Below are 57,319 nucleotides of genomic sequence, written 5' to 3' on the forward strand. Positions count from 1 at the left end.
ACGTCGTCAAATCGCAGTCGGTTGCGCAGCCGCGGTCCTGCGTTCTCAACTAGATCCTCCAGGCGTTCCCGCAAGGTTGGTGCATCGGCGTGGGACAATCTATTTCTTACGAATTCCCCGTAAGGTTCGCCCTCGACTGCCAACTTTATTTTTTGTTTGATGCGCTTAAAATCTTCTCTAGGGATATGAGGGGCAGGATTCAAAATGCCGTGCACCACTTCAAGTGAGCGGACAGCCCGATAAAAGCTTTCTTCGATAGTCATCTGCGCCCACATGTTTATTGACAAAAAGTCGAATAAAGCTGGCTTTAGATGATCGTATGACTCGAACCACTTCGACAGCAGTCGTGCAAGCTCTGCATCGTCCTGTGGGGCTCGACAAACCAACTGAGCTTCATGGGGCGCTTTCTGCGAGCCTGGGCGTGCCATCCAGGATGTGGAGCACCATTCGAACCATCCACCCCAGAGGGGCCCTCCGTGGCTATCCTGCGCCATTGTGTGTGAAGTTGGATCCTCCTCCATGCTTTGGTTCATTACGACACCCTCAGCGGAATCACCTGCCCCCACACAAAAGGTGAAAAATTGAAGTAGAGGAATTACGATCTTGGTCCATGCATCATCAATTTTAATATCCTCATCAAACTTGACATGAAATTCGGGAACGAATCGAATGTCTGAGCTGAACTGTGAACCCGATTCCATGATATGCCAGTTGAAGTCAATAGTTCCACCTGATATCTGTGCTGTAACTGGTGATTTGAGTTCGATCTGCCCGCCAGCCACACCTTCCTCATAAAGGCGCGTGTATATAGGTCGATGCCATGTCGTCCATGCGCGTAGCATGGGGGAACGAAAGCGCAGTTGCCGGATAGTAGTACGACCTCCTTGCGGCAATTGGGCGCCGACTATTAGCGCCCATCCACCCCACTCTTCGGCGGCGACTATCGGTGCAGCCCTGCTCTGATCTTCAAACCATGGTGCTATTTGTCCTTCGTAGTGACCGCGATCAATGGTAAGAAAAGTCCCATCGAATGCGCGTCCAAGTACCTGCTTGGGTCCGAACTGGGTCTGATCATGACCTAAAAGGGATCCACTGAGGTCAAGCAAAATTCCATTTTCCTGAGAAAAAGTCAGGCTTCCCGGAATAGGGTCCGGCTGATCTCTGGTGTGCCAGTGACCCCTGAAGGTCCTATCCATCTCAGGGTTTTCACTACTACGGATGCGAATGGCCATGCACGCATGGTGGCATCTGCAATCCTGCAGGGAACGTCGCCACGCGGGCCGGCATGCATTGATCGTCGAGACCCCTCGGCGATCGGGGCGACTGTGCCGCGCTACGAGCTTTGACCTCACCTGTGCGATCTAGTTCAAAGACGCAGCGAAGTATCGACGGGCTCAGTTTTCCCATGACAATTCGGCCCGTAACCCAAGGGTTGCTCGACGACTTGGCTGCAAGACGCGAGCCGGTACGAAGAAATGCTTGCTCTGACGCCGGCGTAGGGGCTTGACCTCATGGTGATGTCAGGGAATCTTGACAGTGTCAGGGTTTCATGACACTCCGGAGGCGGACGTGATCGAGCACGATGGAAAGCAAGGTGTGACGGCGCCGCACGCGGCGTGGGAGCTCGGGGCGGCCCTGGCTGTCCATTCCGTGCCGGTCGACGACCGTGACGGTGTGGCTGTAGCCCAGTTCCTGCGTATGGCTGCTGATGCGTGGGCGGCCGCGAAGACCGAGGAAGCCACCGACCGTGCTTTGGAGCGGGTGAGGTTCCTGCGCCTGCTTGAGCGCGGGGCCGGCGTGGCGCTCCACGATGCTGTGGATGATGCCCGGGGGAGCGGAGCATCCTGGGCCGGGGTTGGCTGGGCGCTGAACACCTCCCGGCAGAGCGCCTATGAACGGTTCACCGACTGACACTGCATCTAGTGGGGATCGTCGGTGGGTGAGACTAAGTCTTAGGAGCTTTCGGCGCGTTGCCTCGTCTCGCAGGTCATGGGATGCGGGACGTGCTGGTTGCGAGACAACGGTGTGACCGGTGCTGCTGGGGGCCGGCTGTGGATGAGGGAGGCTTCGTCATCGTGCACGGACTGCCCTGGCCGTCGCTGTTCGTGCAACTAAACGTCTCCAAGGGCATGGCAGGGATTCCACACTCGTCCTTCCTGGCCCTGTCGGCCACCGCCGCCACCCTGGGACTATTCCCGGTGGCCGGGGTGGCCCTGCTGTTGTGCGCCGACCGTCTCATGGACTCAATGCGGGTGGTGGTGCACCTGTTGGACAACTGTGTGGCCCCCTTCGTCGTCGCCCGATGGGAGGGCCAGCTCGACCACGCCCAGATGCGCGCAGTCTTCGCCGGCCAAGCGGAACAGCAACCCGCGCCCGCAGTCACGACTGTGGTCGCGGCTTTCGCCACGGCGTAGCCACCGCACAAGGCAGCCAACTCCTTCTCCGGACCATGGGCTACAGAAGGTGTCAGTAGTGGGAGCCAGCTTGAGAGTAGATCTAGAGGCCTAAGCGACCAACATCACTGAGTGCTGGTGGAATCGATAATTACTGCATCGACAACCCAGGTGGCCTGCGCCGGTTTTCTATAAAAGCAAATTTCAACCAACAGTTAATTTCCAAGCTGCGTGAGAGTGGCTTCGCATAAGTGACGAACGGGATTTAAGAGTCGATTCGGTAATTCACTATCCCCAATAGCCTCTTTTTCTTGTCGGATCACATGATCAAGGGCTTCAGGGATAATTTCTGCTAGGGACTTAACCCTTTCCAGTAACCAGTCTTCATTGACACGCGCCTCTTGGGCGAAGCGCAACCAGTGCCTTCGAGAAATTCTTCCAAATCGACGTTGTCCTCCGATTGCCATGGCTGCCCCTCTTAAGCCATCATCGTCGTTATATTTATATTCGTCGTGACTCTCACGTCTGTAAGGCAATCCAGAGGCCACATCATAAAAAGGAGCTAGGGCGGTGATTCCAGGAGCCAGAATTACGGAGTAATTTTTTGCGTGGGCATCAGGGGCACCAAGCAGATAATTGCCAATTAGTCCATCGATGAAACGATTAACTTCTTCTTCTGCGGCTTCCGCCTCACGTAAAACCTTAATGATAGTTAGGGCGTTGGGGCCTTTGTTTGATTCATATTTTCGATGTGGAAGAGTGGAAGTGGCTTGGCAAAAGTCTTCTTGATGGATTCTCCGCACTATTCCAGACTCGTCGCGATGGCGATCATATCGCTCAATCACGATAGCCGGGGATCCATCAAATTCAACGTATTGGGTGCGAGCGGTCGATAACCCGGCGATATCTAGCGTGTGCAGACAAAGATGCTCATTGAGTGCTTGGTCCTGAAAATCGTGAATGCCGGGCTTGATGATGTGGGTGGTAGGTTCGGCTCCAGATGCCTCGTACCACCTGCCCTTTTCCATACGTAAAGCAAATTTCGATTGTGCTCCCGCCAGTGACCATCGTTCGCGAGTCACAACCCAGGAGCCTTGCGGCTGGGCCCCCAAAGCTCGTAGCCGCCGACCGATTTCTACCTCGGTGTATGGCGTCAGGGCACCCTCGCCAGACAACGCATTGTCCAACTCGTCAGGGTGGACGAACTGCACGGCACCGGCACACTCGAGACCGATGTGCTCGAGTAAGGCAAAGGGATTAGTTGGGGATATTTCGAATTGCCGGCCCATGGCCTCACGCACTCCCGCCCCCTCTGGCAGTAGGCCTTCAATAAAAGGATTTGTCTTGCGCGGAGGGTAAGCATCTAGCCGGTATGGTAAAGCCAAGGAGAGTTCTCCTGCAATCGGTACGCCTTCTAGATACTGAAACGTCCGGGCGCCCCCTTTGCTTTGTTGTAGTACACCAATCAATTGTTGGTGAAGCAAAACAAGCAGTTCTTTCATTGATTTCCCTCCTTTTCGGTATGATCTTCATCGTCATGCCTAATATTTTCGAGTGCTTGGCGGGTTGCCGTTGCAGGGTCGAGGGCGGACCGCATGTCTTTCAGTGCTTGACGGGTTAATGCTGTGGGATCGAAGGCTGGCCGTATGTTCTCCAGTGCTTGGCGGGTTGCCGTTGCAGGGTCGAGGGCGGACCGCATGTCTTTCAGTGCTTGACGGGTTAATGCTGTGGGATCGAAGGCTGGCCGTATATTTTCCAGTGCTTGGCGCGTCATCTCACTAAGAGGTTGGGTGGCGTTGTTGGATGTGCGGGGCAACTCTTCAGAGAGGGGTTGCAGGAGAATTGACATTTTCAGCACTCGTAGAACGTCCAGTATTTTTCCTAGTTCCGCACGAGGGCGCGAGCCTTGTTCAATACCAATCAACCACTCACGGGACACTTCCGCCTGTTTGGCGAGCTCCGCTTGAGTGAGGCCAGCTGCTCGGCGTGCGTCGTGGATGGCAGCTCCCAGTTGACGAGCGGAGGCGATAGATCTTTCCGTCATGATGTGAACGTACCATCACACACGGTCTATGTTAATGAACGTCAACTTTTGAAGAGGAGCTTGGGCGTACACATAGGGTGTGAAGGCTCCACGCTCCTGCAGCCAAAAGGGCTCCTCAACTTCTTCCAAGATCGCACAAGGTTGGGTTCGCACTCAGGGGGTAAGGGTGGCTAGGTGCGATGGGATGAGACAGATGTGGCCATGCTGCGATGTGAACAAGCATTTACACGTGTATATGTGGATGCTTGTTCACACCCTAGGTGTGAAGGTTCGTAGACATCTGCAAAGGTGTACTCCGTGTCTCCTAAGCCATGGGTTATGAGGCGTTTTGGTTGCAAGACAGATCGGTGGTCCGCGCTGCGGGGTCGGCGGGACCTTGTTGGGCCTCGACAGGCTGGGGGAGTAGGCATGTCCCGGTGTTGGGGCACATGGTGGGGGAGCTTATTGCGTACTCAAGGGGGCGCCGTGGAGGTGTGACGGAAGCGCCCCCGCCTTCTTTCTGGCGGGGGCGCTTCGCTGCGCCATGGGCGCATGGCTGACCGCGGTCGGACTGGATGTCGAGCGTGTCCCCCCGGAGACGCTTCGCGACCTGTCGTCGAGCCCCCCGGCTCGACGGGTCTAGCCGTTTACCAGCCAACTCTTGAGTAAGTTGGGATGGTAGTCGGCGTCTCACATGTTGGACAGTGCGGAAGCGCCGCTACCTCGCAGGGATGGAGGTGCGTCCGTCCGAGGCATCGGGGGTCGCCTGCTGGTCCACCTGGAGGATCACTCCGTGCCTGCCGTGACGAAACGCCCCGCCCGGGAGAGGGCAGGGCGTTTCGCTGTGCTGGTGAGTGGTCCAGCGTAGACGGGCAATTCATCAGTCGTTCAACGGCGGCCCCGGCGATAGAGGGCGACGCCGGCAACGCCCATAGCGACGCTGTCCCCTGGCAGTTATGGGCACTGCGCTGCTTCCCATTCGTGGTTGCTGATGCCTGGACTCGGCATTCGACAGCGCAGCGGGTGCTGATGTCCTGTATGCGTTTATATCCCAGGATGCGAGACATCACCTTGGGATTGAGGTGGCCGTCCCACTTCCTTGGTACTGGGACTCTCGGCCTTGGGATCCACGTTCGGGGACTATGGATATCGATTCGAGTACCAGAAGTTAGGTTCATAAAATAGTCCCGTCTAGGCCGTACGGAATCGACTTCCGGTACGCTGAGCCCATGGAATTGGGCTATGCGCGGGTTTCGACGGCGAAACAGGACCTCGATCGGCAGATCGATGCCCTGCGGCAGGTCGGCATCGCGGCGGAGCGGATCTATGTGGACAAGAAGTCCGGGGCCACCACGGAGCGTCCCGGGCTGACCGCGGCCCTGGCCTACGCCCGGGACGGGGATGTGATCGTGGTGCACACCTTGGACCGGCTGGGGCGCACGGTGCGTGACACCTTGAACCTGATCCACGATCTGGCCGAGCGGGGGGTGGGGGTGCGGAACCTGGCGGATCCGATCAAGGTGGACTCCACGAACCCGAACGATCCGATGGCGCAGCTAGCGGTCGTGTTGCTGGCTTTGTTCGGGCAGATGGAACGCACCTACACCCTCGAGCGGGCCGCCCACGCGAGGGCGGTGGCCACCGCGAAGGGTCGGCGGATCGGGCGGCCTTCGGTGGTGGATGCGGACAAGCTGGCCTATGCGGTGCATCTGCGCGAGTCCGGGCACACGATGGCGCAGATCGTGGCGAAAACCGGGATCACCCGCACCACCCTCTACCGCCAACTCCCACCCCGGCCGGCCGAGCCGGTGACAGTAGAGCCGATCACGGCCGCCGAAGCCGAGCAGGGCCCGGCGGACTGATCCGGTCGCGGCATCGGCGGGTAGTCGGCGGTCAGTGGCCGGTGTGGAGGTTGCGTTCCAGCCACAGGGTCAGCCATAGCTTCAGGCGGGTCTCGTTCCAGTCCGGGGCGTCGATCACCAGGGCGTCGGCCCCGTAGCGGTAGATCGAGGCGACCCCGTCACGGTCGGCGAGCTCGGTGATCAGCCGCTCCACCAACCCGGGGTGTGCCTGGGGGAGGTCGGCGCGCAGGCCGACGTCGAAGCAGTCCACCTCGGCCACCACCGTGAGCAGCGGCTCCTCCGTGATTGCGGCCACCGGGCCTTGTCCGCGCAGGGCGGTGATCGTGCGCCGGGTGTACTCGGCCATCTCGGTGCCGCTCATCGGGTCGCGGCCGTGGGCGGACTGGTAGGCGCTGTAGAGCGGCATGGCCGGCAGGAAGATCTGGTGGTGGTCGGCGACCAGCACGGGGTAACCGGTCATGGGGTAGTGCTCCAGACGGTGCTCCCCGACCTCCCACCGCGCCTGGGGCACCGCGGTGGTGAGGACGACGGCCAGGTAGGAGGTGAACCCGTCCACCAGGGCCAGTGTGGCGGCCGGGGGGTGCGGGTCCACGAGCATTCCGTGCCGGGCCCAGCTGGGCCAGGCCGGGCGGGTCGGGTCCTCCTCCAGGGGGTACGGGGCCACCCCGTGGGCGGCGACCCGGGTGGAGATCCACTCCCACACCGGGGCCACGGAGGCCGGGGAGCCGTCGAGCAGGCGGCGGGGGGCCGCGTGGGCGGTGAGGATGGTCCGCAGGCGGGTCAGGGACGGGCTGCGTTCGGCGAGGAACTCCTCCAGGGCCTCAGTAGCCTGGGCGGCGGTCATCTCCTCGTACAGCGGCCCGATCACGGCAGTGCCACCCCGGGGTCCTCCCGATCAGCAGCTGCGATATCGAGGTGGCCACGGCGGCGGGAATCGTCCGGGCCCAGTGGCCGGGTGACCCGGGACAGGGGCAGGTTCACCGGCCCACGTCCTGGAGGTCATCGAGCAGCCACTCCGACAGCTGCCCGGCCGGGACCACGGTCGTAGCCGCACGCAGCTGCCGGGCCTCTTCCGGCGACAGGGGCGCCTCGGTGGTGTCGGCGGCCTCGGTGCCGTGCACGAGGCCGGCGGTGGCGTAACCGGCGGCCAGGGCGGCCCGCCAGGTGGGGTGGCGGTCGTAGCAGGGGTGGTGCGGGTCGGGGCTGCTCGCCTCCAGCCACCGCGCCGAGGTGGGGTGGCTGCCGGTGAGGGGCATGGTGCGCTGGTGCAACGGCCAGGTGACATCGGCCCAGCGCCCGGCGGGGGTGGCCACCATGGGGTAGTAGGTGGCGATCCAGTGGGTGGGGGAGTGCGGGTACAGCTCAACGGCGAGTGTCCCGGGAACAGCAGTGTCCATGCCGGCTTTCTGATTGCTGGTGAAGAATCACGTCGCGAAAGCGGCCAGGGGGTGAACCCCACTGCGGACGAAGACGAAACCCAAGGGCAATGATCCACGGTAGACGCACCACGGACACCGAGGAAAGCACACTGATCATTGTGACGTGGGGGAACTCCCGAACCACGCGGGGTGCGAGGCATCACCCCGCTGTTCATCCACCGGGCTCCGGGGTGCTGCTGTCTCGGCGGCAGGTGAACAGCCGATGACAGGTTTGACAGCCTGCTTCTCTGATCCGGTGGAAGTCTCTAGCCTGGAAGCGGACAGCGTCGTCGAGAACTCCCACCGGCACCGGGGCTCATTGGAGCCCCTGGTGCACTCGACCACCTGAAGGACCGCTGCCATGAGTGTCTGTGATCTACCCCCCGTCCTCCCGGGCACCGGGCCCGCGCCGGTCTCACCGGGCATCGGCATCGGCCTGGTCTTCGAACCGATGCCCTGGGTCGATGTTTCCCAGCTCTGCCGTTACCGGATGCGCGTGGATCGGCCGGGGCTGAATCTGCGTGCCGGGGAGACGGTGCTGTGCGCCCCCTACGCACCCGCCCAGCTGGGCATGGTCGTGCTGGTGCATTGCGAGACCGACGGGCACGCCCCCGGCGCTCTCATCTCGACCGGCGATCTGGACTATCTCGAACCCGCCCCCGAACCGGTGGTCCTGGGCGGATGGGACAAACCCGGCACCCGCTGCTGACGCCCGGCCCGGATGACCCCGGCGATGAACGCAGCGCAGTCGCCATGCGCGGTGTGAGCCTGACCCACCCAACGCTCCGCGGGCCGGCCGACTGCCTCCTACCCAAGGTCCTTTCCGCCCAGCGCCACCCGCGACGCCGATGAGCGATGTGCCGAGTAGACGCTGGGCTGACAACCACGGAAACAGACTGAGTGAGGTGACATAGAGCCGATCTCCAAGCCAAGGGATGCGAGACGTCTCGTCGGAAAAATTTGCACCCGCATGATTCCGCGGATCGGCCTGTCTCGCATCCTTGTGCTTTATCCATGCCCCTAGAATCGGATACTCAACGTGAGTTGCGAGACAGATGGGATGGACATGGGGAAGCTGATCGGGTATGCGCGCGTCTCGACGCGCCAGCAGGACGCAGACCGCCAAGTGTCTGACCTGTTGCAGGCTGGCGTGCGGCGCGATGACATCTATGTCGACAGTGGAGTGTCTGGATCTCGTGCGTCGCGCCCGCAGTTCGACCGGGCGGTCGCTGCGCTCGAGGAGGGTGACACGCTTGTCATCACGACGCTGGACCGTCTGGGGCGGTCGACGCAGAACATGCTGACCTTCGCCGAGGCGTTGCGGGGCCGAGGTGCCGGGCTGCGGGTACTCAACCTCGGCGGGGGAGACGTGGACACCGCGACCCCGATGGGCTCGATGGTCTTTACCGTCATGGCGGCCCTGGCGCAGATGGAGCTGGAGATCAAGCGGGAACGGATCACCGACTCGGTCGCCAAACGCCGGGCCGCCGGCAAGGACCTCGGTGGGCGGCGCCAGACCTTCACCGACTCCCAGATCCGCAACGCCCTGCGGCTGATCGAGTCCGGGGAGCCGGCCACCCAGGTCGCCCGCGACCTCGGCATGTCCCGAGCGACGCTGTATCGGCGGATTCGGGAGCTGCCCGCCACGGTGGTGTGATGCTTTAGCTGGTGCGCTTGGCCAGCTCTCGCTGGATCGTGCGGTACACCGTGGAGCGGGCCACCCCGAACAACTCCGCCAGCTCCGCCTGGGTGTGCTCACCCTTCTCGTGCAGGGACATCAGGTGCCGGCGCTGCAGCACGGAGAGCTTCGGCTGCCGCCCGCGCAGCCGGCCCTTGGCCCGAGCAATGGCCATGCCCTCGCGGGTGCGCATCCGGATCAAGTCGGATTCGAACTCCGCCACCATGCTCAGCACATTGAACAGCAACCGCCCCACCGGATCGGTGGGGTCGTACTCGCTGCCACCGAGCGAGAGGGTCACTCCTCGGCCGGTGAGCTCATCGGCGATGTCGCGGGCATCGGGCAGGGAGCGGGCGAGGCGGTCCAGTTTGGTGACCACCAGCGTGTCCCCGGGCCAGCAGGCGGCCATCGCCTCGCGCAGTCCCGGGCGGGACCGGTGCGCCCCGGTCAGGCCGTGGTCGACGTAGATCCGTTCCTCGGCCACGCCCAGGCGTTGCAGGGCTTCACGCTGGACGGTGAGGTCCTGCTCGATGGTGGAGACCCGGGCGTAGCCGATCCTCTTCCCACTCACCCCTCAAGTGTTGCGCATGCCGTACCTGAGCGGGCACCCCCTTACGGGCGGGGCATACGGGCATCAACCCCACCCGGTTTCCTGCCTCCAAATCGTGATGTAGGCCCACAGCGGGAGGGGTCCCTCTTCCGTGCGTCACGAGGCGCCGAAACTAAGCCATGCTTCCCATGGTCGGGCGCTTTTTTGCAATGCCTGTCATCCCGGTTACCTGAGTGTCGGGCTCACGTGCCATCGAATGGTCGATATCGCTTTACGACTGCGTCGATGGGTTTTGGGGTTCGGGAAGAACAGCAGTGGGGCCATGCCCAGGCCGGTAATCCATGCCCCTAGGGGGAAAACTGTCGTTGGACCCCAGCAGCCCCACGTACCAAGCCGCCCCAGTCCTGAGTCCCCATACGGTGACTAGCCCATCCCAATGCAGCTTCCGTGCCAAGAGGATGAGTCCGGCCAGTATTAGGGCCGCACCAGCGATCAAGATCCAGTCGTGTGCGTTCGCCTGGGGAAACTGAATCAAGCCAAACACTAGAAGACCCGCAGCTGATACGCCGTAGACCCACCGGGTTGAAATCTGAAGTGACTTCAATCCGTCGGACTCCTTCAGGTTTGGCAGGAGTCAGAGGAGGAGGCCCTGATGGATCGAGTGAGCAATTACCCACCGAAGTTCCGCGATCAGGCCGGTGTGCTGGTGTTGAAAGGCAACATTGGGGTGCGCGACGTCGTCCGGGCACTGGTCAGCAGATATAAGACGCTGGGGGACTGGGTGACGAATGCCCGCCGGGGTCGTGCTGCCGGCCCAGCTGCCTTGAGCAGCGATGAGCGGCTCGAGCTGGCCCGGTTGCGGCGAAAGGTCACGGAGCTCTAGGTGGAGAAGGGGGTCCACTTAATAGCCGCGGCCGTTATCGTCTGAGGACAGTCGATCGGCTCCCTGGCGGAACCGTTGGAGATCATTGATGCTTCAGGAGACCGCTACGGGATCCGTCGGCTGTGACGGGTACTGGGCGTCTCGAAGACGGTCTACTCCGGACACCGAGGACGCGACGAAGGCGCCTCGCCAAGTGACTGGTCTGACGCGGGCGATGCCCAAACAGCCCGTTCAACCGGGGCCGAGCAGTGCCGCGTCTACGGTGCTCGCCGACTCACTGCGGAGCTACGCCACCGCGGGCACCGGTGGAATCGCAAGAAAGTGGCTCGGCTGATGCGCGTGGCAGGCGTCGAGGGCATCCATCCGCGCCACCGCAGCAAGTACGGCAGAATACATTGTTTCTAATAGATAAAAATTGAAGCTATCGCGGTAACTAATAATAGTATTGCTCCCAGAAGAAGGAGAGGTGAGTATTTCTTGAATATACCCAATACTTCGTCAGTGGTTGCACTCCTGTCAAAAGACTGCAAGTAATGTACTGTTGATTCCGTGGGGCCCCAACCTCGATTAAACGTAAGAAATGCCAATAAGTATACTAAAAATCCTCCGGACAGGACCCATGTAGACTCATTGTTGTCACCCTGCCATTCAGTTCCGGCGAAAACGAAGATCAAGGCTGCAATTGCAATTAGAAGAAATGTGCCAAACGTTAATAATGTAAAATGCTTTGCATTCATATAATTCTCGCATTCTGATTTTTAAGTTGTTAGATGTTGTGAATTCAGGTGCTATGCCGAAAGCAAGAGCACCTAGACCGGCTGATCCTTGGAGGCCTGATCTGCCTCCGCCACCAGTTGTTAGAAAAGTCATTTGTTGCCTGCGACTCGGCTCCCGAAGTTTGCCCACCTTTTTTGCAATGTAAAAGTCTTATTCCGTCAGCCAGAAAGCGAAAGCGCCGATCAGAACGAGCACGGCAGAGGCGAAGTAGAAGTAGGACATACCTATCAAGCTTCGACGCTCCCTCACGGTTAGTCGTCCATTGTCAGCTGATGGGTCTTGCTTTTGTATCTGTTCCTGTCTATCAGTGGAGGCATTCCAGCACTAGCCACATGTTTGCGGACGCAAGCGGCTTGCCGCGAGCTGCGTTGCAGCTGGGGTTCCCCTGTGGCGGGGGCCTGCCATAGATCGCCCACGGCAACGGTCCCGGGGTCGGCCCCCGGTCGGTGCTGGTGGTGATCAGTTGGGGCGGTGCCAGAGGTTCTCGGCCTGCTGTTCCCAGCCGTTCTCTTCGAGGGTGTCGGTCGAGGGATCGTCGCTGACGAGGGCGACCTCCTGCTTGGGCACTCCACCGGAGAGCCCGACGACTATGTCGCTTTGGATGGTGGAGCATCCGCTGAGCCAGTCGTCGGAGGTGGCACCGACCTGGATCAGGCACACGCCTTGATCGCCGTCCGAGGCCTGCCTGGCCGCGAAGTAGGAGTAGTTGTCGATCTCGCCCAGGTAGCGGGCGGAGTCGTCGGCGAACTGCTCATGGGTCTGGATGACGTCCGGCACCGGTTGGGTGGAGGACTCGGAGTCGAGAACAGCGAGTCCGTGACTGGTGGAGGCACAGGCCGAGGCTGCCAGGACGACCCCGAGCGCCATGCCTGCTGTGTGGAAGCTCTTCGTGCCCATCATGAGACGTCTCCTCTGCTCTACCGAGCCTCTGGGGCTACCCCGGGTGGCCGCCTCCTGCTCAGTGCGTCCTTGCGTGCTCACTTCATCGTGGTCTACGCCACATTACCGGGGCGTCGCGAAAGCAACAGGCCCATTAACCACCGGGTCATCAACGTGCTCGGCATTCAGAGTGGAGCCAAGTCGCCGGGAAGTTGGCAGGGGTTAGCCGGGCAAGAGGCCAATGGCCAGGCCGTCATGGGTGGCACGTGGAGTGCCGGTGGTTAGGAGAAGTGTTTTATGCTCGCCGCTGGCGGCACGGTGTTTGTGCCGGCGAGCTGTCCTCGGTCGCCCAAGATCCTTCCCAGGGGCATCGCTGACCCTTCCTCGACGTCCGGACTACCAGGGACAGACCATTCGGACATTGCATTAGGGGTTGCGTTGAGACTTCCGTCTGCGCTGGGGGAAGTCGAGCAACGCCTGGGTGGCGGGGTTCTGGTTGGTGGGGACCATAAGCTGAGCTCCAGACCGATCTCTCCCCACATCCAGACGCTTGAGAACGGATGACCCATGAAGACCACACGCCTTCCCGTACTGTCTCTCGGCGCTGTCCTGGCCCTGGCAGCACCTGCTGCCGCCTCGGCTACCCCCGCACTGGCCCCCACGAGCTCTGTCGGCACATCTACTACGGCCAAGGCGGCCGATCAGCAGGCCCGGGACAGGCTCAACGAGCTGGCCACCACCCAAACTCAGGCCCAGATCCAGGGGGTCCTCGACTCGGGCCAGTCGGCCGAGGTGCTCTACGACGTGGAGACCGGGACGTACCTGGCGGCCTACATCACCGGTCCGGCCGTTCCGGAGTTGTCCTTGGATCCGTTCACCGCTCCTGCTGAGTGAAGCAGTAAGGTTCCCTCCGCTGGGCGCAGTCGGAGGGTATGGCGAGACTCCGGGGTCTACTTCCTGCCCTTCTCTCGCCCTCTCAGACGAGACCCGTGAGTACTCCTTACCGACAGGTCGGCCATACTGTGGGGCGACTCTATCGGAGACCTCCATGGGCGCGGATCCCATGAAAGCGATGTTGCAGTAGGAGTTCCGTTTTGCAACGGTTACTGAGGAGAATCGAAAAAGTGAAACTTACGCGCGCGACGGTGGAGCGGCCCGGGGCGCGGATCAGTTATCTGGACACCGGCGGTGCGGCCCCGGTGGTGGTGTTCCTGCACGGGCTGGCCGGCAGCGCCGGGGAGCTCGTGCCCTCGGCCCGGGCGCTGTGGCCCGAGCACCGGTGCGTGCTGGTGGACCAGCGCGGACACGGGCACAGCACCCGGGTGCCGGCCGACACCGGGCGACAGGCCTTCGTCGGCGACGTCGTCGCGGTGTCCGATGTGGTGGCACCCGGTGAGCCGGTGGTGCTGGTGGGCCAGTCCATGGGAGCGCACACCGCGGTACTCACCGCCGCCGCCCACCCGCAGCGGGTGGCCGGTCTGGTGCTGCTGGAAGCCGATGTGCACGGCGGGGACCCGCACGAAGCAGCCGCGGTGGGGAAGTTCTTCCGCTCCTGGCCGGTCCCCTTCGCCTCCCGGGCCGAGGCCGCCGATGTTCTCGGGGCGAGCCCTCTGGCCCGGGCGTGGGCGGCGGATCTGGAACCCACTGATCAAGGCTATCGGCCCCGGTTCGACCCGGCCGTCATGGAGGCCGTGCTGCAGGCGGTGCACGTGCCAAGGTGGGCCGAGTGGGCTGCGGTGAGAGCCCCGACCACGGTCGTCTTCGCCGCGGAGTCGATGTTCGCCCCCGCCCGGCAGGACGCCTTCGTCGCCGCCCGTGCGGGCACCCGACGGGTCGATCTGTCCAGTGGGTCCCATGATGCTCACCTGGACGCCGCCGAGGAGTGGGCCGCCGTGCTGCGCGAGGCGCTGCGGAGCATGTCCTGATACGGACGCGCCGGTCGGAGGCCAACGCCCCGGCAGCACCGGTGGCAGTAGGGATTTCGATCTCGGAGCGGCGTAAGGGGGCAGAATCAGCGGCGGCCGCGGCCCCGGCCGCCTGAGCGGCGGCGTTTGGGGGAGTCGGACTGGTGCTGGCGCCCGGTGTGGTTGGAGGGGCCCGCCGGTTCCGGGTCGAGTAGGTACTCGGCCCCGGCCAGCAGCGTGGCGGCGGCCAGCAGCACCCCGCCGTCGTTGCCCAGCAAGAAGTCCGAGTCCAGCACGAAGGTGGAACGCTTCGCGGTCAGGTCGTTGGTGATCCCGACGGTGAACTCGGTGGCCGCCGCAGTGGCTGGGACGGTCGCCACGCGTTCCACCGCGGTGACCTCCACCTCGGGTAACTCCTGATCGGTGAGCCGGTACTCCTCCAGCACCTGCTGCCCCAGGGTCAGCAGCGCGCAGATCAACGTGTCCGTGCTGAGCGGTGCCTCGTCCGGGACGGCGACGGCCAGGCTCGCGCGGGTACCGGCGGTAGTCATCTCACGACTTCTCATGCTCCAGGCGGCGCAGTGGGGGTTGCTCTTGTGGCTCGACTGGGCTCGAGGGAGTGTGCGGCGTCGGTCAGGTGAGTGGTGGTAACGCTGCTCTCAGATGAGGAGCGATGTGGGTCAGGCGTGCCAGGTAGCCGCAGACCTCTAGCTCGTGCAGGGCAGTTGGGATCCGGATCTTGGGGGTGCTGGCGCGGGCGGCGAGGTTGGCCAGGGCCAGGGTGTCTGCCGGATGGGTGCGAGTTACGGCGCGCAGCACGCGGCGGGCGTCCGGGCTGAGGCGGGCATCGGTGCCGGCCTCAGTAGCCAGAGCGTCCAAGGCCGGGCGCAGAGCAACAAAAAAGGCCGAACGGTCCCGGGGAGTCAGCAGAGTCGCGTCCTGGCCGGTGTTCGCCCCGGCCCCCGGTGTTCCGTCCATGTATTACTCCTACGAAATCGTGGTGTGCCGACGGGAAACCCACACCGTCGCCGATGCGTCCACGTGGCCACGGGCACCCCCAAGGGCCGCTGGACGTTGACTGTGCTCCGAGCGGCCAGTGGGCGCCCTTGCTGGGCGCCAGACCGGGGTGGTGTGAGGGCCGTCGACCTGGTGGCAGAAGAGTCGCCCCCCGACGACAGACCTCGCGGTCTCTGTGTCTTCTGCCGCCAGGGCGGCGGCCGTTCGACCGATGTCGAGTTGCTGAGCCCCCCGGCGGAGCACTCTGACATGGTCCACGCCCAGCGGCTCAGCCCCCCGGCTGACCACCTGTCGTGATACGTCAACAGTACCGTGCAGTAGGCAAAAGATCGATGTTCATGTTGTCCCCAGTTCCGACGGCAGTCCGGAGGAGATCCAGCGGTTGCGGGATGTCCGGTGTGGGTCATGACGGAGTGGTGGGTCCGGGTCGTGGTGCGGTGCGTTTTGGTAGGACCCCTAGAGGCGTGGGGAGTCGGGGTTACCGGTTGAGGTATCCGGCCATGACGGTGAGGATGCCCCACAGGGCTCCGCCGGCCAGCAGGGTCAACCCCAGCAGCCCCAGCGTGCCGGCGCCGATGTTGGCTCCGCCCGCACAGCAGGAGAGCCGGTTCCAGGTCACCGCGCTGATCGTGGTCACCATCCCGATCAGGGTGCGGATCAGTGGCAGGCGCAGCAGTTCCCAGGTGCCCTGAGCGGGGCCTCGCACGGGATACCGGGGCCGCTCAAGGGACCGGGAGGATGGTGCCGCCGAGTTCATCGTGCAGCTGCTGCAGGGTTGCCTCGTCGCGGGCGATGATCATCCAGTTCGGTCCGTGCAGGACCGGCAACATGTCAGGGTCGGGATTCTCGCGGAGCTCCAGGAACTCTTGCAGATCTTCTTCGGTGCTGGTCACGGCCATCCCTGGGATGTCGTAGTCGCACTCGAGGTAGGCGGTTCCGTCCTCCTCAGGGACGACACGCTGGTTCGTGCCCGGGCACTCGAGGCCTGCGGCGATGATGTCCTCACGCAGCGCCAGAGCGTCGTCGTAGGTCTTGGCCGAACCAGCGGCCACCATGGAACTCACGTCGTCGGCGGTGGGCCCGCAACCGGTCAGCACCACGGTGGCGAGGGCCAGCAGGGCGGCAGTGGTGCGGCGCATCAAGTGCTCCTGTCGTCGGGGACTCGAGCCGGGGCAAGACCGGTAGTGCGTGGGTGCTGCGTCAGTGGATGCCATGGAAGTGCGTGCCGTGAGCCTAGGTCTTTGAGGCGGCGGTGGGTGGGTTGGTCGGCGCACCGCCGCGTGTCGAGCCATTTCCAGTGTCATGGCCACCTCCGTGGGGGAAGTGGTGTCCACCCCACGCGTGACGGTGTACGAGCTCCCGTTGTGGCGGGGGGTACTGCCCCGGGTTTTCCTGACTCCTTGACCTGCCGCGATGCACAAAAGGTTGGATCATCGCACGCGCTGAAAAGTAACCATGTCCCTCAAATGTCCATCCTTGCTGGGAAAAGTGACATCAGGGGAGTTGAGGCGCCCCAAACTCCCTAAGGCCGGGCCTGTCCGGTGTTCCAGGGTGGTAGGCGACCCGTCAGTCCTTGAGCCACCTGTACGGCAGCAAGTCGCGCAAGCTCACCACGTGCTGGCCCCCGACGAGTACCTCAGTGTCGAGGTTCGCCCCCGCCAATTGCGAGATGAACTCGCGGCACCGTCCGCACGGCGCCAGCACGTGGCCATGACTGTCGACGGCAACCATTCGAACCACCTGACTCTGCCCCGCTGTCAGCATGGCGGCCGCTGCGGCATGCTCAGCACAGAACCCGACCGACGACGAGGTGTCCACGCAGACACCTACGAACACTTCTCCTGTCGCCGTCTCCAGCGCGGCACCGACCGTCCCACAGGTCGCTGTTTCGGAGAGCCGACGCGCGACGGTGACAGCCCGCGCCCGGGCGATCAAACCTTTGAAGTCATCAGGGATCGCCGCCAGGTCCATGGCGCCAGCCTACTGAACACGGGACTCGCCCACTGCTAATAGAGCCCGCACCAGATATGAGATCAGGGACTGCTGAAGCTTCGGCTGACTACTCCGCCCACCGCGTTACGGTGAGGGTTCCCGCCGGAGGTGGCGTCGGTGTCCGCGAAGCGGTGCATGGCGCCGTCGCGCACCGGTAGCGACCATGTCAGGGAGATCAGGGCGCTCGAGACCGCGGCGTTATGCTTCACGGGTGACTCCAGAGGAATTATCCGCCGCCATTTCTGCTTGTTTGCAGGCCGCCGTCGAGGCCGGTGACTTCAGCGTCGAACTCCCCGCGGAGGTGCGTGTGGAGCGACCGAGGAACCGGGAGCACGGTGACTGGGCCACGAACATTGCCCTGCAGTTGGGCCAGAAGGCGGGGATGAATCCGCGCGAGTTCGCCCGGATCCTCAGCGATCGGCTGGCCGGCATCGACGGCGTCAAGAGCGTCGACGTGGCCGGCCCGGGTTTCCTCAACATCACCCTGGACGCCGGCGCGGCGGGCGAGCTCGCCCGCACCATCGTCGAGGCAGGGTCCGCCTACGGCACGAACGACGCCCTGGCGGGTCACACCATCAACATGGAGTTCGTCTCGGCGAATCCCACCGGGCCCTTGCATCTGGCCCACACCCGCTGGGCCGCACTGGGCGACTCCATCGCGCGTGTCCTGCGCGCCAGCGGTGCGGCGGTGACGGCGGAGTACTACATCAATGATGCCGGAACGCAGATGAACACCTTCGCCGCCTCCGTCCTGGCGACCATCAAGGGCCGACCGATCCCGGAAGGTGGTTATCCGGGGGAGTACATCGCCGATCTTGGCCGCCAGGCTCTGACTGCCCGGCCGGAGGTGGCGGAGATGGATGATGATGAGGCGCTGCCGATCGTCCGGGAACTGGCCTATCGGGCGCAGATGGCCGACATCGAGGAGACCTTGGCCGAGTTCGGGGTGCACTTCGACGTGTTCTTCTCCGAGTCGGCCCTGCACGAGGGCGGAGCGGTGGGGCAGGCGGTGGACCGCCTGCGGGAGCAGGGACACGTCTTCGACCTCGATGGTGCCGTCTGGCTGCGCACCACCGACTTCGGCGACGACAAGGACCGTGTCCTCATTCGGGCCAACGGTGAGCCCACGTACTTCGCCGCCGATGCTGCGTACTACCTGTCGAAGAAGGACCGCGGGTTCGACGAGAAGATCTATCTGCTCGGCGCCGACCACCACGGCTACATCGGCCGGCTGCAGGCCATTGCCGCCTGCGCCGGGGACGACATGGAGCACAACATCCAGGTGCTCATCGGCCAGATGGTGTCCGTGAACGGAGCCCGGCTGTCGAAGCGGGCCGGGAACATCATCGAGCTGCGGGACCTGTTGCAGTGGCTCGGCAAGGATGCGCTGCGGTACTCGCTGGGTCGATCCTCGGCGGACTCGGCGATGTCCATCGATCCGCAGCTGCTGCAGAAGAACACCAACGAGAACCCGGTGTTCTACGTCCAGTACGCCCATGCCAGGACCCACGCCGTGGCCCGCAACGCGGAGTCGGCCGGCGTGGACACCGGCAGCTTCGACGCGGGGTCGCTGGACCATCCCACCGAGAGTGACCTGCTGGCCGCGCTCGGGCAGTTCCCCGGGGTGGTCGCCCAGTCGGCGACCTTCCGGGAACCACACCGCGTCGCCCGCCACCTCGAGGTCATCGCCGGCACTTACCACCGTTGGTATGACGCCTGCCGCATCGCTCCCCAGGGCGACGCACTGATCCAGGACGTGCACCGCTCGCGCCTGTGGCTGAACAACGCCACCCAGCAGGTCCTGGCCAACGGCCTTGACCTCCTCGGCGTTTCCGCGCCCACGAGGATGTAACCAAGTACGTAGCAATCTGTCCTGTGGCTGTTCAGGAGAGGTTCGTCTTCGAACCTGCGGCCTGGTCAGCGGCAGCGCCGGTCGCCGGTGGGGCGTCCCTAGCATTGGGGCATGCGCCTGCGAGAGACCAGCTCAGCCGATTTGGACGTCTTCCTGAGTTGGGTGCCCTCCGAGGCCGACATGGTGCTCTGGTCCGGGCGGACCTTCAGATGGCCTCTGGATCGGGGGCAGCTGGAGACTTATCTGCAGCATGATCAGCGCCGGTATTGGACCGGGGTGGATCCCGCCTCCGGGGCTCCAGTCGGTCACGCCTCGTTGCTCGTCGATGTCGACGCACACATGATGCGGCTCGGGTGCATCCTCCTCGACCCGGACGCTCGAGGGCGCGGTCTGGGGCGGGAACTGATTGGCACAGCGGTGCGCACGGGCTTCGAGGTCACGGGGCTGCCGGTCATGAAGCTCGGTGTCTACGCGCACAATGTCTCCGCCCGGCGCGTGTACGAGAGCCTGGGGTTCCAGGAGACTGGGCGGGTGCGCAGCACCGAGGTGGGCGGCCAACCCTGGCACGCCCTGGAGATGCAGCGGCGACGCCCCAGCTGACCCCGCCCATGGGCGCCGATCCTTTCCCCCGGTGCCCGGAGCCGTCGCGGGAATGCGGCGTCGCGATGGGGCTTCGTCTATGGCCGCAAACTGCCGGTGCGGTCGCCGTGCTTGTGCACGTAGTCCTTGATGCCGGCGGTGACGCCCTTGCGCACCACCCAATACAGCAGCCACAAGGTGATGGCGACCATGAGCAACCAGATGAACAATCCGAGGAACGCTCCGAAGCCGGCGACGTCCATCATGAGGAACCTCCTGGGGTAGGTCTTTCCACGCTATAGAGAATTGCCGTGTTCCTCTCCACCCAGCCCGTGCTGTGCGTGTCGGCCGCTCCTCCCGTGTTCCGCACATCGTGCGCCGGCTTCACATCCCGGCCCGGTGGCAGGACTGGATGGACAGGGAAGGTCAGTAGATGGTGCCCATGGCCTCGCGGACTTCGGTAAGGGTGGCCTCGGCGATCTCATGGGCCCGTGCATTGCCGCGGCCCAGGACGTCGCGCACCAGGTGCGGGTCCCGGGCCAGTTCCTGACGGCGTCGCCGGTGGCCGGTGAGGAAGTCGTTGACGGCCTCGGTAGTGAGCTGCTTCAGGCGCCCGGCCCCGGCGTCGCCGATCTCCTCGGCGACCTGTGCCGGGGTGGTGCCCCGGCACAGGGCCGCGGTGGACAGCAGCGCGGAGACCCCGGGGCGGGTTGCCGGGTCGAAGGTGATCCGACGCTCGGCGTCGGTGACGGTACGCCGGATCACCGCCGCGGTCTCCTCGGCGGTCATCGACAGGGCGATGGTGTTGCCGTAGCTCTTGGACATCTTCCGCCCGTCCAGCCCCGGTACTTCCGGGGCGGCGGTGAGCAGGGCCTCGGGCACGGGAAAGACCGTCCCGTAGCGGTCGTTGAAGCGCCGGGCGATGACCCGGGTGATTTCCACGTGGGGCAGATTGTCCTTGCCCACGGGCACGAGATTGCCCTTGCAGAAAAGGATGTCAGCGGCCTGGTGCACCGGATAGGTCAGCAGCAGCCCGCTCAACGCCCGGCCGGAGGCGGCGGCCTCGGCCTTGACCGTGGGATTGCGGTGCAGCTCGGCCTCGGTGACCAGACTCAGGAAGGGCAGCAGCAGCTGGTTCAGCGCCGGAATCGCCGAGTGGGTGAAGATCGTGGTGCGCTCCGGGTCCAGCCCGGCGGCCAGGTAGTCCAGCACCGCACTGTGCACGTTCTCCTGCACGCGGGCGGTGGTGTCCCGGTCGGTGATGACCTGGTAATCGGCCAGCACCAAGAATGTCTCCACCCCGGCCTGCTGCAGCCGGAGGCGTTCGACGATGCTGCCGAAGTAGTGGCCCAGGTGCAGAGCCCCGGTGGGGCGTTCCCCGGTGAGCACCCGGAAGTTCTCCGGGGCCTGGTCGATGGTGCGGGTCAGTTCGGCTGAGCGCTGCTCGGCGACGGCGAACGAGTCCATGTGCGTGCTCCTGTCAGACAAGGAGCTGCACGCAAGGCCGTGACGGTGGGGCACGGGCTGCTGTGCAGCCCGTGGTCGTGCTTCAACCGGCTGCTATCGCAGCCACCACCACGCCAGACGGTTGAAGATCATGCCCATACTCTACGCACACGGCGCACCAACCACCGTGGGGAGCAAGGGCAGGTGGCTCACCGCCACCACTCGCTTTACATATGGCGCGCTACCGGCCAATCGTCCCGAGGGCGATGTTGCAGTAGGGGTCCCTTTTCGGCGGGTGCGTAGGACTGGATTGTTGCGTCCGTGTCGCTGGCGACTGGGCTCGGAGACTTGGTTCTCGAGCCGGCCGGGGCACCGGAGCAGTGGTTGGCTGCCGCTCAGCCGATCACGGTGAGGGCCGAGGGAGGGGGCGGACTCGACGCGCACCGTGGTGTTCGCCGGGACGGAGCGGACCTCCCCGTCGAGCTGGTAGGGCATCGGCTTCAGGGCGGTGAACTCGTAGCGGGCCACACTGGGCTGATCGCCCAGCCCGGTGGTGGCCGCGCGGGCGGCCTTGAGCAGGATTCGCCACTTGGCGGTGTGCGGGAAGAGGATGACCTCGAAGCGCCCGTCGGCCGGGCGGTCCTCGGCTTCGCTGAGGATGGCGTGCTTGGCCATCTGAGGGATGTTGGCGAAGACGAGGCTGTCGATCTTGGCCCGGGTGCCGTCGGTGTGTTCGATGCGGAAGGGCCGGAACTGGGCGAAGGTCCGCACCACCGAGACCATCTCCTTGAAGGCCCCTTTGTTGCCCTTCTCCATGTCGATCGCCACCACGGGGGTCAGCCCGAAACCGATGTAGGAGTGGGCGTAGAGGGCTTGCGCGCCCGGGTGGTTCCCGGTGGACAGGTGCAGCAGATCCATCTCTCGCACGTGGCCTTCGGCGACGGCTTCGGCCAAGGGCTGGCGGGCGGTGGTGCGGTGGTGGTCGTTGGCGTTGCCGGCCGGGAGCACCGCGCACACGACGTCGGTGGTTCCGGCGGACATGACGCCGTTGACGACCTCGTTGTAGCCCCCGTCCCCGCTGACCGAAACCACCAGGGCGTTCGGGGTGCCGGCCGCCTCCTTCGCCAGGTCCACGGCGTGCCCGGCGTGCTCCGTGGGTAGCATCCGGATCTCCGGGCGGTAGGGCAAATCTTCCTGCAGCTGGTCGCGCAGCTTCGCGGCCAGTTCGGGGGCGTCCCCGGTGCTGTGTGGATTGAAGATCACGCAGATGGCGTCGAACCGGCGGACGGTGGGACCCGTGGTGTCGGTGGGGTCTGCGGCGGGGATGGTGTTCATGGTGTGCCTGTCGGTGAGGGTTCGAGCGGGGTCATGTGGTCTCATGCGGTGTCGCGGGCGTCCAGCTCAGCGGCCAGCTCGAAGCCCCGGTCCATGGTGACCGGATGGGGCCCGGCGGGGTCGGTGAGGTAGTCGTGGTCGAGCTGGCGGGTGATCCTCGAGTGCAGCACCTGCAGCTCCGCCATGCCCAGCCCGGTGAGATCTTCCGGGAAGTCCTCCTGAGGGCCCAGGCGGCTGCCCGGTGTCCGCAGGGGCGCCTGGGTCATGCTCGGCGCGGGCAGTGCGGCACCGGGCACGGGCTGAGCTCGGAAATCATTGTTGCCGGTCTGCTCTGAGGCGATGGTGGTCATGAGAACTCCTGGATGCAACGGGTCGAGCAGGTCAGGGATCAAGGGGGTCAAGCATCAGTAGGTGAGGCCTCGAGCTGGTCGGGGTCTGTCCGGCCATCTGCAAGAGCCCCGACGGTGCGCTGGGATGCCGCGGTCGGGGTGCTCGGTGTGGACGGTGCGGGGTGGAGCTGGGCGGCCAGTCCGCCCAGCAGGATGGTGATGCCCTGGTCGAGTTCGTCGGCCCCGTCGTAGTCGGCCAGCAACGACGCCATGGCGCGCAGCCGGGGGAAGGAGCGGGCGGGCAGGCGGTGCAGGCCCAGGCGCAGCAGGTCCTCGTTCTCCTCCGCGTCCACGACGATCTCCTGGAGCTCGTTGAGGATGTGCCCGTAGAGGTACCCGTAGTAGGCCCGGTAGACGTGCAGGGCATCACAGGGGGCGAAGCCGGCGTCGATGAGCAGGGCCAGGATGTTCTCCAGTGGGCGCAGGGTGCCCAGGGGGCGCAGTCCCAGCGGGGTGGACAGCGGCCGGGTCACCAGCAGTGGCACCACGTGCGGATGGGCCAGGGCCAGGCGGCGGAAGTCGTGGGCGGTGGCGCGGAGCTGCTCCTGCCAGTGACCCCCGTCGGTGGGGATGACCAGCTGGTCCAGCACCACCTCGGTGATCCCGTCCAGCAGGTCCGCCCGGTTCTTCGCATACCGGTACAAGCCCATCGGATCCCGGCCCAGCTCGGCACCCAGCCGGCGCATGCTCAGCGCCTCCAGGCCCTCGGCGTCCACCAGGGCCAGGGCCGCGGTGAGCACGACCTCCCGGCTCAGCCGCGGCCGCCGAGCCTTGGCCTGGGGGGTCGGTGCGGGGTCCTCGACGGTGTCGGTGTCAGGTCCAGGGCTCGTGGTGGGGGGAGGCATGGCGATCGGGGTCCTTTAATAAGTGGGCTTTGCGTTAATCGAAGTCTACACGTACAGTCTACGGCGTAGGCAAGGCGTCGAGCACACGGCGCCCCCACGCCTTCCACTGACTGCGCCGACGGCGATCTGCTGTCCGGCGCCCTGCCGAATCCGGCCCCCCTTACTTCTTCAGGAGAATCCCTTGACGAACACTGCTTCCCACACCGCCACCACCACCGCTGCTCACACCGCTGACGGCACCGTGCGCCGGGCCACCGAGACCAAGGCCGCGACCAAGACCACCGAGTTCATCGCCTACCTCGGCGTGCTGGCGGCCATCGTCATCACCGCCACCCTGGTCGGTGACGGCGGGGTCGAGGACGGCGCCGATCTGTTCGACGCCCGTCAGGCCATGGAGTACATCACCTACCTGACCATCGGTTACCTGGTGTCCCGCGGGCTGGCCAAGTCCGGCAGCCGCGAGAACTACTCCGCCTGAGCACCCCTTCCGGTCTGCGGGGATCCGAGCCCAGTTCCGGGGCTCGGATCCCCGCAGGCCGCGCAGCATGTTGAATTTCTCCGCACGCATTCGAACAGGAAGCATCATGACCACCACTGATCCATGGCTCCACGACCTCACCCGGGTGCGCCCCGGGGACCCGATCGAGGTATGGGATGAGCACCACCTGCGCCATGCCGGCACCGTGAGCCAGGTGGCAGCCCACCTGGGTGTGCTGTGGGTGCGCGAGGCCACCAGTGGGCTCCCCAAGCTGGTCGCCACCGAGGGGCACCGCCTGCGCCACGCCTCGGCCGCCCACGCCGTCTGAAGCGGTCGCAGACCCCCCCGGTCACCGGTGCTTCCGCGTCAGAGGAAGCCTCCGGGTGGGGTGAGGCACCAGCACGATTCGTGAGACCCGCCTCGCCCCCGGCCACCTCGTGCCGAGGCGGGCAGCACCGTCTCTGAAGGCCACCCACCTCTCCGGGTTCCCGACCCGGGGCAGCCACCGCACCAGAAGCGGCGCCGGCTCCGGGACCATTCACTGGCTGCCCGGCCCCGTTCGGCCCGGCCTATTTCTGAGAGAAGGGGCACCCATCGTGCGAGAAACCACCGGCCATCGAGGCCGCCACGACAGTCCACGATGCGCAGTGGACTCGACCCGCCCCGTCGGACCGAGAGGGATCCCCATGCAACCCGAATCCTCCGCGACGGAGCTGACCACGGTCTTCGCCCGCATCCAGAACCTGATGCTCTCCCAGGAGCACGCTGCGGCCGCGGTGCACCAGCTGGCCCAAGTCGCCCGGGCGCTTATCCCCGTAGCCGCCGGCGCCGGGGTCTCACTGCTCGACGCCCAGGGCACCAGGACCAGCGCGGGGGCCACCGACCGTCTCGTGGAGACCGCCGACGCCCTCCAGTACGACCTCGGGAACGGCCCGTGCCTGAGCGCCTGGGCCACCGCGACCCCCCAGCGCGTCAACGACACCACCGACGACGACCGGTGGCCGCAGTGGTCGACGGCTGCCGCTGCCTCGGGGATCCTGTCGATGATCAGTGTCCCGATGGTGTTCCAGGAGCGGTGCCTGGGGGCCATGAAGGTCTACGCCACCGTCGGTGATGCCTTCACCGGTTACGAGGAGCAGCAGCTGGGCCTGCTGGCCGCAGCCGCGGCCACCCTGCTGGGCGCAGCCCAGACCGCGGACGCCCCGCAACGGCTCAGTGCCGCGTTGCAGGCCGGCCTGGAGGATCGGCAGGCGGTCGACCGGGCCACCGGGATGCTGATGGAACAACGTGCCACCGACCCCGATGACGCCCATTGCGTGCTGCTCACGGCCTCGCGAGCCCAGGGCCGCCCTATGGCCGAGGTCGCCCGCCAGATCCTGGAGCGCCGCCCGGATCCGGAAGGGTGAGGGGCACCCGTGGATGACGACGGTCTCGGGGCAGAACAAGCCCGCCTGCTGCTCGAGGTCATCGGCCGCGCCGGCATCAAGGGAAAACAGCTGTGGTTCCACTACTTCACCCTCGGCGGCCACGCCGGGGAGATCGAGGTCGAGGCCTACCTGCACGACTGCCTGGGCCTGCCCGCCTTCCAGCGTGACCTGCTGGCCCACGCCGCCAACGAGCTCATCGACCGGCGACCTCCGCTGCGGGCCCCCTACACCTCCGAGCTGCTCCGCCGCGAGGGCTCCGACGCCGAGGATTGACCACCCCTCTGCAGGTCTTGCACCCCGCGGCCCGGAAACGGTGTCGGGTAGACCGTGGACAGCGGCACCGAGGCCTCAGGTGTCGCCTGTCACTGCACCTTCGGGCCGGTCCGCGTACAGTGGAGTCCAGTTGTTGAAGTTTCGTTCTTGCAGTTCAAGCAGTGCGCCCGGACATCGGGCGCAGCAGTTTTTCTGAGAAGACGTTTTGGCAGGCATCGCAACGCCCGAGCACCCCGATCGTCGGGGACGCTCCGTTTCTTCAGAAAGACAGGTTCCCCATGACTACTGGCACCGTGAAGTGGTTCAACGCCGACAAGGGCTTCGGCTTCATCACCCCCGAGGACGGCTCCAAGGACGTGTTCGCGCACTTCTCCGCGATCAACTCCGGCGGGTTCCGCTCCCTCGAGGAGAACCAGCGCGTCGAGTTCGAGACCCAGGACGGCCCCAAGGGCCCCCAGGCCGCGAACATCACCGTGCTTGCGTGATTACGCCCTGATCTCCTCGTGAGATCACCGGCGCCGGGCCGTCCAGCCTGACGTCACCCCAGGAATCGCCACCCGGCCCCGGCCCGGTGGCGATTCCTCTTTCCGGCCCCGGACCTCTGGCGGCCACCACTTGCGCCCTTCCCGGCATCCGGAGCCGAGCGGCGACTGCCCCGACCTGTGTTCGCGATCACACACCTTTGTGGCCGGTTGTGAACGCGCGGACCCCGGGTGGTCTTGACCCAGGACGGTGCATCGGCAATTGTTGCTTCTGACAAGGGGATTTTCGATGACCCCTTGATCTCTGGGACAGGCCGCGAACTCCACGGATCCGGGGGGATCCGACACTCCTTGGGGGATGCGGTCTGAGGCAGGGAACAGCGGGGCGGGACTGGCCGGGGGGCCATCCCGCCCCTTTCCTGTCTCGACGACCACCGTCCATTCCAGGAAGCCAGGACGAAGGGCGGTGTCGCCGCGGACCGCAGATGCCTGCGCAGGGACCGGAACGCCAACGCCCCTGGAGCCCTGTCGGGCGTCGATGACCGCCGTGCCGGCACCGCAGCTCGGTCCAAGACACAAAACCCGAGCACACCCAAGACCTGACGGGAGTTCCCTGCTGCGGCCGCCCTAGCCATGGTGGCCGCCGTCTTCGGCTGGATGGAGCAGCGGAAGAAGAACGCTCGAGGAGCTGAGGGCTCCAAAGACTCATAGCGACCGGGGCTGCTTTACATATGGCCGGTTAGCGGTCGGCGTCCGAGCAGGCGATCACCGTATCGGGGGAAGGCGAGACCCTGCTGAGCGCCGCACCGGATCGTCTGGGTCGGTCCACGCAGAACACGCTGTCCTTCGCAGAGGCGCTGCGCGACAGAGGTGTCGGGCTGCGGGTGCTGAAGCTTGGTGGGGGAGGCGTGGATACCGTCTCCCCGATGGGCTCGATGGTGTTCACTGTCATGGCAGCTTTGGCGCAGATGGAGCTGAAGATCAAGCGGGAGCGGATCACCGACTCGGTGGCCAAGCGGAGGGCCGCCGGCAAGGACCTCGGCGGGCGCAGGCAGACCTTCACCGACTCCCAGGTCTGCAACGCCGTCCGGCTGATCGATTCCGGGGAACTGGCCACCCAGGTCGCCCGGGACCTCGGCTTGTCCCGGGCGATGCTCTACCGGCGGATCTGTGAGCTGCCCATGCCGGTTAGCTGAGAAGCCGTTTCAATAGTTTGGGGTGGCGGCGATGAGGTGGTTTCTGTTGGCGGCGCAGACCTGAGCATTCGGGTGGTCCTCGCCCACTGTGGCGTGGAAAACGGCGAGAGCCCGGTCGTAGTGCTCGAGTGCTTCGGCTGGGCGTTGCTGTTGCTCGAGTAGGGCCGCGATGTTGTGGTGCAGCGCGGCGATCTCGGGGTGGTCTAAGTTCAGGACGGCCTCTTTGAGCCGCAGGGCCTGGACGTAGGCGCTGTGGGCAGCCGACAGGTGGCCCCGTTGCCGGTGGATGTCGGCGAGGTTGTGGACCACGACGGCGATCTCGTAGTGCTCAGAGCCGTGCAGTGACTCCCAGAGGCGCTGGGCGTCGTGTAGTGCGGCCTCGGCGTCGTCCAGACGGCCTTGGCCGGCCAGGACAGCCCCAAGCACGGACGTGTCGGCGGCCACCCCAACCGCGTCAGAAGATGCGGATCGCACCCGTAGCGTCAGGGCGGTGCGGATGGCCGATTCAGCTTCCGTGTAGCGGCCCTGGATGTGGGCGAGGCCGGCGAGATTGTGGTACACCCCGGCCAGGGCGGCATCCTCGGCTCCCAGCTCAGCGGTGAGCATCTGCAGGGCCTCCTGGTAGTGCTCGGCGGCCTCTTTGTAGCGGCCGGTGTCCTTGGCGAGGATGCCCAAACAGTTGTGCACTGCAGCGCGCGAGGTCAAATTTAGGTGATGGGTCTCGGCCATTTCCAGAGCTAGGTGCAACGTGCACTTAGCCTCGTCGTAGTCGGCGGCCAGTCGCCGAGTTTCGCCCAGGCGGGTGCGGGCCTCTACCAGCCATCGGGCGCGCATCGGGCACTCCGGTGCCCGATCGAGCAGGCGCACGGCGCGCTCGAGCCAATGGGTCGCCTCTGAGTGGGCGGTGCGTTCTGTAGCAATCCCTGCGAGGGTAAACGCTGTCTCAACTTGAGGCACGACCCGCCCCAGGCTGGAGCCGATCGGGAACAACCCCCAGGCGTACTCCGCCAGGGCCTGGGCGCCGTCTCGGTCACCGTGCGCCCACGCGGCCAGGGCCAGACGGTGCACCCGCCTGGCCCTGAGCCAGTGAAAGCAGCTGATCATCGCCCGGTAAGGGGTTCGCAGTGGTTCATCCGTACCCCGGCAAGTGCGGGGCCAGCAGTGGCGATGGTCAACCCGAAGGTGGCAGCGAGGCCGAGAATCAGGCGCTTGGTGGTGTTCATGGTGATCTCCTGAATGAGGGTGCGGGCCGGGATTACCGACCGGTCAGCGGTTCGCAGTGATTGAACAAGATGCCTGCGGAGGCCGGGCCCGCAGTGACAACAGCAACGCCCAAAGCACTAGCGAGGGCGAGGACCCGACGCTTGGTGGTGTTCATAGTGATCTCCTGGATGAGGGGGCGGGGCGGTATTACCGACCGCTGAGCGGTTCGCAGTGGTTCAGCCGGGTCCCGGCGACAGCGGGGCCCGCGGTAGTGATAGCCAGCCCGAAGGTGGCTGCGAGGGCGAGAAGTAGGTGCCTGATGGTGTTCATGGTGATCTCCTGGATATGAGGCAGGGTGGGGTCTCTGGACCGTGAGGGGTTTAGGGCGGTTCACGGTGAGGCCGGCGGTGACCGGGCCGCCGTGACGACGGTGAATCCGAGGCCCGCGGCAAGGGCGAGAATCAGGTGCTTAGTGGTGTTCATAACTGGTCCTAAACGCCGGTGGCACGATGTGCGCCGGTGGCCGTGCGTCGGTGTGCGGGCCGGTGTGTCAGTGGCAGCAGCGGCCAAAATCTAGGAACTTCGATTTCGCGTGGCACTCGGTGGGCCGACTGTGGCAAGCATCTTGGCGCCGTTTACGGCAGTCACGGGTGACTTACAGGGTGGATAGGACGAGTGCAGCATCGGCTGCGTCATTGCGTTTTTGCTTCACGGTGATTTCAGATTAAGGAGTTGCCGTCACTTGAGACCGCACCAACTGCAGATCCACAGCGTCGCCTTCATGCAAACCATGGCATCGAACCCAACGTCGCGCGCACAATGCGATTTCATCGCCGTGCTGTAGGGTCTCCGAATACGCAGCAGGGTATCGTGCGGGATGATTATCCTCTTCACAAAAGCAAATGACGGCTACGGGGTTGGCGGCCAGCCCCACTACTCCCCGGATCGCGGCAATAGTGCGGCCTCGGAAAGTATCCCCTGGAGCAAGATCCCAGATCCGAGCGATCGGCAATGTGTCAACTGAGGAATTCATGGCACGAATCTTTCGGCTAAGTAGAAAAGCGGGGTGAGGGGCGTCAGGGTCGCACGCCCCTCACCGCACTCAGTTGGGGTGAATGGATTTGTACGGGCTAGTCACCGTGATTTCCTTCGGAGGAAGGTCGCCATCTCCCACCACCATGAACTTGACGACGTGATAGGGCTCTTCACGCGGACCGGCGTCCGTGTCGACTAGGCGGTAGGTGCTCCACGCATCCTTTTTTCCGGCCGTGGGGAACTTCAGCGGTGTACCTTTGCCAGATGCCGTACTTTCGTCAGGGGGGGACCAATTCCTCTGAGTATCGTCGTCATTCCCCCACCCGTCGTCAGCTTCCATCAACTTTTGCTGAAGGTGTACCGTTCTGCCACCCTTCTTGCAATCGACGTGAATGCCATAGTGCACAAGTGTCTTGCCCGAAGCGGATACACCTACGGCCCTCGGTCGTTCAGCGGTGACGGTACAGCTGTCATAGGTTGCCGACTGAGCCGCCTGCGCAGGGGCCCCTGCCAGGGCGATTCCTCCCGTAGCAAGTGAGAGCGAGGCTGCTGCCAGAGCTACCGTCCGCAGCGGACGGCGGGATCCTGACTGTGTTGCGGTGCTGGAGCGGTGTGCATATGACATGGCGAATCTCCTGAGCTAAGAGGTGATGCTGGTTCCAACCATCCCGGAATGCGTTGTCCTGAATCGGACCCCGGGTGGCATCTATAGATTCGCTCGGAAAGCACGCCCTTCACATCAGCCAAAAACGTGCTCTTTGGTCTACCTCCAACTCGTTCCGAACTCCTAAGTAGCAAATGATCTACGGTGTCCGCGGATACCGCTCAAGCGGTAGACGGCGGCACTTCATCTACCCTCGCCGGGGGATGACAGGCGGCAACGCGAGCCGGGACAATTCCGTCATGGGTGCCCCGGCCCACCACTGGCTCCTTAGCCGGCGTCGAGTGAAGGGGTGACGGCATCTCAGGTTCAAGCACCCCAATCTGTCGCTCCACATGGACTGCTTGCTATAGCTATCAAAGGCAATGGATGCCTACCAGGGAATGGCGTCGCCGAGCTCTGTTGGAAGGAAGTGCGCTGGGATGTCGAAGTGGAATTTGGCGGGCTGGCCAGGTGGATCGCTCTGGTGGCGAGGGTTGGGAGAAGTGCTTCTTATTGGCTTCGCGGGCTACCTGGATCTAGAGGCCTTATTTGTTGATGGATTTTTCTTTGATTCCATCGAAAATTGGGGAAACTGGCATTCACTGCCTATATCGATGATGCCGATTGTGCCGTCAATAATATATCCTACGCTTTTCTTACGCTGGCGCTACCCGCGAACAGTATTTCTGATATTCATATCAGTCCAAATTTTGACATTTGTTTTATGGGGGGCGACTGTCGCTGACCTCGCCTTATTGATTGCCTTGTATCCGTTGGCTCGTCGTGGTTCGGCGGGAATTGCAAATGTGGCGTTCATCATTTATATAATTCCCATGGTCACAATTCGCTACATTAAGGTGGTTTATATCCGTTTCGAGAACATGGAGGTCACCAGTAGTGTGGATGACATTCGACTCTTTGTGTCGATTGTCATGTCTGAAATCTTCACTGCATTTTTTGTCTGGAGCTTTGGGCGTCTCCTTTACTTGAACGAGCGGCGTGCGGAACGGGAGCGGAAGGAGCAGACGGAGGCAGCGCTACGGGCTGAGCGGTTAAACTTGGCGCGAGAATTGCATGACATCGTCTCCCATTCGGTCAGTGCAATGATTTTCCAAGCGGCCGGCGCGCGAACTGTCGCTTCGAGTGCTGACAAACAGGTGCAAGGCGCCTTGGAAGCCATCGAGACCACCGGGGTTCAGGCCATGGGAGAGCTGCATCGGTTGCTCGGGCTGTTGCGCAATGCCAGCTTGGAAGAGAGGAGCCATGGGGTTACCCATCCGCCCACACTGCAAGACCTGGACTCTTTGGTGAGTTCGGCCCGAGCGTCCGGGGTAGACGTCGAAGTGGTCGTGGACGGACACCCTGCGGAGTTGGATCGCAGCGTTGGCTTGGCCGCGTATCGGGTGGTCCAGGAGGCTTTGACGAATACCATCAAATACGCGGGACGCGGAGCGTTCTCCCGGATCAACCTTCGATGGGATCAGGAGAATCTCACACTCACGATTCGGGACCGATCCGGCCTCCAGAAGCGCGAGGCGACGGGTCTTTCCTCGGGCCATGGATTGATTGGGCTGAAAGAGCGGGTGAATCTAGTGGGCGGAACATTGGAAACTGGACCCACTTCGGATGGCTTTCTTATCCGGGCCCAGCTACCAGTCCGGCCCTCAGCCCCGCTCCCGGTATCCTCCGTAGTTTCAGACAAGGACAAGACATGAGCATCCGGATCCTCGTCGCCGACGACCAGCCACTCATTCGCGCTGGCATCGCCATGATGCTGCGCGCCGAACCAGACTTCGAAGTTCTTGCCGAAGCCTCGGACGGGCAACAGGCTCTCGAGCTGGCTCGCGCCCATAGACCCGATTTGGTGCTTATGGACGCCCGCATGCCCAACGTGGACGGGATCACCGCCACTCGTCAGATCACCACCGACAGCGCAGACCCCGACCACCTCACCAAGGTCTTGGTGCTGACCACCTTCAACGACGACGAAGTCGTCTACGGAGCACTTCGAGCCGGAGCCAGCGGCTTCCTGCTCAAACATGCCGCGCCCAAGGACCTAATTACCGCCGTACACACGATTGCTGGCGGAGGATCGTGGATCGATCCCGCCGTCGCTGGCAAGGTCATCGCCGCACTGGCCGCATTGCCTACGCCCGGACATGGGGCCTCGCACTTGCTCGAGCGGCTCACAGCTCGCGAACGCGAGGTCCTCGCGCTGCTCGCCCAGGGGTTGTCCAGCGCAGAGATCAAGGACCGTCTCGTACTCAGCGAAGCAACCGTCAAAACGCACATCTCCAGGGTTCTACTCAAAACCGGCTCTCGTGACCGGGCTCAAGCCGTCGTCCTTGCTTACCACAGCGGACTTGTCACACCTCCAGCAGTCAAAGATACGTAAAAAATACCCTCGGACGAACACCTCCCAAAATTCCAGGAAAACATTGTCCACGTTATTATGCTATATAGAGCTACGATGGAAAATATTCCACATTCTATAAATCTCATAAAGCATCTGTCGGGATAGGAAAATTAAGTTTACATAAGGCCCCGTTACGGGTCATCTGGGCTGCCACAGTAACTGCGCAGATAGCCCTCCTCCCCCCCGAGGGGAGCTGGAAGATAGATGGATATGGCCCTCAGGGCTGGTGCTTGAGGAAGGCTCGGGTGGCTAGGACACGGGAGTTGTCGTCCTGGGAGGGCTGGATGTCGAGGTTCCGTAGGACCGCGGCGACATGCACCTCCACGGTCCGTACGGAGATGTGCAGTTGGCGCGCGATAGCGAGATTGGATCTGCCTTCGGCGATGAGCGCGAGGACCTCGCGTTCTCGGGGGGTGAGTCGGTCAACGACGGTGTGTGAGCGCATGAGCGACGCAACGACGGTGGGGTCCAGAGCGATTCCTCCACCGGCTACTTCCTCGATGGCCTCGATGAGGCGGTCCACGGAGCTGACGCGGTCCTTGAGGAGGTAACCGACGCCTGAGGGGATGACGGCAATGAGTTCTCGCGCCCACGCAGCCTCAGCGTATGTCGAAAGCATGAGGACGCCGAGATCGGGATGACGTGCACGCAGCGTTATCGCAGCCCGGATGCCTTCGTCGGTGTAGGTAGGCGGCATCCGGATGTCGAGGATGGCGACGTCCACGGGGTGCACTTCCATCTGCTCCTGCAGGGTTTGCACGTCACCTACGGATGCGACGACGTGGATCTCAGCTGCAGTCAGCAGGGCGCCCAGCCCCTCGCGAAAGATGCCGGAGTCGTCGGCAAGGGCTACCCGTAGACCGCTCATGGCGCACCCAGGGCGGTGGAGGTGTGCACGGGGGAGCGGATCTCTATCATCGTTGGTCCTCCTTCAGGGCTGGTGATCATCGTTCTCCCACCGACCGCGGCCAGGCGATCCCTCAGCCCAGCAAGGCCACCCCCTGGGACAGGACGTGCCCCGCCGGCTCCTCGATCGACGACGGTGATGGTCACCTCTTGCCCGTCGCAGGCGGCCGTGATGGTCACGGGTCTGCTCCCGTACTTGATGGCGTTAGCCAATGCCTCGGCGGCGGCGAAGTAGCACGTCGCTCGGACGGTCTCGTCCAGACACGCAAAAGAAGGCTCCGGTGATCTGAGGACGAGTTCGCAGTCATCCCACCGGTCGACCATGACGCGCAGTCCTCCGGGGAGGCCTCCGTGCCCGAGTGCTACGGGGTGAATGCCGCGGGCCAATCGGCGCAGCTCGGCCAGAGCTTCTGTGAGTTGGTTTTGGGCTTGGTCGATGACGTCGGCGCTCTCGATGGGATTGGACGCGAGCTGTGCTCGGGACAAGGTCGTCGAGACGGCGAGGAGGTGTTGCTGGACCCCGTCGTGCAGGGCGCGCTCGAGTTCTATGCGTTGCGTGACGCTGTCGGTGACAATCCGCTTGCGCGATTCGGCCAGTTCCTTGGCGTAAGCGTCGCGCTCCACGGCAAGATGAGCGGCCTCGAGAACCAGCTGGGTGGCCGACAGGGCGATCCTGGTCTGGATAGGGTCTTCGAGCACGACGTCATCGAGATCCGCTAAAGCGCTGGGCTGGCCCTGGTCATTGGGAAGGATTTTCCGTAGCCGTCCGGGCGTGGGGGCGGGGCTCGCCTGGGCGCCGTGAGCGTCCAGCCATATCCCGGCGATGTCGTAGTACAGCCGCGCGGTCGGGTCACCGAGCACGGAGCGCAGCGCCGCTTCGACCCTCGGGGCGTCTCCGGCCGTGGCGACCATGGCTTCGACCACCCTCGGGCGTTGGGCGAAAGACCAATAGACTGATCCGACGGTTAGCAGCACGACCACGATCGCCAGTACGGTATGTCCGGTTTCGATCCAGGCCCGGCCTTCCCAGTTGATCCGGTTGGTGTCGACTAGGACGCGGGCGATCTCCCGGCTCCCCACACCGACGGCGAGAAGGATGCCTGCCGCAGCAACGAGTCGCGACCTCGGCGCCAGGGGCCCCTTGGCCGACCGCCACCGCTGCCACATGACACGGATAGTCCAGATTCCTACGACGATGGAGCCTGCGCTTCCGATCAGCGCAACGATGTTCGCCCCGGACTCGAAGTCCACAAGGCGCACCCAAAGGGTGGAGTTGGGCACTTCGGCATGAGCGGGGTTCCATTGAGCCGCTGAGACGAGCCAAGGAACGGTGGCCCACAGCCAGGTGGCGCGCAGGAGCGCTGAGGCCGATCGACCACGAGGGCCGGGGGCTGGGTAACTGAGCAGCACTCGCAAGAACAGTGGCGCCACCAACCACTGGGTGACATAACCCAGCTGGAACCAGTAGCCGATAGAGGCGATCGGCTCGGACAGCAGGTAACCCGTCGCGCTGGCCACACCAGCGAGAACGAGGTGCGTGGCATTGCGCCGGTGTTCGGGCACGCGCAGGAGGGTGAACCCGGTGGCATAGACCACCAGTTGAAACACCACGTTCGGCGCGACCCACCAACCATCCACCGCGGCCGTATAGGGCACCGGAGCGACTCCGACGAGAGCAGCCGCCACCAGTAGCCATAGGCCCCATCCACGCGTCATGCCGTTCTTGGCGATCACGCTCTCTATTGTGCCGAATGTGCCGGCGGCACACCTACGTGCTGACACTGATTCGATTTACGTGAAGACGCGAATGTGCGACGCTCAGCGGCCTCCTAACCTTGATGCATACCCAGTAAAAGGCCACGTCAACCAGAATGCTGCAAGGCATTAACCGAGGAAAAAGGTCAAGGCCATGCTGGAGGTGGACGCAGTTATCGTCGACGAGAGGCGGTTTTAGTATTTGGGTTGCTTAATCTGATTCTTACCAAGTTTTAAGCTGACGCGTAAATCTCAGCATTTCGTATGCCAAAAGTAAATAAAAAGGAATGATTGACATGTCCGTTGGATCAAGTCGTGACAACATCAAAGTAAAAAGGATCTTTACCCACCCCGTAAATGCTCCGGGGTGTCATTCTGGCAAAAACGCCGTTGCCTCTTTGTGTGAACTAAACGCCAGAGGTGAACCACATATGGGAAACGCTGGGATGAAGGTGTATAATGTTGTTCCTGGAAATGGGGTTGTAATCGTTAGAGGCGAGGTCGACTGGGACGAACCACTGACTATCCGCATCTCTGTTATATATCAGTAAATACCCGTAGGTCTTTATGCCTTGGCCTTTCAGTGTGTGATGTCTCAGGACATCGGCAAAGCCCGAACCCACGGATGTGGGTTCGGGCCTTTTGTCATGCTCGGGGTTGGTAGTCGCGGCTGGGGTCGATGGTGAGTTCGCGCAGCAGCTCCCCTGTGGTGGAGTTGACCACGCGCACCTGGTGGTCCTGGATCAGCAGGAAGACGTGGGTTCCTGCATGGGTTCGGCCGATGCCGATGTGACGCAGGGCCCCGGCCACGCGCAGAATGACGGTGCAGCCGATCCGGTCGTGGCGCACACGGTCGTGGGTGTCGGGATCGTAGCTGGGCCCGGGCAGGGCTTTATGCATGGCGTGGTAGAGCGCGCCCGGGGTGGCCCCGTGCGGCAGGGATCGGTGGGGCCGGTGCTGGTTGTACTCGGTGCGGAACCGGTCCAGGAAGCCCTGCATGGCGGGCAGGCTCACCGGTTGCTCGCGTTGGCGGCGCAACTGAATCCGAAATTGGTGCTTGGGTTCCCGTCCTGAACGAGGCCGGCGACGACATGTCGAACAGTGCTCTTGCCGAACGGCTGGCGCGCTTGCGCGTTGGCGGCTGGATACCCTCCGCTTTACATATGGCCCGGCTACCGGCCATTGTCCACGGGAACGACTTTGCAGTTGGGGTCTCTGCGCGAACATCCCGGCCATGTGCTGGACAGCTGGCCGCCGCAGGCCGATTGATTCCGTACTAGAGCGACAGCTGGCGGCACGCTAGTTTGGGGCCAACCCCCGAAGCGGAGGAGGGCCCGTGGGCACGGTGGTCATGTACAGCTCGGTGTCGGTGGACGGCTTCATCGCCGACGAGAACGACCAGCCCGGAGCGCTGTTCGACTGGTTGCTCAGCGGGGACGTGCCGTTGGACGAGAGCGGGGCGTTGACAGTGTCGCAAGAGTCCTACGACTACACCAGGCCGTACTGGGACCAGATCGGGGCAACCGTCGTCGGCCGCCACGTCTTCGACATGACGGACGGTTGGGACGGGAAGCCTCCGAGCGGGGTCGACCACGTGGTGGTCGTGACGCACCGGCCGGCGCCTGCGGGGTGGGACCCCGAGGCGCCGTTCCACTTCGTCGATGGCGTCGAGGCGGCCGTGGCCAAGGCGCAGGAGCTCGCCGGTGAGCGCCTCGTCGAGGTCGCCGCTGGCGACGTCGGGGGCCAGGTGTTTGCCGCGGGTCTGGTCGACGAGGTGCGCATGGACGTCGTACCCGTCGTCTTCGGTTCCGGCAAGCGCTACTTCGGGTCGGTCCGCGCACAGCACCTGTTGGAGGATCCCGACGTGGTGATTCAGGGCAACCGGGTGCTTCACCTGCGCTATCGGGTGCGCCGCTGATCGATCCGACCGGGCCCGTGACGAGGCCCACTGCCAACGGTGACACAAGATCGGGCCTCGGGACTGATGCGCAGACAGATGGTGTCTGACTGTGTCTCCGCTCCCGATTTACACATGAGCCGATAGCGATCATCAAGCCAGCTCTGATGACACCGGCTGATTCAACAGTCCCGCTCGGGGAGGTGCTGGTGATGCGTAAGGTGAAGGCCAGTGACCCGAAAGGACGCCCCCATGCATCTTGCCCCGAGCAGGTTCACTGATCCGGTCTCCCCGGTGTTCGGCGCGAGCTCGGCTGCCCTCTTCGGCGCACTGAGTCTGATCGACCCGTCGCGGTTGAGCCCGGCACGTCGACGGGTCTACCGGGCGGGCGTGGCTGCGACTACGGCGTGGTGGGCGGGCGTCACCACCGACCGGACCGCCCTGGTGCCGGCCAATGTGGTGGCCGGTGCAGCCGCCGGATCCGCGGTGCTCGCTCTCTCCGATGCTTCCGAGAACTTGGATGCCCGGATCGTGGGCCGGCTGGAGAGGGCCGGGGTGCGTCATCCGCGGCGGTGGCTGGCCGCGGCCTCGGTGGTCAGTGTGCTGGTGGGCTACGCCGTTGACCGTGCCGGGGCCCGGGCTGAGGCGCAGGCCCTGGAGGTGGGGGAGGACCTGGTGCGCACCCGTGCGCTCACCCCGGCGGTGCGCGAGGCGGTCCACGGGATCCTGCAGGCCACCGACACCGCCGATGCCCGGGTGCTGCTGGGGCAGTTGGCGGTCGCGCAGGAGTCCTTTATTGACGACGGCGTCGAGGGGTTCTCCGCCACCGTGGAGTTCCAGGTGCCCGAGGAAGTGGTGCGCGTGGTGCCTCATCAGCAGGCCTACCCCGTGCGGGCCCGGTGCCAGGCACCGGATGGCACGCAGCTGCAGATCAGCCTCCAGCTGATGGAGGGCAAGCTGTCCCACCTGACCATCGACGTCGCCGACGAAGCCCAACATGAGGATGAGAGCGCGATCGACGTTGTCGAGGAGCTCCTTGACCAGTGGCCCGACCTGGCCGATCTCCGGTACGTGCGCGAGGGCCCGGACGGTCACCTGATTCCGGTGACCTGATCGACACCACGTTCCTGCCTGCTGCAGCGGTTGCTCGAGGGTTGTCCCGCGCAGGGGGTACAGGCCGCGACTGCATGCCCGTGACGTGGCGGATCCGCAGGCGTCGGCGGCGACCGGAAGCCGCCTGCACTGGGCAAGTAGCGTCGCTCTCACCTGCGCAGACGCCGAGTCAGCGTCACATCGGTGCTATTTGCTCTCGTGATGCCAGCATGAGGGGGCGCCGATCCAGGCGCCCCGATCCCTTTGATACTGGAGGCTCCTCATGCCTTTCGCGCCGCTCTCACGCACCCGCACCACCTCGTCCTCACCCACGGCGGGCACCACCCGCCCGGGGTGGCGTGCCGCGGCCGCCTCCACCGTGGTGGCGGGTCTGCTCTTCACCGGTGGGGTGGCGCCGGCGCACGCCGCGACCACTTACAGTGCCCCGCTGCGCACCGCGGTGAAGTCCCTGCCGGTCGCCGCGGAGAACAACGCCGGCTACAACCGGGACAAGCAGTTCGGCGATTGGAAAGACACCAATAAGGACTGCCAGAACACCCGGGCCGAGGTGCTGCAGAACGAATCCAAGGTGAAGACGAGTTTCACCACCACCAAGCGATGCACCGTCAAGGGCGGCAAGTGGGTCACCACCTGGGACGGGCGCACCCACACCTCGGCCACCACCGTGCAGATCGACCACACCGTGCCGGTCCACGAGGCCTGGGGCTCCGGGGCCAGGGGCTGGAGCCAGACCAAGCGGGTGGCGTTCTACAACGACCTCGGCGACCACCGCACGCTCAGCGCCCAGACCTCCAAGCTGAACTCCACCAAGCAGGCCCGCGGCCCGGAAGAGTGGATGCCGCCGAAGCACCGCTGCGCCTATGTGGGGGAGTGGGTGGCGGTGAAGATCCGCTGGGGACTGAAGGTCGACAGCAGGGAAAAGGCCGCGCTGACCCGGATCGCCGCGGCCTGCCCCAACGTGACCATCAAGGTCGCCAAGGCCTGACCGGGCCCACTGAGTGCAACCGGGCCGGACACCGCAACGGTGTCCGGCCCGCTCATCGCTGCCCCGACGGGGAACCACTCACCATCGACATGACCCTTCACCGTGAGAGCGATAGTCCCTCATCCACATTCGACGAAGCGACAAGTGCGTCAGTCGGAGGCCAGCGGCGGGCCGGTGAACACCCATTGCTTTACATGTGTCCGGTTAGCGGCTGGCCGCGAGGAACACTTTCCGAATGGTCCCCCCGGTGGGGGAGGCAAGGGATGCACAGGCACTTCTAGGCTGGAAGTTCGCAGACGCTAAGAGACCCGCGGGGTCCGTGCAGACAAGCGAGGGGCTGACATAGGCCGTAGAGAACACCGCCTTTCTCAGGAGTGGCGCAGATCGGGTAGGGCTGTGCGGAAGCCGGGGACGCGCTCTCGCCATGGCTTGGGGGTTTCTGTCTCATGGCGGGTTTTGGGAATGGTGACGGGACTGAAGGATCAGCAGTGGTAGCAGGCACGACAGTGGAGGCGCAATGACGGAATCGCTGGTGCACATCGAGAACTTCCGGATGACCTTCGGGAACACGACCGTGATCGAGGACCTCTCCTTCGAGGTGCACGCGGGGGAGACCTTCGGGTTCCTGGGCTCCAACGGGTCCGGGAAGACCACGACGCTGCGGGCGGTGTTGGGGATCTATCAGCCCACCGCCGGGGTCCTGCACATCGACGGCAAGACCTTCGAACCCGCCGACGGGGCCCGGCTCGGGTATCTGCCCGAGGAGCGAGGGCTGTACAAGAAGGAACCGGTGCTCGAGACCATGACTTACTTCGGCCGCCTCAAAGGCCTCGACAAGACCAAGGCCCGGTCCTGGTCGTTGGAGTACCTCGAGCGAGTCGGACTGGCAGAGAAGGCGACGACCCGCCTGGACAAGCTCTCCGGGGGTCAGCAGCAGAAGGTGCAGCTGGGGGTGACGATCATGAACACCCCGGAGCTGCTCATCCTGGACGAGCCGACCAAGGGCTTCGACCCGGTCAACCGGCGGCTGCTGATGGACATCATCGAAGACCAGCAAAAGGCCGGGGCGACGGTGGTGATGGTGACCCACCAGATGGAAGAGGTCGAGAGGCTCTGTGACCGGGTGATCCTGCTCAAGGACGGCACCTCCCACGCCTACGGCACCGTCCGCGACGTCCAGGAGCAGTTCGGCGGCACCACCTACCGGGTGACTCACACCGGTGTGGTACCAGCCTCACACCACTACACCGTGGCCAACACCCGGCCGGCTGGGGAGGGGCAGGTGACCGAGCTCGCCCCGGCACCGGGTGCCGATGAGACCACGGTGCTCACCGAACTGGTGGGCGCCGGTGTCCCGGTCAGCGGGTTCAGCACCGCCCGGACCTCGCTGGAGGAGATCTTCATCCGGGTCTACGGCGCCGACAGTCTCGAGGACGCCACCCAGCCCGAGACGGCGGGGGTGGGGGCCTGATGGCGCAGCACAACCTCTCCACGGTCGTCGGGTTCGAGTTCACCCGCACCGTGCGCAAGCGCGGGTTCTGGATCGCGATCCTGGCGGTGCCGGTGGTCATCGCGATCATCTTCGCCCTGTCGTTCACCTCCAACTCCTCGATCAGCGACTCCGCGGACGCCCAGGCCGAGGCCGAGATCGCCTTCGCCTATACGGACGCCTCCGGGACGATCCCGGAGGAGTTGGCCGCCGCTTACGGCGGGCAACCCGCCGCCGACCCCACGGCGGCGATCGAGGCGGTGAAGGCAGGGGAGCTGGATGCCTACTTCGCCTACCCCGCCGATCCGGCCGCCCAGCCGATTCAGGTGACCGGTGCGGACCGGGGGCTCTTCGACAACGGGACCTATGAGGCGGTGGCCGAGTCCTTGCTGACCACCGCCGCCCAGGCCCAGATCGGGGATCCGGGCCTGGCCGCGGCCGCGGCCGGGGACCTGGCGGTGGAGGCCACGATCTTCCGGGACGGGGAGGTCACCGGCGGGTTCACCGAGGCCATCGCCCCGTTGGGGTTGCTGGTGGTGTTCTTCCTGGTGATCGTGATGCTCTCCAACCAGATGCTCAACTCCACCCTGGAGGAGAAAGAGAACCGGGTCACCGAGATGATCCTCACCACCGTCAACCCCACCACCCTGGTGATGGGCAAGATCCTGGCCGTCTTCGCCGTCGGGGCGGTGCAGATCCTGGTGCTGCTAGCCCCGGTGGGGATCGGCTACGTCTTCTTCCGGACCCGGTTGAACATCCCCGACCTCGACCTCTCCTCGCTCCGGTTGGACCCGGGGACCATGGTCGTGGCGGTCCTGCTGCTGATCGGCGGGTTCGTGCTGTTCACCGGGGTGCTGGTGGCGATCGGGGCGATCATGCCCACCGCCAAGGACGCCGGGGTGATCTTCGGCCCGCTGATCTTCGCGATGTTCATCCCCTTCTACGCCATCAGCCTCATCATCTCCGACCCCGATGCGCTGATCGTCCAAGTCTTTACCTTCTTCCCGCTCACCGCCCCGGTGACCGCGATGCTGCGCAACGGCTTCGGCACCCTCGACCCGCTCACCGCCGGGATCGTGATCGCGGAGCTGTTCGTGTTCGGGGTGCTGGTGCTGCGGGTGGCGGTGCAACTGTTCCGGTACGGCTCCATCGCCTACACCGACAAGCTCAACCCCCGGGCCGTCCTGGGGCGCCGACGCCCGGCCACGGTGAAGAAGTAACCACCACCGGCCGCCGCTCATGGCGGTCAGGCGGGCAACGTCTCAGGCCCCGGCGCACGATGCGCCGGGGCCTGAGACGTGTCTGCCGTCAGTGGTCCGCGGGCTCAGCCCTCGCAGTCGGTGCAGTACCGCGTCTCGCCGGACTGGCGGGCCAGCTGGGACCGGTGCCGGACCAGGAAGCAGGAGGCGCAGGTGAACTCGTCGACCTGCTCCGGGATGACGGCCACGGTGAGCTCTTCGTGGGAGAGGTCGGCGCCGGGCAGGTCGATGCCCTCGGCGGTGTCGAAGTCCTCGGCGTCGATGACCGCGGTCTGGGTGGTGGCGCTGCGCTGGACCTGGATCGCCTCCAGGGACTCGTTGGCCGGCTCGTCCTCGGGCCGGGTGCGCGGGGCGTCGTAATCCGTGGCCATGATGTGGTGCGTGCTCCTTTGAGCAGAAAAGGGTGTTGGCATCGACCACAACTGAGGCGACAGCCCCGCTATTCCGGCGATCTAGGAGCAGAGCGGTCATCACTCCAAGCTTGTTGACACATCAAGTTACCGAGGTGTATGAATTAGTCTAAAGTCTCGTTCGAGCTCGAGGAGGCCCCCTGATGGCAGGCGCACTTATCACGGCGACCACCGGTGCCGGCGGCCTCATGGCCGCGGTGGCCACCGTTGGGCTGTGGACGTCCATCCAGGTCGAGCAGGTGCCCGAGCCGGCGGCGATGGCTCTGCTGGTGGCCGGGGTGATGCTGCTGGCCATCGGTTTCGTGGCGTACTTCGAGCACCAGTCGCACCTAGGGTCAATCCAGATGGAAGCGCAGCGGCAAGCACGCCGACGCGAGCTACAAGCACTCGGAATCGTCCCAGGGTAAGCACCGCAGATGCCCTGACGGACACGGAGGGTGCGCACGGTCGACAGAATCTCGAGGGAGCCCCTATTACGCGGTACTTTACATAACGTGACTTATCGGACAACGGTCAGCGGGGAGTTCTCGCATCTGATGCAACGACTCGTCCCACCCTGCCTAGGGCGGCTGTGGGACTGCCGCACCGATAGGTGACAGGTGAGGTTTCATGCCGCGAGGGTCACGGCGGGCTTCATCATGGTCTCGTACTCGATGGGGGTCAACCGGCCCAGACGAGCCTGCCGCCGGCGTCGGTGGTAGGTCCGCTCGGTCCAGGTCACGATCGCGATCCGCAGCTCGTCCCGGGTCGCCCAGGACCGCCGATCGAGGACGTTCTTCTGCAACAGGGCGAAAAAGCTCTCCATCGCGGCGTTGTCCCCTGCTGCGCCCACCTTGCCCATCGAGCCGACCAGTCCGTGCCGGTTCAGGGCGTGCACGAATTTCCGAGAACGGAATTGACTGCCCCTATCCGAGTGGACGATGCAACCGGCCACATCCCCGCGCCGTGCGACCGCGTTGTGCAGCGCCTGCACCGCCAAGCTGGACTTCATCCGCGAGTCGATGGAGTAGCCCACGATCCGCCCGGAGTAGACGTCCTTGATCGCGCACAAATAGAGCTTGCCCTCGGCAGCTTGGATTCCAGCAGTCCTGTGCTCAGTAATGTCGGTCAGCCACAGCTGGTTCGGCCCAACGGCGGTGAAGTCGCGCTCCACCAGGTCGTCGTGGACCGGTGGACCGGGCTTCTTGCCGTTCTTGCCGCGCTTCTTCCCGAAGGCGGACCACCAGCCGTTGTCTCGGCAGATCCGCCACGCGCTGCGCTCACACATCGCCTCGCCGGCGTCCTCGGCCTCGTCGACCAGGAAGCGGTAGCCGAACTCCGGGTCGTCCTGATGAGTGTCGAACAAGGCGTTCGCCCGATACGCCTCGGATAGCTCGGCAACGGTGACCGGGTCCGCCAGCCACCGGTAGTAGGGCTGGCGGGAGAGCTTGAGCACCCGGCACGTCACCGCGACAGGGATCCCGTCGGCGGCGAGCTCACTCACGAGCGGGTAGAGCCTTTTCCCGGCAGGTTCGCCTGGGACAGGTAGGCCGCTGCCCGGCGCAGGACCTCGTTCTCCTGCTCGAGCAGGCGGATCCGTTTCTTCAGCTCACGGTTCTCGGCCGACTCAGCTTTGGTTGTCCCAGGCTTCGCACCGTCCTCGACGTCGGCCTGGCGCATCCACTTCGACAGAGTCATCTCATGGATGCCGAAGTCCTTGGCGATCTGCGCCAGCGTCACTCCGTCTTCGCGGGTGCGGGCCACGCGCACGACGTCGTCGCGGAACTCTTGGGGATAGGGAGCGGGCACAGCAACATCCTTCCAGGCCGCCCTACGGGCAAGCCAGATCAGGTGTCACCCATTCGTGCGGCAGTCCCCCAAGCCTGGAATCTTTCACTTCACCGTCCACGTCATCACGGCGTCTTCAGGGCCTTGCTGAGCTTCTCGCGCTTCAACAGGGCGATCGAATCGGTGCGAGTCATCCGCAATCTCGTCGCCGAGATTGCGATGGTAGGTGAGTCTGAGCTCGTATGTGTCTGGGGCCCATACGTTTCCGGCTGAGGGCAATAGGATGACTTGGTGCGACCCGGGGTCGGCTAGCACGCGCATCGCCTGGGTGGCGCCCCCATGCAACGTCAAGTTCAACTCGGTCCGTCCGACAACGCCTATCGTGACACTGTTTACAGACTGCGGATCCTGAAGAACTGGATGCTGCAGGTCTAGGTTCTCCGGGATCCTGAGCCACGCGGCAACTACGCCTTGACTTGCGCGCACGAGATGCACTTCAAGTTGAGTCGTCTGTGCCTGCAATGCGAGGAGCGCCAGCGTTGAGGACCAGTCGTGGAAAGCGGCCTCGTGGCGGGCGCGCGCTTCACGTAAATTCAAGCGTGACGCCTCAAGGGCGGCGCGGCCACCTGTTAGCAACCCGTCACGATGATTAATCTGCGCGCGGTGCCAATCCCATACCGCTCGTGCCCACACCCGTTGCGTGGTCAGTGCGCCATCCGGTGCTGAAGGGGTGCCTACAGCAGCTATGTAAAACGCGCGGCTCGCGCCGGTCTCGTCGTAGCTTGCGATGAGATCGCTAAACCGATTGAAGCGCGAGGTTGCAAATCGGACCCGGTGCAACACGGCGTCGCGCACCACCACGTGCTGGAACGCTGCCTCCGCGGCCGTACTTGTCAGCGCGATGGCGCCGGCTACCGGATGACCCATGATAGTCACGTCGATAAGGCGCCGTTCGAACAGCCAGACACGCAAACGTTGGTCGAGCACCTGGACTCGAACATGGAGCGGCTGGACGTCCGGCATCAAGACATCCACGCTGTGCAGCAACTGAACAGTCCAACTGTCCGCTGGCCCCGCGCGCGTGACACGCTCCACCCGCAGAACTGATGACGCCGGTGTCGGCCACAACACACGTATGGCCATCGCAGCGAACCGAATGCCTGCAGATTCCCCCTGCTGCACCCGCAAGAGCAGTCCCACGTCACCATGCAACTCCGGCAAGTAGTCGAGCGCGCACTCAATGTCGCCCCACTCTGTGCTCCCGCCGAGCAGGATTTCGTGTAATGACTCGCCGCGTGTCCACACCCCGTCTGCGAACCTCCATCCGGCAGCGGTGTCCCACCCCGGATTCAGCGTGGATCCACCAGCTCCACCCGTCAGCAGCAACTCGTATCGCGCTGACGGCAGCAAGCCGGGGCCACCGGGACGGCGGCGCAACGTCAGGATGCCGTCAGGCCTAACCGGCGGCGATGGAATTGCATGCTGCTGCCGATGCGCATCCCATGTCTCCTCGTCTGCGCTTCGCGTCGCGCTTTGGGCTGACGCCCAATCGGTTGTGTAATCGGGCGCCGTCAACAGCCGCCCGTCGGCCGCACGGATCATGAGTTCCAGCGGGTACGTCTCAGCAGCAAACATGGATTGGACGTAGTCACGGCGGAACCGCATCGCGAAGTCGTCCTCACGAAAGACTCGTTCAGCCTGGGCCATCGGATGGGTGCTGTGAACGTACGACTCAAGGCGGAACGGCGGCCCACCGGTCTGGAAAAACGCAACCTCGTCGAAAGTCTTCGTGGCGTCGAATAGCTCCAGTTGACCGAGCGCCTCTGCGTACATGGCTGAGGCTATCCCCGCTAGCGGATGGTTTAACGGGAACGGCAGGTTCTCTAGTCGCAGCGCGCCCGCAATGCTCGTCCGCACGGTTAACCGGTAGTACTTGTCCGAGCGGAAGAGTTGCATTTCGTCGAACGCTGGCGCGTTGTCAACGCACTGCCTGCGGGTGTTTCCTGCACGCTCACGCTCGTCGGCCGTGACAAAGCAAACCTCGGCAATACCGAAGTCGTCCAGGCGTATCAAGGACAGACAGCTGAAAGCCGTCGGCGATTCGAACACCCACTGTTCGGGCGTGGCTGTGGTGGTCACGGGCACCTCTATCATGCAGGCCCTCGGATCGAACGCATTGCCTCGCCGTTGTGCCTCAGCGCGCCCGTTCGACAGCTCAGACTGTGAGCGACCTGATCGGCGCGCACGGCTGCGGATCGCCAGATCGACAGCCTGCCACTGCGCTGGACCACAGAGTTTGAGAATCACCTGCACCACGGGTTCGGGGAAGCGCAGGTCGAGATAGCCTGCGACCGCGAGGCACATTGGCTTGTGGGTATCGCGCTGTGGGCGCATCTCACGTGGGCTCGTTATCCGCAGTTCGTTGATCCATAGTTCTTTGCCAGGCGGGACCGGTTTTGGTTCAAGGCGGTCGAACGTGATGCATACGGCTCGCTCGTTGTCACCGGTGCAGGTCATAAGCTCGGGATAGTCCTCTAGCACGGCTTCGCCGGCTGTTGGCGATCCCGCATCCTGCGTCCAGAGGAAGAGATGGTTGCGCGGTGGTGCACTCATCAAGTGACTCAAGGGGTTGCCGCTTCCGAGGAGCAGGCGCCGCGCCGATGGTGTTCCGTCGCCCCGCGGATCGGCGTCGGCGAGCCACACCCCGCTCCAACTTGGCGCGGAGGTCGTGGAGGCCACAAGCTTCCAGTCCTGCTCGGTTCCGGTCCATGGCAGGCCTTTGCGATGCTCGAACAACTGTATGTGCTCTACCGTGGGTGTGAATCGCATCAGTCCGGCATCAAAGGTCTTGGTGCCGCCCGGATGACGCAGGAACGGCGCGCCGGCCGGCTGGTTGACCTCGGGTCGGAACTCGAGGAGTACGCCGGCGTCCAACGGCACCTCGGATGACGCCCGTGCTGCTGCAGCGTGATCGGCTGGCGCCTCGTGGACTGAGAGGGCCGTGCTGCTATGCGCGAATCGTGAGGTCAACGAAACCCTGCTAAGTGGTGATGCGATCTCCGGCACCTCAATTGTGGGTGTCTGCCAGGAGAACGGAATCGACGCCTCGAAGTCGGGAAGTGGAACGGGCAAGTCGGCCTCGAGATCGACTTCGGCTTGGACTTTGAATGGCCGGGGTCCTTCGAGCAGGACTTGAGCACTCGCGCCGAGCTGCATGCTGAATCCGAATGCCGATAAGCGAACGCTGGCTCGGAGCGAAACATCGCCCGAGAGCTGCTCGGGGCCAATGGTTAGGAGGCCATCACCGTCGAGCTCAAGGTGCGCCGTCACGCTGACGGGCCCAACGTCCGGGATGTTGGGATCCAGGTCTGCGGCTGCGCCCATCCGTGCACGGAAAGCGGCGCCTCCACGGCTGTCAATCATTAAATACGAGTCGGCGCGCAACAAGTTGAGGACGTTCGCATGAACGCGGCGATTGCGCGGCGAGTCTTCACCGAAGTAGAGATGCCAGTTTGAGAGGTCTTCAAGATCAAAAAAAGCTTCGACGCCGCCCGACGCGTCAAGTGTGTCCTCGATCAACTCTGCCTGTGCGTCGATATTGAGTTGGATGGTTTTCTCGCGGCCGTCGAAAACTGCGAGGGCGCGCAGCGGCGGCTCGCCCGGAGCAAGCCCCTCTAGGAGCAGTGCTCGTCCTTCGAGGATCAGCACCGGGCCTGGCAAAACCACAACGATCAATCCGCGCGTCCCTTTGACGAATCCATCCACCGTGGTAATCGTCACACCGATCCCGAGTGCCATCGCGTCACGCTCGTCGTGCCACTTATTCGTCGGATGAGCCCCGACGATTGGTCCGCGCTTGTACCAGTCGTGATACCAGTTCTGTCCGGGGGTTCTGTCGGGCGCGACATTGAGGCCGAATAATCCGAGTGCGCCCTTCAGTGCAAGTCCGGACTGTCCCAGCGGGATGCCGGCTGGTAGCTCGACGCCGAAGTACACGTAAAGGAAGGGGAATGGTGGTTGACCCAAGTTCATGCCAATGAGCAATCCGGCTTCCGCAGAGAGTCCAACCGCTGGTACGCGTAACGCAATGTCGCCCGCAAATGCGACCTGCTGTGCGCTTTTGATAAACCTAATCAGCCCTTCGAATTCAATAGTCTCGGGGACACCGAAGAACAGGTTGACGCCGTCGAAATCGACCTCGATCTGCTCGGCTGCCCTCCGGATTTGCTCGATCGGCAACGGCGACTGCACGCCATGGAGCAGCGACCGCGGCCAGCTCAGGCGGAACCCCTCGACGTCCACGCCCAAGGGTACCGCCTCGATTAGCCGCAGCCCCCCCGAAAGATCCAGCCAGAGACGATCACGCGGCACCTGATAACCAATACCGATCCGGCGCATCTCGAAGTGGAACCCCCATAGATCTAAAGTCGCAAGGTCCTTCAGCTCTACCCAGGCTTCGCCAATCGTGAACTTCCCCGTTGAGTCGACCGTCAGGTCCTTGACTTCGAAGTCCGGCCATTGCAGGCCCTCGCTGGCCATCAACAACGGCGTCAATCCCCCACTTAGCTGCATCGTAGCCACGTTGTCGGCGTCAACAGCAAATGACAACGACTGCAGGCGCAACTCGAGCAATTCCTCGCGAGTGAGCGTAATCTCGGCATCTGCACCAAGGGCAAGAGCGAAGCCACCGTCGACCGCAAAATTAGCGCGCACGTCGACGGGCTGGTCGAAGTACGGAACCAGCAACTTTCCCCAGATATCGATCACGACGGGCATGGTTTCTTTAAACTCCAGCAACACGCCATCCAAGCCCCCCTGCCACCCAAACAACTGCCCCACAACACTCCCGGTCAGTGCGCGGGTACTCTGATCGAAAGCCAAATCGTTCCAAGTAACTTCGGCTTTGCCGGTGAAGCCTCGGCGGTCGATGCATGCGTCGATGAATCGGAGGTCGGGTGCCGCGGGGAAATCACTCGGAAGCTGGAAATCCGCCTCATCCATCTCAATCCGAAAGTCATTGGGATCGGGGACGATGTCTACGCCCCGCGCGCTGATCACGATACCGGTGTCAGCAATCAGGGTTTCAGACAAATTGATCGAAGGAATGCCTACGGAACCGTTCGCATCCTGTGGCCAAACAAGACCGAATCCACCAGTGCTGTGCCAGCAAATCCCGACATTACCGTGTTCACTACGAGCGGTAATGGTCTGCCGCATGTCGGGCACACGGACCCAGCCACCGTTGTCGAGACTGGCCGGGGACAACACGGATGGTAATTCCACCACAATCTCAGCGAGGCCTAAAAGGATCTCCAGTTCGCCCGCGAGACGAAGATCCAGCGTTGTCAGCTCGCGAAAGATCACGGCGAACCCGTCCGGTCCACCGAACTCGATCCGAGGCTCTCCCTCAGCCGCGTTGATTTTTAGGGACGCCTGCGTAAATCCTTCGCCAGCGTCGACAGTAAAGTCCGCGATTTCTAGCACGTCGAACAGTGCTTGGACGGGCTCTGGGAGGAGGGCGGTGGGGATAAGTTGATTCAGTGGAACCCGCATGGTTCACACCCTTCGGAAACCGATGGCAAGTGGCATCGGGATGCTTTTTTTGAACCCTGGCTCGATGATCAAAGTATTGTCAACGATTAGGCCGAGCGAGTCATCGCCGTCAGTGATAAAGGCATCGACCACACCCACATCGCGCATCAAAGAAATCATGTCTTCCCACGAAGCCATTTTCAGCCGCGGGACGTAGTAGTCGGGCCGACACAGCACGAACACATAGTCGACCTGCATGCGACGGCAGGTCCCGATAATGGGGATGCCTGCCGTTTCCGCCTTATTCTTATTGGCATAGACGCTGTCAGGCTCACCGCGCGGCTTGCCATCGCTGCCAAGCATGTCTATCTCATGGGCCGCGCCAATTCGTTTACCTTCCCGAAAGACTCCGATTACGGGTTCAATTGCGCTGGCGAAACCGTGGTTTTCCGGAATGAAGTTGCGATGCAGATGATATTCTCCATTCGTCGACTGCGCGAAGTGGTACCGCCAGCTGCCCGGGTCTTCCGGAATCGGACAATCACCGACCTCATCCGGCTGGCCCCGGAACACTAACCGCCCCTTGGTTAACCTCGGAATGATGAAGCCTGCGTCGTTCGTCGCTATCAGGTAAAACATGCCCCGGATTATGTCGGACTGCTTGGCGCAGAGGCCCAGTGCGAACACGGGTCCGTTCGCGATTACCTTGAACGGATTGTTCACCACGAGATCCGAGAAATGCACATCCGGACGGCGGATGTCGATCAATTCCATTTGGTAGTGATCGGCGCGGAACGCGACGAAGTGGAGCTTCGGGTCGTCGATGTAGAACTGTGCAAACTTTTCTGGATCACTTTCCACCGCGAGGTGGAAAGTGCTGACGACATCGGCGCGGGTCGACGTGGGGATATTCGGTAGATTTAGCCTTGTCCGGAATCCTTCGATGTCGGTCGTTATACCGAGCGCGGCGCAGCCTTCAAGCTCCAGTTGCAGGGCCTCTTTGCAGAGCCGTTTGGGCAGTGAATCATCTGGCAGTGCATCGTGGTGCGCGAAAAAGCGGTCTAAACCAAAGTTGCCGACTAAGTCTTGCTCTAGCGCGAGGAATAGCAGCTCCTCGCACGCGGGGCCGCACAGGGCAAAAAGTCGAATAATCACCGCTGGGTCAAGATGACGGATTGACCCGGTTGGGCTGATGGTAAGAAAGGCCGTTTCTAGCTCCGATGTGGCGATGCCGATCACAACAGATGTCGTAATCACTCCGTTGCCCTGGTCCGCTGGAATGCAGCGGGTGAGCACGTGCATCGGCGCATACTCGCTGAATATAAGTTGTAGAAAGAAATCTTCGCTCAGCCATGGCCTTGCGAGGACCGCCGTCGTCGTAGGCTCATTGATCAGCGTCGGGTCTTCGACGATGCACTCGAAGAAACTCCTAACTGGGCGGGGAGTCGAATCAGGAAAGGTAAATCGCAGAAACATTTTCTTATCTGGGGTCGTCCGGATGGAGACGGTTGCCACTTCTTCTAGCGGAACTGGCACACCGAAGGTAATTGGGGCGTCTAACCCCAGCAATTCGCCCAGCATCACTGCAACTTCTTCATTATTCACCTGTCCCCCTTTGGGGTCGGAGTTCATTGCAGCGGAGAAACACTAATCTCGGAGCGATGCTCGCTCTGTCGCCCGTAGCGGTTCCAGGCCCGAACGCGATACCCATATACGAGCGTCGGATTAGCCGTATAGTCCAATGCTAAAAAGCTGCCTGCGCTCGGATTAACGGGAACATCTATGCGCTCCCAAGTAGTGATCTGGCGATTGTTGCGTTCGATGGTGAATACGGCCTCCGAACTGTCCCATTGGAGACGGACGAACGGCGACCCCTGTGCGGGTTGGACCCAGGCTGCGCTCAACCAATCGACCGGCGCAGGTATCGAAGTATCGAGCACAGTCACGCCAATTGTCTGGGAAGGAAGTGAAGTAATTTTGTAAACATCGTCCGGTGCGATGCCGTGGCGCACACGTTTGACTGCTGTTACGCGGTAGAAGTAGCGCTCATCTCGGAGTGTGCCCTCCAGTGGTTCATCCACCCAGGTCACCTCGACTCCGGAGCGGACCCGTATGTCGGCGATTACCGGCAATCCGAAGGGTGCTGCGAGATCCGCCTGATTCCGCGCCCGATGTACCAAGTACTGTTCAACGCCCGCGTCGGGGTTGTGGGACCAGCTCAGTGTCGCTCGACGCTCGCCTCCGACCGTGCGCGTGACGATCGGGATGGCAGGGGGGGTTGTATCAACCAAGCGCATGGGGGCGCTGACGGGCGACCACTCGGATCGTTGCTGCGCCGCATCGACCGCGCGGACCCGGTAGAAGAAACTATTACGCCCGGTACCCGGCAGCACATCGCGGTACTCCATCGTCGGAAGCGCAGCGCCGGTGACAATCGCGAACGCATCCGGCAATGTCGCTGCCAGCGCACGCAGTGCGGCCCCATTGCCGAGCACAGCTGTGTAGTCGGGACGGGTCTCGAAAGAAACCGTGCCGGCGGTCGGCGCCGGGTCACCCAGCATCGTTGGTCGTAGCATCACGTCGAGCGCCTGAGCGACCGCTGCTGATGCTGCTGCTGCCGATGTGATGGTCCAGCAGCGCGACGCCTGCTGCAGGCGGGCACCCTTCACCTGCGCGATGTCTGGCGCCGATCCGGTTGGTGCCCACCGGGCCACGAACAGGCCGTTGCCGGCGTCAGTGATCTGCGACAGTTCTCCGAAGATTATGAGGCCCTGCGCGACGGGAGGTGACGCATCTAGGCGGCCCGAGCTCCACTCGCGTTGATGGACCGCGAGGATCGTTGCGTCGAGCGCGCGCCCCACTTCCCAGTTAAGGCCCTCGTGCGGCTTGAGGTTGCCCGTATTCCAAGTAATGCAGAGGGTCGCGTCGCCACGCGCGTCAGGTCGTGATGCATAACCTTCGGCGTCGGCCGATGTGCCGCCACAGACATGGGGCACGCTTGGGACTCCCTGGGGCGCGGGTCGCATCGCGACGACGAGCGCGGGAAGGGACAGCGAACTCTCATTTCCACGATCGTCCTCGGCTGTGATGGCGAGAACGAGGCTGCAGCTGGCCTTACCGGGCTCGGGGGTGAGGTTTATCGAGTCGAGCTGGACAGTCGTCTGGTACGTGCTCGACAACTCGCATTCCATGCCGGCGACCAGTTCGTCCGACAACGTTTCGCTCGCTTCGACCAGCATCGAGAGCCGACCTGTTCTCGCTGTGACGCCGCTGAGTATGCGGCCGAGCCGCGCGCGAACCTGACTTCCCGAGTCCTCGATAGGGAACGCGATCTCGCCTCCGCGATCGTGTGGCAACCCCGCCGGCCACTCGCCCCGCAGATCTACCACGATGTACCGTCGCGACAACGACGAGGACGGCCTCAGACTGACGGTCTGACCGGAGACCGCCGGCATCGTCGTGGGAACGATAATCGAGGCCGGTCCTTGCCCAGCCAACCCGCCGGCCGTCTGATAGAAAACTGTATCGATTCGCCCCCCAATCTCCGCGGTGCCATCCCTGAAGATGTCTGCGTCGATCAGCGCCACGTCGAGCAGCAGTTCGCGCATGGCGGGAACCTGCAAGTCGGGCGGTTGCCGGTCTAGCGGAAGCTGAGCGAGACGACTCACACTCTCTGTATGGTCGTGCACTGCGACGATGCGGGCGGTTAACGACGATGCAAGGCCCTCGTACGTCGCGGAAACGGGCTGCCGCAGCTTCACCTCCGGCGGCAATCGATGCCATAGATGTGGCGCTTTTGGATCAGACACGAGCTCGCCGCGGCCCTCATGCACAAGCGACTCGGTGGACACCACCTCTACAAGTCCATCCGCGCGAACGGCGTCAATAACCAACCGCTGGCGGCCTTGGAGGCTACGTCGTCGCCCGTCGGCATCGTGAGTAACCCGCAGCACCTGGTACCGCAGTAGGTCGCCCTGCCGTAGCGCGTCCGCCGACAGAGGCGCCCCGAGCGAATCACTTAATCGCAGCAGATGCCGCCAACGGCGTTCGCCGTCCGCAACAACGCCGACAGCCTCCACGGCAACCAGGCGTGTCTCGACGCGACTATCGCGCCGGGCATGGCACCGCAACAGTCTCGCGTCTGGCGCCCGTCGTCGTTGCACGTATCCGTACTCAAATTCAATCGTCACGGCGCGACCACCCGGCACCAGCTCCGCGCGGATCCTTACCGGAGGAGGCGGTGGCTCGAGGTCTACCAGCTCAACGTCACCGGACTCCAGACCCGGCCCGGTCTGCCCGAAGAGATCGATCGCCGACACCGAATAACGAACATGCCCCAGCGGCACGTTCGGCTCTCGGAATATCCACCCGTCCGCCTGACCGAACGAGGCCGCCGGGACCATAACTGGCGCCTCAGCAGTCAGCGGCTGCCGCGACACGCCGTCAATCCTTGCCACGTCGTAGAGCACCGCTTGCGTCGGCGTCACGCCCACCATCGCAGATGGTCGGCCCCAACGGATCGCCACACGCGCACGCGGAACACGGCCCTCCCAGTCGAACCCCCGCCCTTGACGTGCAATGACGGGACCACGGACCTGCGGGCGTTCCGCCGCCTGCATCCCGACCTCCAGCGCGAGGCCACACTGCACCTGACCGTTCCAGCCCGCTTCAACCTTGTAGTCATACGCCCGGCCGGGTTGCGGCCCACCGGCGGAGTCATCTCGATCAACCCAGTAGAGACCGAGAAGCCGGGCAATGTTTGGGTCAAGCGAGGCGGCTAAAAGCATCGGTAACGGCCGAAGCCGTGACACCGGCGACTGTGGATCGCCCTCAAGCTCGAGCCTGTGCGGCGGCACATCCGCATCTACGAAGGGAGGAGACACAGGAAAACGCAAGCCTGCAAGCCAGTCAACCAAGGCCGAGGCTTCGCGACCGCCGTATCGAGTGACGGCGTTCGGCGGGCTGGTCACGTACCGGTTGTGCAACCCCGGCTCAAATCGCTGCGCGACCTCACTCTCGTGTACAACTGGTGCCAGCGTCGCGCGTGGATGCTGCCAGGACAGATCTTCGCCCCGGCAGACCTGCTTAACAGTGCTATACGAAAGTTGGCGCAGTCGGCCAAAATCAAGCGGCAGCTCAATATGGGTGATGCCAGGCCACTTGAGATCCACCGAAATCACACCGTCGGTATCCGCAATCGGTCGCTGAAGCACCAACCGTGCGCCCCCGAATGCACGTACCACAACCGCACCAGGGTTCTGCAGCGAGAGCAGTACGCGAGCGACCGGCTCGGTGAAGCGCAACTCAACTCGCAGACTTGGGCTACGAAGACTGGGCTGAAGGTCGCCAGCATCGGTTCCGTAAAGGCCACCGCCCGCAGGGAATGCAAAGTGGATGCCGTCGAGAACGGCGCCGTCAGGCAAGGGGGTGTCTGGTGGGATCCGATCGAGCATCGCCGTGACGATCGGCTTCGACTGCGAGTTGCGGCGATAAAGACGGAATGGCCCTACAGGGAATCCTAGTTCGACGGTAAAAGCCCAGCGCAAGTGGATGCCAGCCGGGCCGATCGACCCCGGTTCAGGTCGGATTCCTACAAGACTGAGCATGCGATCCTCTGACCTTCAGTGGCGCTCATGTCTTACCTATTGCTTGCCACCATACTCGTAGAGCGAGACAGCAGAGTAGGTGTACTCCATGTTGCTTCCGCGCTTTGTTTGACGGTGTCCCCGACTGCCTCGGACGCCCTTCTATGAGTCAAGCGGCGATAATGGTTGGGACTGCCGCACCGATAGGTCAGGTCAACGTCACCTATCGGTGCGGCAGTCCCCTACTGGCAGCTCCCGGATCCGTCGGTAGAGAGTGGCCCGGGACATCCCGAGGTCCCGTGCGACCTGGGTGGCCGGCTCCCCGCCCTCGATCAGCCGCAGAGCGTTGCGAATCTGGGAGTCGGTGAAGGTTTGGCGCCGTCCGCCGAAGTCCTTGCCGGCGGCCCGGCGCTTGGCCACCGAGTCGGTGACCCACGCCCGCTTGGTCTCCAGCTCCATCTGCGCCAGCGCGGCCATCACGGTGAAGACCATCGAGCCCATCGGAGTGGCGGTATCCACGTCTCCCCCACCCAGGTTGAGCACCCGCAACCCGGCACTTCTTCCCCGCAGCTCTTCGGCGAAGGCCAGCATGTTCTGCGTCGACCGTCCCAGACGGTCCAGCGTGGTGATCACCAAGGTGTCGCCCTCCCCGGGCGCAACTACAGCTTTGTCGAAGGTAGGACGCGAGGCACGCCCGCCAGACACTCCACTGTCAACATAGATGTCATCGTGTCGCACGCCGGCGGCCAAGAGGTCAGACACTTGACGGTCCGCGTCCTGCTGCCGCGTCGACACCCGGGCATACCTGATCAACTTCCCTATGTCTACGCCATCTGTCTCGCAACCAAGGTTGAGTATCCCATTCTAGGGGAATCGATAAAGCACATAGATGCAAGACAGGCCGAACCGCGGAAACATGCGGGCGCAAATTTTCCGGACGAGACGTCTCGCATCCCAAAATTGCAAGACAGACGGGGCCACCAACATCCTTTGGGACTCGGTCTCACCCGCCAGTTAGCCCCCAGTAGACGCGGTGTCAGTCAGCGAGGGGTTGATAGGCGTTCTGCTAGGAGATGCTCAACGTCCAACCAGCCCCGACCCAGCAAGTTCCGCTCCTTCGGGCGTCCTTCACGGCATCGTGCAATGTCACGCCGGCCCCGCGCACAAGCAGGGGCAGGAACCTCACGCCTTCGGGACTGATGCACCCCTGACCCGACCGCCCGGTCGGCAGGCCCTTTCGCCGTCGTGCGGTGCATGCGGTCGGTCTGCGGTCCGCTAGTTTCAGTGCGAGTTGCTGCTGGTTGCTTTCGTGCTGAGATGTCTGGCCTGCAAGTCATGGAAGATGGTTGGATCCGACAGGCAGTAGCGGAGAAAAGCTGAGGCTCCTAGCATGCAGACATGAGCAGGAGCGGGGCTCTCCGCGACGACGATTCCACCCTCCCTCCAGAGGTGGCGAAAAATGCCGCTCTACGCGTCCTGCTGTTCTTGCCAGCCCTCGAACGGTCCGAGAATCAAACGGCAACACGAATTGCCCAGCTGCTCGCTCAAGCTGCCTCTAAAAACCGACCGGGCACATACTTGTACGAGTCAGCACCCGGGGCAGATGCAGCCACCATACTGAGCCCGAACCGCCGGCCTTTGCTGAA

The 57,319-nt window shown here is 63.6% G+C and carries 52 protein-coding genes and 2 pseudogenes (2 of these 54 only partly in view); 26 read left to right on the forward strand and 28 right to left on the reverse strand.

What is annotated here, in order from left to right; all coding sequences use genetic code 11:
- Nucleotides 1-1,232, reverse strand: partial view of a HEPN domain-containing protein gene (locus tag ACP7CD_RS16895; RefSeq protein ID WP_426120699.1) — the 5' portion only. 229 nt of this gene lie to the left of the window's left edge; the window shows 1,232 of its 1,461 coding nt (coding positions 1-1,232); it begins with the start codon at nt 1,230-1,232; its stop codon lies beyond the left edge, outside the window.
- 337 nt (nt 1,233-1,569) lie between these two features.
- Here ACP7CD_RS16895 and ACP7CD_RS16900 point away from each other — a divergent pair, with 337 nt between their 5' ends.
- Together ACP7CD_RS16900 and ACP7CD_RS16905 are read left to right on the forward strand one after the other, a co-directional pair.
- On the forward strand, nt 1,570-1,911 hold the full coding sequence (locus ACP7CD_RS16900) for a hypothetical protein (RefSeq protein ID WP_426120700.1): 342 nt from the start codon (nt 1,570-1,572) through the stop codon (nt 1,909-1,911).
- Nucleotides 1,912-2,096: 185 nt separating this feature from the next.
- Nucleotides 2,097-2,414: pseudogene (locus ACP7CD_RS16905) on the forward strand (cation:dicarboxylate symporter family transporter); the annotation flags it as partial.
- Between the two features lie 194 nt (nt 2,415-2,608).
- Here the strand turns inward: ACP7CD_RS16905 and ACP7CD_RS16910 are convergent.
- Nucleotides 2,609-3,895 carry a type II toxin-antitoxin system HipA family toxin gene (locus ACP7CD_RS16910; protein WP_426120701.1) on the reverse strand — a complete coding sequence of 429 codons (1,287 nt, stop codon included), beginning with the start codon at nt 3,893-3,895 and terminating at the stop codon, nt 2,609-2,611.
- Nucleotides 3,892-4,437, reverse strand: coding sequence for a helix-turn-helix domain-containing protein (locus tag ACP7CD_RS16915; protein WP_426120702.1), 546 nt, complete (start codon nt 4,435-4,437; stop codon nt 3,892-3,894). The genes ACP7CD_RS16910 and ACP7CD_RS16915 overlap by 4 nt, the downstream gene beginning before the upstream one ends.
- Before the next feature lie 1,208 nt (nt 4,438-5,645).
- Between ACP7CD_RS16915 and ACP7CD_RS16920 the strand changes: the two genes are divergently transcribed.
- Nucleotides 5,646-6,278, forward strand: coding sequence for a recombinase family protein (locus ACP7CD_RS16920; RefSeq protein ID WP_426120703.1), 633 nt, complete (start codon nt 5,646-5,648; stop codon nt 6,276-6,278).
- A gap of 31 nt (nt 6,279-6,309) precedes the next feature.
- Here ACP7CD_RS16920 and ACP7CD_RS16925 read toward each other — a convergent pair whose 3' ends face one another.
- Nucleotides 6,310-7,146 (reverse strand): hypothetical protein, encoded by an 837-nt coding sequence (locus ACP7CD_RS16925; RefSeq protein ID WP_426120704.1) that lies wholly within the window; start codon nt 7,144-7,146, stop codon nt 6,310-6,312.
- A 109-nt stretch (nt 7,147-7,255) separates the two neighbouring features.
- Nucleotides 7,256-7,675, reverse strand: coding sequence for a hypothetical protein (locus ACP7CD_RS16930; RefSeq protein ID WP_426120705.1), 420 nt, complete (start codon nt 7,673-7,675; stop codon nt 7,256-7,258).
- A 382-nt stretch (nt 7,676-8,057) separates the two neighbouring features.
- Here ACP7CD_RS16930 and ACP7CD_RS16935 point away from each other — a divergent pair, with 382 nt between their 5' ends.
- Nucleotides 8,058-8,405, forward strand: coding sequence for a hypothetical protein (locus ACP7CD_RS16935; RefSeq protein ID WP_426120706.1), 348 nt, complete (start codon nt 8,058-8,060; stop codon nt 8,403-8,405).
- A 357-nt stretch (nt 8,406-8,762) separates the two neighbouring features.
- A complete protein-coding gene (locus ACP7CD_RS16940; RefSeq protein ID WP_426120708.1) occupies nt 8,763-9,353 on the forward strand; it encodes a recombinase family protein in 591 nt (196 codons plus the stop codon).
- Between the two features lie 4 nt (nt 9,354-9,357).
- Here the strand turns inward: ACP7CD_RS16940 and ACP7CD_RS16945 are convergent, their stop codons facing one another.
- On the reverse strand, nt 9,358-9,945 hold the full coding sequence (locus ACP7CD_RS16945; RefSeq protein ID WP_424348318.1) for a recombinase family protein: 588 nt from the start codon (nt 9,943-9,945) through the stop codon (nt 9,358-9,360).
- 631 nt (nt 9,946-10,576) lie between these two features.
- Here ACP7CD_RS16945 and ACP7CD_RS16950 point away from each other — a divergent pair.
- Entirely contained in the window at nt 10,577-10,807 is a 231-nt protein-coding gene (locus tag ACP7CD_RS16950) for a hypothetical protein (RefSeq protein WP_426120709.1), read from the forward strand.
- A gap of 132 nt (nt 10,808-10,939) precedes the next feature.
- Complete coding sequence (locus tag ACP7CD_RS16955; RefSeq protein WP_426120766.1) at nt 10,940-11,212, forward strand: IS3 family transposase; 273 nt, start codon at nt 10,940-10,942, stop codon at nt 11,210-11,212.
- A gap of 831 nt (nt 11,213-12,043) precedes the next feature.
- Here the strand turns inward: ACP7CD_RS16955 and ACP7CD_RS16960 are convergent.
- Complete coding sequence (locus ACP7CD_RS16960) at nt 12,044-12,484, reverse strand: hypothetical protein (RefSeq protein WP_426120710.1); 441 nt, start codon at nt 12,482-12,484, stop codon at nt 12,044-12,046.
- A 546-nt stretch (nt 12,485-13,030) separates the two neighbouring features.
- On the opposite strand from ACP7CD_RS16960, the gene ACP7CD_RS16965 reads away from it, so the two are divergent.
- Together ACP7CD_RS16965 and ACP7CD_RS16970 are read left to right on the forward strand one after the other, a co-directional pair.
- Nucleotides 13,031-13,357, forward strand: coding sequence for a hypothetical protein (locus tag ACP7CD_RS16965; RefSeq protein ID WP_426120711.1), 327 nt, complete (start codon nt 13,031-13,033; stop codon nt 13,355-13,357).
- A gap of 230 nt (nt 13,358-13,587) precedes the next feature.
- Entirely contained in the window at nt 13,588-14,388 is an 801-nt protein-coding gene (locus ACP7CD_RS16970) for an alpha/beta fold hydrolase (protein ID WP_426120712.1), read from the forward strand.
- Nucleotides 14,389-14,474: 86 nt separating this feature from the next.
- Here ACP7CD_RS16970 and ACP7CD_RS16975 read toward each other — a convergent pair whose 3' ends face one another.
- The 5 genes from ACP7CD_RS16975 to ACP7CD_RS16995 all read right to left on the reverse strand — a co-directional run bounded on the left by ACP7CD_RS16975 (nt 14,475) and on the right by ACP7CD_RS16995 (nt 17,355).
- On the reverse strand, nt 14,475-14,918 hold the full coding sequence (locus tag ACP7CD_RS16975) for a hypothetical protein (RefSeq protein WP_426120713.1): 444 nt from the start codon (nt 14,916-14,918) through the stop codon (nt 14,475-14,477).
- 82 nt (nt 14,919-15,000) lie between these two features.
- Nucleotides 15,001-15,345 (reverse strand): hypothetical protein, encoded by a 345-nt coding sequence (locus tag ACP7CD_RS16980; RefSeq protein WP_426120714.1) that lies wholly within the window; start codon nt 15,343-15,345, stop codon nt 15,001-15,003.
- 517 nt (nt 15,346-15,862) lie between these two features.
- The gene (locus tag ACP7CD_RS16985) at nt 15,863-16,090 is read right to left on the reverse strand and encodes a hypothetical protein (RefSeq protein ID WP_426120715.1); all 228 of its coding nucleotides are present in this window, start codon (nt 16,088-16,090) and stop codon (nt 15,863-15,865) included.
- 16 nt (nt 16,091-16,106) lie between these two features.
- On the reverse strand, nt 16,107-16,523 hold the full coding sequence (locus ACP7CD_RS16990; protein ID WP_426120716.1) for a hypothetical protein: 417 nt from the start codon (nt 16,521-16,523) through the stop codon (nt 16,107-16,109).
- Nucleotides 16,524-16,950: 427 nt separating this feature from the next.
- Complete coding sequence (locus ACP7CD_RS16995) at nt 16,951-17,355, reverse strand: cytidine deaminase family protein (RefSeq protein ID WP_426120717.1); 405 nt, start codon at nt 17,353-17,355, stop codon at nt 16,951-16,953.
- A gap of 232 nt (nt 17,356-17,587) precedes the next feature.
- On the opposite strand from ACP7CD_RS16995, the gene argS reads away from it, so the two are divergent.
- Together argS and ACP7CD_RS17005 are read left to right on the forward strand one after the other, a co-directional pair.
- The gene (gene argS, locus ACP7CD_RS17000) at nt 17,588-19,228 is read left to right on the forward strand and encodes an arginine--tRNA ligase (protein WP_426120718.1); all 1,641 of its coding nucleotides are present in this window, start codon (nt 17,588-17,590) and stop codon (nt 19,226-19,228) included.
- A gap of 111 nt (nt 19,229-19,339) precedes the next feature.
- On the forward strand, nt 19,340-19,828 hold the full coding sequence (locus ACP7CD_RS17005) for a GNAT family N-acetyltransferase (RefSeq protein ID WP_426120719.1): 489 nt from the start codon (nt 19,340-19,342) through the stop codon (nt 19,826-19,828).
- Nucleotides 19,829-19,905: 77 nt separating this feature from the next.
- Here ACP7CD_RS17005 and ACP7CD_RS17010 read toward each other — a convergent pair whose 3' ends face one another.
- From ACP7CD_RS17010 to ACP7CD_RS17030, 5 genes are all read right to left on the reverse strand, one after another.
- Complete coding sequence (locus ACP7CD_RS17010; RefSeq protein ID WP_426120720.1) at nt 19,906-20,073, reverse strand: hypothetical protein; 168 nt, start codon at nt 20,071-20,073, stop codon at nt 19,906-19,908.
- A 160-nt stretch (nt 20,074-20,233) separates the two neighbouring features.
- Nucleotides 20,234-21,274: a tryptophan--tRNA ligase gene (gene trpS / locus ACP7CD_RS17015; RefSeq protein ID WP_426120721.1), complete on the reverse strand. Its 1,041-nt coding sequence runs from the start codon at nt 21,272-21,274 to the stop codon at nt 20,234-20,236.
- Between the two features lie 141 nt (nt 21,275-21,415).
- Nucleotides 21,416-22,588 carry a diacylglycerol/lipid kinase family protein gene (locus tag ACP7CD_RS17020; RefSeq protein WP_426120722.1) on the reverse strand — a complete coding sequence of 391 codons (1,173 nt, stop codon included), beginning with the start codon at nt 22,586-22,588 and terminating at the stop codon, nt 21,416-21,418.
- A gap of 41 nt (nt 22,589-22,629) precedes the next feature.
- On the reverse strand, nt 22,630-22,938 hold the full coding sequence (locus tag ACP7CD_RS17025; RefSeq protein WP_426120723.1) for a hypothetical protein: 309 nt from the start codon (nt 22,936-22,938) through the stop codon (nt 22,630-22,632).
- Nucleotides 22,939-22,985: 47 nt separating this feature from the next.
- The gene (locus tag ACP7CD_RS17030) at nt 22,986-23,822 is read right to left on the reverse strand and encodes a TetR/AcrR family transcriptional regulator C-terminal domain-containing protein (RefSeq protein ID WP_426120724.1); all 837 of its coding nucleotides are present in this window, start codon (nt 23,820-23,822) and stop codon (nt 22,986-22,988) included.
- Nucleotides 23,823-24,003: 181 nt separating this feature from the next.
- Between ACP7CD_RS17030 and ACP7CD_RS17035 the strand changes: the two genes are divergently transcribed.
- The 6 genes and pseudogenes from ACP7CD_RS17035 to ACP7CD_RS17060 all read left to right on the forward strand — a co-directional run.
- Nucleotides 24,004-24,300: a hypothetical protein gene (locus ACP7CD_RS17035; RefSeq protein ID WP_426120725.1), complete on the forward strand. Its 297-nt coding sequence runs from the start codon at nt 24,004-24,006 to the stop codon at nt 24,298-24,300.
- Nucleotides 24,301-24,406: 106 nt separating this feature from the next.
- On the forward strand, nt 24,407-24,628 hold the full coding sequence (locus tag ACP7CD_RS17040; RefSeq protein ID WP_426120726.1) for a hypothetical protein: 222 nt from the start codon (nt 24,407-24,409) through the stop codon (nt 24,626-24,628).
- Nucleotides 24,629-24,986: 358 nt separating this feature from the next.
- Complete coding sequence (locus tag ACP7CD_RS17045; protein WP_426120727.1) at nt 24,987-25,706, forward strand: GAF and ANTAR domain-containing protein; 720 nt, start codon at nt 24,987-24,989, stop codon at nt 25,704-25,706.
- Nucleotides 25,707-25,715: 9 nt separating this feature from the next.
- The gene (locus ACP7CD_RS17050; RefSeq protein ID WP_426120728.1) at nt 25,716-26,000 is read left to right on the forward strand and encodes a hypothetical protein; all 285 of its coding nucleotides are present in this window, start codon (nt 25,716-25,718) and stop codon (nt 25,998-26,000) included.
- A 278-nt stretch (nt 26,001-26,278) separates the two neighbouring features.
- Nucleotides 26,279-26,485, forward strand: a complete 207-nt coding sequence (gene cspE, locus ACP7CD_RS17055) for a transcription antiterminator/RNA stability regulator CspE (protein ID WP_035923571.1) — start codon at nt 26,279-26,281, stop codon at nt 26,483-26,485.
- 740 nt (nt 26,486-27,225) lie between these two features.
- Nucleotides 27,226-27,678, forward strand: a pseudogene (locus ACP7CD_RS17060) (recombinase family protein); the annotation flags it as partial.
- A 9-nt stretch (nt 27,679-27,687) separates the two neighbouring features.
- Here the strand turns inward: ACP7CD_RS17060 and ACP7CD_RS17065 are convergent.
- Complete coding sequence (locus ACP7CD_RS17065; RefSeq protein ID WP_426120729.1) at nt 27,688-28,746, reverse strand: tetratricopeptide repeat protein; 1,059 nt, start codon at nt 28,744-28,746, stop codon at nt 27,688-27,690.
- Nucleotides 28,747-28,778: 32 nt separating this feature from the next.
- A complete protein-coding gene (locus ACP7CD_RS17070; RefSeq protein ID WP_426120730.1) occupies nt 28,779-28,901 on the reverse strand; it encodes a hypothetical protein in 123 nt (40 codons plus the stop codon).
- Between the two features lie 2,098 nt (nt 28,902-30,999).
- Here ACP7CD_RS17070 and ACP7CD_RS17075 point away from each other — a divergent pair.
- Complete coding sequence (locus ACP7CD_RS17075; protein WP_426120731.1) at nt 31,000-32,274, forward strand: sensor histidine kinase; 1,275 nt, start codon at nt 31,000-31,002, stop codon at nt 32,272-32,274.
- On the forward strand, nt 32,271-32,954 hold the full coding sequence (locus ACP7CD_RS17080; protein ID WP_426120732.1) for a response regulator: 684 nt from the start codon (nt 32,271-32,273) through the stop codon (nt 32,952-32,954). The genes ACP7CD_RS17075 and ACP7CD_RS17080 overlap by 4 nt, the downstream gene beginning before the upstream one ends.
- Nucleotides 32,955-33,192: 238 nt before the next feature.
- Here the strand turns inward: ACP7CD_RS17080 and ACP7CD_RS17085 are convergent, their stop codons facing one another.
- The 3 genes from ACP7CD_RS17085 to ACP7CD_RS17095 form a co-directional block, all read right to left on the reverse strand.
- A complete protein-coding gene (locus tag ACP7CD_RS17085) occupies nt 33,193-33,843 on the reverse strand; it encodes a LuxR C-terminal-related transcriptional regulator (protein WP_426120733.1) in 651 nt (216 codons plus the stop codon).
- Nucleotides 33,840-35,615, reverse strand: a complete 1,776-nt coding sequence (locus tag ACP7CD_RS17090) for a sensor histidine kinase (protein WP_426120734.1) — start codon at nt 35,613-35,615, stop codon at nt 33,840-33,842. The genes ACP7CD_RS17085 and ACP7CD_RS17090 overlap by 4 nt, the downstream gene beginning before the upstream one ends.
- 666 nt (nt 35,616-36,281) lie before the next feature.
- Nucleotides 36,282-36,650 carry a hypothetical protein gene (locus tag ACP7CD_RS17095; RefSeq protein ID WP_426120735.1) on the reverse strand — a complete coding sequence of 123 codons (369 nt, stop codon included), beginning with the start codon at nt 36,648-36,650 and terminating at the stop codon, nt 36,282-36,284.
- Nucleotides 36,651-36,972: 322 nt separating this feature from the next.
- Here ACP7CD_RS17095 and ACP7CD_RS17100 point away from each other — a divergent pair, with 322 nt between their 5' ends.
- The 5 genes from ACP7CD_RS17100 to ACP7CD_RS17120 all read left to right on the forward strand — a co-directional run bounded on the left by ACP7CD_RS17100 (nt 36,973) and on the right by ACP7CD_RS17120 (nt 42,340).
- Nucleotides 36,973-37,554, forward strand: coding sequence for a dihydrofolate reductase family protein (locus ACP7CD_RS17100; RefSeq protein WP_426120736.1), 582 nt, complete (start codon nt 36,973-36,975; stop codon nt 37,552-37,554).
- 231 nt (nt 37,555-37,785) lie between these two features.
- Nucleotides 37,786-38,646, forward strand: a complete 861-nt coding sequence (locus ACP7CD_RS17105; protein WP_426120737.1) for a hypothetical protein — start codon at nt 37,786-37,788, stop codon at nt 38,644-38,646.
- Nucleotides 38,647-38,908: 262 nt separating this feature from the next.
- Nucleotides 38,909-39,631 carry an HNH endonuclease family protein gene (locus ACP7CD_RS17110; RefSeq protein ID WP_426120738.1) on the forward strand — a complete coding sequence of 241 codons (723 nt, stop codon included), beginning with the start codon at nt 38,909-38,911 and terminating at the stop codon, nt 39,629-39,631.
- A gap of 517 nt (nt 39,632-40,148) precedes the next feature.
- Entirely contained in the window at nt 40,149-41,102 is a 954-nt protein-coding gene (locus ACP7CD_RS17115; RefSeq protein WP_426120739.1) for an ABC transporter ATP-binding protein, read from the forward strand.
- Complete coding sequence (locus ACP7CD_RS17120; protein ID WP_426120740.1) at nt 41,102-42,340, forward strand: ABC transporter permease; 1,239 nt, start codon at nt 41,102-41,104, stop codon at nt 42,338-42,340. The genes ACP7CD_RS17115 and ACP7CD_RS17120 overlap by 1 nt, the downstream gene beginning before the upstream one ends.
- 104 nt (nt 42,341-42,444) lie before the next feature.
- Here ACP7CD_RS17120 and ACP7CD_RS17125 read toward each other — a convergent pair whose 3' ends face one another.
- Nucleotides 42,445-42,750, reverse strand: coding sequence for a DUF4193 domain-containing protein (locus ACP7CD_RS17125; protein ID WP_035925540.1), 306 nt, complete (start codon nt 42,748-42,750; stop codon nt 42,445-42,447).
- Nucleotides 42,751-42,932: 182 nt separating this feature from the next.
- Here ACP7CD_RS17125 and ACP7CD_RS17130 point away from each other — a divergent pair, with 182 nt between their 5' ends.
- The gene (locus tag ACP7CD_RS17130) at nt 42,933-43,196 is read left to right on the forward strand and encodes a hypothetical protein (protein WP_426120741.1); all 264 of its coding nucleotides are present in this window, start codon (nt 42,933-42,935) and stop codon (nt 43,194-43,196) included.
- Between the two features lie 200 nt (nt 43,197-43,396).
- Here ACP7CD_RS17130 and ACP7CD_RS17135 read toward each other — a convergent pair.
- From ACP7CD_RS17135 to ACP7CD_RS17155, 5 genes are all read right to left on the reverse strand, one after another.
- Nucleotides 43,397-44,577 (reverse strand): IS3 family transposase gene (locus tag ACP7CD_RS17135; protein ID WP_426120742.1). Its coding sequence is split into 2 segments (ribosomal slippage): nt 43,397-44,290 and nt 44,293-44,577, totalling 1,179 coding nucleotides; the frame shifts between segments, so codons are not numbered across the junction.
- An 84-nt stretch (nt 44,578-44,661) separates the two neighbouring features.
- Complete coding sequence (locus ACP7CD_RS17140) at nt 44,662-50,109, reverse strand: hypothetical protein (RefSeq protein ID WP_426120743.1); 5,448 nt, start codon at nt 50,107-50,109, stop codon at nt 44,662-44,664.
- A gap of 3 nt (nt 50,110-50,112) precedes the next feature.
- Nucleotides 50,113-51,693 (reverse strand): hypothetical protein, encoded by a 1,581-nt coding sequence (locus ACP7CD_RS17145; protein ID WP_426120744.1) that lies wholly within the window; start codon nt 51,691-51,693, stop codon nt 50,113-50,115.
- Nucleotides 51,694-51,716: 23 nt separating this feature from the next.
- Nucleotides 51,717-55,694 carry a hypothetical protein gene (locus ACP7CD_RS17150; protein WP_426120745.1) on the reverse strand — a complete coding sequence of 1,326 codons (3,978 nt, stop codon included), beginning with the start codon at nt 55,692-55,694 and terminating at the stop codon, nt 51,717-51,719.
- Between the two features lie 198 nt (nt 55,695-55,892).
- Entirely contained in the window at nt 55,893-56,495 is a 603-nt protein-coding gene (locus ACP7CD_RS17155) for a recombinase family protein (RefSeq protein WP_426120767.1), read from the reverse strand.
- 576 nt (nt 56,496-57,071) lie between these two features.
- Between ACP7CD_RS17155 and ACP7CD_RS17160 the strand changes: the two genes are divergently transcribed.
- Nucleotides 57,072-57,319: the start of an alpha/beta hydrolase gene (locus ACP7CD_RS17160; protein WP_426120746.1), read on the forward strand. Its footprint extends 958 nt past the window's final position; the window shows 248 of its 1,206 coding nt (coding positions 1-248); its start codon is at nt 57,072-57,074; its stop codon lies beyond the right edge, outside the window.

This window comes from Kocuria sp. LHG3120 (assembly GCF_049897445.1).
GTDB classification, from domain to species: domain Bacteria; phylum Actinomycetota; class Actinomycetes; order Actinomycetales; family Micrococcaceae; genus Kocuria; species Kocuria rosea.

Coding starts and splice junctions, on each gene's coding strand:
- ACP7CD_RS16910 (WP_426120701.1), bottom strand. CDS start 3,895: ATGAAAGAACTGCTTGTTTTGCTTCACCAACAATTGATTGGTGTACTA.
- ACP7CD_RS16915 (WP_426120702.1), bottom strand. CDS start 4,437: ATGACGGAAAGATCTATCGCCTCCGCTCGTCAACTGGGAGCTGCCATC.
- ACP7CD_RS16920 (WP_426120703.1), top strand. CDS start 5,646: ATGGAATTGGGCTATGCGCGGGTTTCGACGGCGAAACAGGACCTCGAT.
- ACP7CD_RS16930 (WP_426120705.1), bottom strand. CDS start 7,675: ATGGACACTGCTGTTCCCGGGACACTCGCCGTTGAGCTGTACCCGCAC.
- ACP7CD_RS16935 (WP_426120706.1), top strand. CDS start 8,058: ATGAGTGTCTGTGATCTACCCCCCGTCCTCCCGGGCACCGGGCCCGCG.
- ACP7CD_RS16940 (WP_426120708.1), top strand. CDS start 8,763: ATGGGGAAGCTGATCGGGTATGCGCGCGTCTCGACGCGCCAGCAGGAC.
- ACP7CD_RS16950 (WP_426120709.1), top strand. CDS start 10,577: ATGGATCGAGTGAGCAATTACCCACCGAAGTTCCGCGATCAGGCCGGT.
- ACP7CD_RS16960 (WP_426120710.1), bottom strand. CDS start 12,484: ATGATGGGCACGAAGAGCTTCCACACAGCAGGCATGGCGCTCGGGGTC.
- ACP7CD_RS16965 (WP_426120711.1), top strand. CDS start 13,031: ATGAAGACCACACGCCTTCCCGTACTGTCTCTCGGCGCTGTCCTGGCC.
- ACP7CD_RS16975 (WP_426120713.1), bottom strand. CDS start 14,918: ATGACTACCGCCGGTACCCGCGCGAGCCTGGCCGTCGCCGTCCCGGAC.
- ACP7CD_RS16980 (WP_426120714.1), bottom strand. CDS start 15,345: ATGGACGGAACACCGGGGGCCGGGGCGAACACCGGCCAGGACGCGACT.
- ACP7CD_RS16990 (WP_426120716.1), bottom strand. CDS start 16,523: ATGCGCCGCACCACTGCCGCCCTGCTGGCCCTCGCCACCGTGGTGCTG.
- ACP7CD_RS16995 (WP_426120717.1), bottom strand. CDS start 17,355: ATGGACCTGGCGGCGATCCCTGATGACTTCAAAGGTTTGATCGCCCGG.
- ACP7CD_RS17005 (WP_426120719.1), top strand. CDS start 19,340: ATGCGCCTGCGAGAGACCAGCTCAGCCGATTTGGACGTCTTCCTGAGT.
- ACP7CD_RS17010 (WP_426120720.1), bottom strand. CDS start 20,073: ATGATGGACGTCGCCGGCTTCGGAGCGTTCCTCGGATTGTTCATCTGG.
- trpS (WP_426120721.1), bottom strand. CDS start 21,274: ATGGACTCGTTCGCCGTCGCCGAGCAGCGCTCAGCCGAACTGACCCGC.
- ACP7CD_RS17020 (WP_426120722.1), bottom strand. CDS start 22,588: ATGAACACCATCCCCGCCGCAGACCCCACCGACACCACGGGTCCCACC.
- ACP7CD_RS17025 (WP_426120723.1), bottom strand. CDS start 22,938: ATGACCACCATCGCCTCAGAGCAGACCGGCAACAATGATTTCCGAGCT.
- ACP7CD_RS17030 (WP_426120724.1), bottom strand. CDS start 23,822: ATGCCTCCCCCCACCACGAGCCCTGGACCTGACACCGACACCGTCGAG.
- ACP7CD_RS17040 (WP_426120726.1), top strand. CDS start 24,407: ATGACCACCACTGATCCATGGCTCCACGACCTCACCCGGGTGCGCCCC.
- ACP7CD_RS17045 (WP_426120727.1), top strand. CDS start 24,987: ATGCAACCCGAATCCTCCGCGACGGAGCTGACCACGGTCTTCGCCCGC.
- cspE (WP_035923571.1), top strand. CDS start 26,279: ATGACTACTGGCACCGTGAAGTGGTTCAACGCCGACAAGGGCTTCGGC.
- ACP7CD_RS17070 (WP_426120730.1), bottom strand. CDS start 28,901: ATGAACACCACCAAGCGCCTGATTCTCGGCCTCGCTGCCACCTTCGGG.
- ACP7CD_RS17075 (WP_426120731.1), top strand. CDS start 31,000: ATGTCGAAGTGGAATTTGGCGGGCTGGCCAGGTGGATCGCTCTGGTGG.
- ACP7CD_RS17080 (WP_426120732.1), top strand. CDS start 32,271: ATGAGCATCCGGATCCTCGTCGCCGACGACCAGCCACTCATTCGCGCT.
- ACP7CD_RS17085 (WP_426120733.1), bottom strand. CDS start 33,843: ATGAGCGGTCTACGGGTAGCCCTTGCCGACGACTCCGGCATCTTTCGC.
- ACP7CD_RS17105 (WP_426120737.1), top strand. CDS start 37,786: ATGCATCTTGCCCCGAGCAGGTTCACTGATCCGGTCTCCCCGGTGTTC.
- ACP7CD_RS17110 (WP_426120738.1), top strand. CDS start 38,909: ATGCCTTTCGCGCCGCTCTCACGCACCCGCACCACCTCGTCCTCACCC.
- ACP7CD_RS17115 (WP_426120739.1), top strand. CDS start 40,149: ATGACGGAATCGCTGGTGCACATCGAGAACTTCCGGATGACCTTCGGG.
- ACP7CD_RS17120 (WP_426120740.1), top strand. CDS start 41,102: ATGGCGCAGCACAACCTCTCCACGGTCGTCGGGTTCGAGTTCACCCGC.
- ACP7CD_RS17125 (WP_035925540.1), bottom strand. CDS start 42,750: ATGGCCACGGATTACGACGCCCCGCGCACCCGGCCCGAGGACGAGCCG.
- ACP7CD_RS17130 (WP_426120741.1), top strand. CDS start 42,933: ATGGCAGGCGCACTTATCACGGCGACCACCGGTGCCGGCGGCCTCATG.
- ACP7CD_RS17140 (WP_426120743.1), bottom strand. CDS start 50,109: ATGCGGGTTCCACTGAATCAACTTATCCCCACCGCCCTCCTCCCAGAG.
- ACP7CD_RS17150 (WP_426120745.1), bottom strand. CDS start 55,694: ATGCTCAGTCTTGTAGGAATCCGACCTGAACCGGGGTCGATCGGCCCG.